The sequence below is a fragment of the Pseudomonas sp. CH235 genome (genome assembly GCF_004368175.1).
GTDB lineage: Bacteria > Pseudomonadota > Gammaproteobacteria > Pseudomonadales > Pseudomonadaceae > Aquipseudomonas > Aquipseudomonas paraglycinae.
On record NZ_RRZJ01000028.1, the window covers coordinates 1 to 55,945 of the forward strand.

Sequence of the window (55,945 nt, forward strand, 5' to 3'; positions counted from 1 at the left end):
CATCGCGATAGCTTTTACTTGCAAGACTTACTATTTGTTATCAAGAGACATGTGCAATTACTTTATTTAGTTTCAGATCAGAGTGCCCAAGTCGATTACCAAAATCTAAACGAACAACAGACGAAAATTAATGCAGGAGAATTGATGCATGCACCCAATCACTCATCATCATCAAAATCCTCATACTCAAGCTCTTCCTCACCCTCCAAAAGAGGAACCGTCGCATCATCCATCAACGACCCCGGGTCTTCATTCCCCGGGTCATTGATAAACGGCAATCCGCTCGGGCCTTTTTCTTCCTTGCCTTCGGTTTCGGGAGTCATGGCGCACCTCGTCAGTCGCATTCGTATACGACGTTCGAAAAGTATGGTCGCCATTCGTTCCAGCGCATGACGCGCAGGCACAAAAAACCCGGCATAAAGCCGGGTTTCCGTAGAACCGGTCACTCAACGATGACGGTTCTTGTATTTGTTCTTGTGCTTGTGACCACCGCCGGAGTGCGACTTGCCGCCATCGTCACCCAGGTTGTTGCCGACCGCGCCACCCGCTGCGCCGCCCAACCCTGCGCCGATAGTCGAACCGGTGGAGCCGCCGAGGCTGTTGCCGACGACGGACCCGCCTGCGGCGCCGAGGCCACCGCCAATGGCGGCTTCCGTGCGATTGCGTTTGTTCGCTCCGACGGCACTGCCGGCCGCGCCACCAACGCCAGCACCCACCGCAGCACCGGTGCTGCCGCCGAGTTGGCCGCCGACCACATTGCCCAACGCGCCACCCAATCCACCACCCACGGCGGCCGTGCCATCACCGGCGGCCATGGCGCCTTGGGCCACGAACAATCCCAAAACCAATGCGGATAATGTCAATCGCATACAGACCTCACAGGTCCCGAGTCGGGACGGTTCGCCCGCGGAGGGGGCTGCGTAGCATTGGAGGCGAATTCGGGAAAAACGTTCAGCAACGAAAAGGCCCGGCATAAAGCCGGGCCTTTTCAGTCACGCGTTGGCAATCAGTGACGCTTGTGACCCTTGGACAGATTGCTGCCCACTGCGCCACCGGCTGCGCCGCCCAGGCCAGCACCGATAGTCGCGCCGTTCTTGCCACCCAGGCTGTTACCGATAATCGAACCACCCGCCGCACCGACACCCCCGCCAATGGCCGCCTTTGTGCGGGCACCCTTCTTCGCTGCCAACGCACCGCCAGCTGCGCCGGCCAGGCCAGCGCCAATCGCCGCGCCGTTGCTGCCACCCATTTTTTGGCCAACCACGTTACCCAGCGCGCCGCCCAGGCCGCCACCCAGTGCGGCGGTACCGTCGCCAGCCATTGCACCTTGAGCAACCAGAAGCCCCAGAACCAGAGCAGGCAGAGTTAAACGCATGACGAAAAACCTCAACAGAAGGAATAAAAAAGGGCGCAGATTGAATGCTGTTGCCGCGGCAATGTCCAGCGTTGCAGCGCACTTGGCGCCGATTGGACAGCGAATACGGAAAAGGTTTTATGACGGGCAAAAAAAAGCCCGCTGGGGAGACGGGCTGGAGACTTGCTTTCTAACGGATGGCTTCACCCTACTCAGCCGGGTGTGAAAAGTTTGTGAAAGAAACCAAACGAATTTGCAATTTCTGTAAGGCATTTCTCAAATAAAAGAAACAAAAAACCCCGCTCAATGGCGGGGCCGTGTGGCATCCGGATTACTTCCTGGAACGTGCCGTCACCTTGGGCAGAAATTTTGCTTTAGGCCCCTTGGGTGCCGTGGACTTGATCTTGCCGGTCTGCACCGGATCCTCACCGAATCCGGCCTGATACTCCGTCTGGCCGCAGCGCACGCAATTGTTGAATGAAAACTCAGCCCCGTCGTCTTCGATGTACGGATCAGTCATCTCTTCACCCCTTTCCAAATGCGGGCCGACACCGGCAAACCCTTTTGCCTGAAAAAATATCGACCTCCAAGGCTTTTGAGACTAGCCGGTCATTCCTGGACTTGTGATTCAGATCACCCGAAGCCCGACGAATGGCCTAAGGAAATTAAACACATTGAGGAACCGTTGGTCCCACGCGGCTAAAGATTTGCGGCGACCGGCCGCTGCCCTTTTTCGTACGCAATGAATCTCAAGGAGAGAACATGGAAATCAAAGGATTCCCCACACTGCCCGTTGTAAAGCTCACGGATGAACAGATCGCCGCCGGCAAAGCCGGGGCGGAGAAACTCAAGGAAAAGATCGCTTCAGGTGAAATTGTCATCAAGCAGCCGACCGGACCGAGTCCGTTGCAGCCTGGCGTCATCTACCACCCGGACCCGGTTCAGCCAGTTCAACCAGGCGATACCCCGCCTCTCGTTGCGATCGATACACCGCTGACCTATGACTCGAAAGGCACTATCCTGCTCAAACCACGGGGCTGATTGTCAGCAAAGAGCCCATTCCGTTGAATGGGCTCACAAGCGGAAACCAATGCTCAGCGCAATTTGACCGCCGTACCGGTCGCAAACACCACTACCATGCCGCCCTTCCCTGCCGGCATGCTGATCTCGAAATCCACCCCGACCACCGCATCCGCCTGCAAGGCCCGCGCGCGCTCCCTGATCTCGTCAGTCGCCTGAACACGCGCCTCCTTCAACGCCCGCTCCAGCGTCTGCGAACGCCCGCCGAAAAAGTCCCGCATGCCCGCGAACATATCGCGAATCACATTCACGCCCTGCACCGACTCGGCACTGACGATGTCCAGATACGCCGTAATCTGCCGGCCTTCGATGGAGTGGGTGGTGGAAATGATCATGGAGGTCGTCCTTTTACTTGCCGGATAAAGCCGCGATTGTAATGCCCTGGCAAAGGGAAGCCGAACCGATCTCTGTGACCAAAAAAATCCGGACGCCAGAATGCACAAAACCCCTGGCTTCTTTCGAAACCAGGGATTTTGTTTACATCGAATTTGGCGGTGAAGGAGAGATTCGAACTCTCGATACAGTTTCCTGTATACACACTTTCCAGGCGTGCTCCTTAAGCCACTCGGACACTTCACCGTATCTCTTCAAACATGTTCTGTCTGTCGAGGCGCGCTAATGTAGTCGAAAGCTTTTCTGATGGCAAACTTTTTTTCAGAATTTTCATGCGGTTAAGAGAAAAAGTCGCTTCCACCTTCTAGGGGCCATGGCAATCCGGCCAATCTCGGGTGGGCGCAGCCCTTCTATATAGGTGCGCAGGCGTCAGGCGCGGGGCGTGTTGCAGCGCATCGGCCGGTAAACGGTGACTGGCGGGTCAGTCACAGTGCTTTACCTGACCGGCGACGGTGGGTAACGTCTGCCCATCTTTCTTATAAGGAATTGCGCCATGAGCGACCTGATTGCCTACCACCTCGAAGACGGTATCGCGACCCTGACCCTGAGCAACGGCAAGGTCAACGCCATTTCCCCGGACGTGATCGCGGCCTTCAACGCGGCGCTGGATCAGGCGGTGGCGGATCGTGCCATTGTGATCATCACCGGTCAGCCGGGCATTCTCTCTGGCGGCTACGACCTGAAAGTGATGACTGCCGGCCCTAAAGAAGCCGTGTCGCTGGTGACCGCCGGCTCGACCCTGGCCCGCCGCCTGTTGTCGCACCCGTTCCCGGTGATTGTTGCTTGCCCGGGGCATGCCGTAGCCAAAGGCGCATTCATTCTGTTGTCCGCCGATTACCGGATCGGTGTCGACGGCCCGTTCAGCATTGGTCTGAACGAAGTGCAGATCGGCATGACCATGCACCACGCCGGCATCGAGCTGGCCCGTGATCGCCTGCGTCGCTCGGCCTTCCACCGCTCGGTCATCAATGGCGAGATGTTCGATCCGCAAAGCGCAGTGGATGCCGGCTTCCTCGACAAAGTGGTCGCGGCCGAAGAACTGCAAGGCGCCGCCCTCGCCGCCGCGCGTCAGTTGAAAAAGATCAACATGACCGCACACAAGAACACCAAGTTGAAAGTGCGCAAGGCGCTGCTGGAAACCCTGGACAATGCGATCATCCAGGATCAGGAGCATCTGGGCTGACACCCGGCTCATACCGATTCAGAAAAGCCCGACCGTCGTGTCGGGCTTTTTCTTACGCGGCTTGTTGAAAACTCCGCGGCAGCTCTAGGACGCCTCTGACCAACAAGTCGGAAACATGCGCTTAAACATCGCCCATCTCCGGACTCTATAGCGGCAATTGCCGAAAACAGTGCACATCCGTACACTGCGCCACCTTTTGTCCCGATGGGCCTGAAAATGCTGTTTGTGTTTCGTATGTTATTGATGGGCCTGCACTTTATTCTGGCGGGGATACTCGGAGTGATCCTCGGGGTGTGCCGGCCATTCAATCCGGACAACAGTCGCCTGTGCGCCCGCCTCTATGCACTGCCGGCCATGTGCATTTTGCGTCTGCGAGTGAAGGCCGAAGTCGGCCCGTTGATGAACAAACCCGACAGCTGCGTGATCATCGCCAATCATCAGTCCAACTATGACCTGTTCGTGTTCGGCAACGTGGTGCCGCGTCGGACGGTGTGCATCGGCAAAAAGAGCCTGAAGTGGGTGCCGCTGTTCGGGCAGCTGTTCTGGCTGGCGGGCAATGTGTTGATCGATCGTGGGAACGCGCACAAGGCGCGCCAGTCGATGCTGACCACCACCGACACCTTGCAGCACAAAGACACCTCAATCTGGGTGTTCCCGGAAGGCACGCGCAACCTGGGTGAGGAACTGCTGCCATTCAAGAAAGGCGCGTTCCAGATGGCCATCGCCGCCGGGGTGCCGATCGTTCCGGTGTGTGTCAGCAGCTACATCAAGCACATGCGTCTGAACCGCTGGCACAGCGGGAAAGTTCTCATACGCTCGCTGCCGGCAATTCCTACCGTCGGCCTGACCATGGATGACATGCCCATGCTGATCAACCAGTGCCGCGAACAGATGCGCGAATGCATCGATGCGATGGACCGGCAGCTGCAAGCTGCGTGAAAAAGAAGCCCGCCCTGTGCGGGTTTTCTTTTGCCCGGTGAACTGTGCAGATTTCACTGACTCTCAAGCAGCGACACGGCTAAGCTGAAGCCATGTCTCCCCTGCCATCTGCCAAGAAGAAGTGAATCACCACCATGGGTCGAGTTGTTGCTGCTGCGGTTTACAGCGCTGGTAAGAAAGTCACCAATATTTCCCTCGACGAAGGCGCGGCCTGGGCCGCCAAGACCGGCCACTTCGTCTGGATCGGCCTCGAAGAGCCGAGCGCCCAGGAACTGTCCAACCTGCAACGTCAGTTCAACCTGCACGAACTGGCCATCGAAGACGCCCTGGAAAAGCACAGCCGGCCGAAGCTGGAAACCTTTGGCGACGCGCTGTTCATCGTCACCTACTCGCCGGTGCGCGAACACGGGATTCTGCAGTTCATCGAAACCCACATCTTCGCCGGCAAGGGCTACATCATCACTGCCCGCAATGGCCACTCGGCGTCCTACGCCCACGTCCGTCAACGCTGTGAGGCGCGGCCACTGTTGCTGGAGCACGGGGAAGATTTCGTACTGTATGCGCTGCTGGATTTCGTGATCGAAAACTATCAGCCGGTGGGCGAAGCGATCCACGCCGAGATCGATGAGCTGGAACGCAACGTGTTGTGCAGCGCATTGAATGAATACGACATCCAGAAACTGCACGGCCTGCGTCGCGACGTCCTGCGCCTGCGCCGTTACGCCGCGCCGATGGTGGAAATCGGCGAGGAGCTGCAGAAGCTGAGCTTTCCCTTCATCGACAAGAACATGCGCCCTTACTTTCGCGACGTGCAGATCCACGTGAATCGGCAGATGGAAGATCTGACCACCCTGGCCGATATCGCCAGCCAGACCATCGAAATCGGCGTGTTGCTAGAGGCGTCACGCCAGAGCGTGGTGCAACGCAAATTCGCGGCATGGGCGGCGATTCTGGCGTTCCCGACAGCGGTGGCGGGGATCTACGGGATGAACTTCCAGAACATGCCGGAGCTGAGCTGGCACTACGGCTATTTCGGCGTGCTGGGCTTTATCACGGTCGGCTGCGTGAGCCTGTGGGCGAGCTTCAAGAAATCCGGCTGGCTATAAGAAAAAACGCCCCCGTGTAAAACAAGGGGGCGTCTGGATTCAAGCAGCGGTCGGCTTGTGCGCCACGAAACGCATCATCCATTCCGCCACGGTGGTGCCGTGGTGCTGATGTTCCAGGCTGGCCACGCCCTTGCTGTACACCTGCTCGCCCAGCGCTTCCTGACGCAGATCCAGCAGCGCTCGCGAATAGTCGTGAATGAATTCCGGATGACCCTGGAAGCACAGCACCTGATCGTTGATGTGGTACGCGGCAAACGGGCAGAAATCGCTCGATGCAATCACCGTCGCGTTTTCCGGCAACGCCGTCACCTGATCCTGGTGGCTGATCAACAGCGTCAGCTCTTCACGCACCGGGCTCATCCACGGAGCCTTGGCCGCCAGTTTGTAGTTGTGGATGCCGACACCCCAGCCTTGCGTGGCGCGCTCGCTCTTGCCACCCAGCAGCAGCGCCAGCAGTTGATGGCCGAAGCACACGCCGAGCAGTTTGTCGCCGCGCTCATAGCGGGTCAGCAGGTATTGCTTGAGGGTCTGGATCCACGGATCGGTACCGAACGAGTCGGCCTTGCTGCCGGTAACCAGATACGCATCGAAGGTCAGGTCATCACTCGGATAATCGCCCTGCATCACGTTGTACACCGTAAACTCGGCGGCGATCGGCTGTTGCGAGAACAGGCGCTGGAACATCTGCCCGTAACCCTGATATTCATCGACCAGTTCCGGACGCAGGATGTCGGTTTCCAGAATGCAGATGCGTAGCGACATAAAAAATACCTGACACGTGATGGGAATAATGCACACCCCAGAGCCTGCCTTGAAACCACCCGGCAAGGCAAGCCCCGAAATGCGTCCCCACCCCGTTAGAACAACTCGCCCTTGGCAGCTTTTTCCAGCAGCAGCGCAGGCGGTGCGAAACGCTCACCGTACTGCTCCGCCAGATACTGCGCCCGGGCGACAAAGTCCTTCACGCCATATTGGTTGATGAACTGCAGCGCACCGCCCGTCCATGCCGCGAAACCGATGCCGAAGATCGAGCCGACGTTGGCGTCCGCCGTCGACGTCAGCACGCCCTCCTCCAAGCAACGCACGGTTTCGATGGCCTGCACGAACAGCAGTCGATCACGCACATCCTTCGGCGATATCTGCCCGTCGGCTTTCTCGAACCGGGTTTTCAGCTCGGGCCACAGATGTTTCTGCCCACCCGCCGGGTACTCATAAAAACCGCCTCCCGCTGCCTTGCCCGGCCGCTTGTATTCGTTGAGCAGCAAGTCAATCACGGCGAACGCCGGGTGCTCAATCAGCGGCTTCCCTTCTGCTTGAAGGTCTTTGGCCGTTTGCTGACGGATATGGCTCATCAGGCTGAGGGAAACTTCGTCAGAGATCGCCAACGGCCCGACAGGCATGCCGGCCTTGCGCGCTTCGGTCTCGATCATCGGCGCGCTGACGCCCTCACCCAGCATCGCAATGCCTTCATTGGTGAAGGTGCCGAATACTCGCGACGTGAAGAATCCGCGACTGTCGTTGACCACAATCGGGGTTTTCTTGATTTGCAGTACGAAATCGAACCCGCGTGCGAGGGTTTCGTCGCTGGTTTGCGCGCCCTTGATGATTTCCACCAGCGGCATCTTTTCCACCGGGCTGAAGAAGTGCAGGCCGATAAACTTGCTTTGATCCGGTACTGCGGTCGCCAAGCCAGTGATGGGCAAGGTCGATGTGTTGGAAGCAATCACAGCGTCGGCGCCAACCACCTGTTGCGCTGCTGCCGAGACCTTGGCCTTGAGTTGACGATCCTCGAACACCGCCTCGATGATCAGATCGCAACCCGCCAGATCGGCATCGCTTTCGGTCGGGTGAATAAGCGCCAGCACCGCTTCACGCTGCTGCGCAGTCATCTGCCCGCGAGCGACTTTCTTGTCCAGCAACGCCGCCGAATGCGCCTTGCCCTTTTCCGCAGCCGCGAGGTTAATGTCCTTGAGCACCACGTCGATCCCGGCCAATGCGCTGACATAGGCGATCCCGGCGCCCATCATGCCCGCTCCGAGCACGCCCACTCGCTTCGTCATATAAGGTGCAAAACCCTGCGGCCGTGAACCGCCGGCATTGATTTCATTGAGTTGGAACCAGAACGTGCCGATCAGGTTTTTCGAGATCTGGCCGGTGGTCAGTTCGGTGAAGTAGCGGGTTTCGATCAGGTGCGCCGTGTCGAAATCCACCTGCGCGCCTTCCACCGCCGCGCACAGAATCTTCTCCGGCGCCGGCAACGTGCCCTGGGTTTTGGTGCGCAGGATCGACGGCGCAATCGCCAGCATCTGAGCAACTTTCGGGTTCGACGGAGTGCCGCCGGGAATCTGATAACCCTTCACATCCCAACGCTGCACGGCCGCAGGATTGGCCAGAATCCAGGCCCGGGCCTTGGCCAGCAGCTCATCGCGATCCGCCGCCAGCTCATCGATCAATCCGGCCTGCAACGCCTGCTGCGGACGGACTTTCTTGCCTTCAAGCAAATACGGCAAAGCCTTTTCGATGCCCAGCATGCGCACCATCCGCACCACGCCACCGCCACCCGGCAACAGGCCGAGGGTCACTTCCGGCAAACCGAGTTGCACCGACGCATCGTCCAACGCAACGCGGTGGTGGCAGGCCAGGCAGATTTCCCAGCCGCCGCCGAGCGCCGCGCCGTTGATCGCCGCGACCACCGGTTTGCCGAGGGTTTCCAGGGTGCGCAACTGGCCCTTGAGGGTCAGCACCATGTCGTAGAAGGCCTTGGCTTCGGGCTTGCCGACCTTGATCAATTCATTCAGGTCACCACCGGCGAAGAAGGTTTTCTTGGCCGAGGTGATGATCACCCCGGCGATGTCATCTTTTTCCGCCTGCAATCGGGCGACGCTGTCGGCCATGGCCTCGCGGTATACCGCGTTCATGGTGTTGGCGCTCTGGCCCGGCATGTCGATGGTCAGGAGGACGATGCCGTCCTGGCCTTTTTCGTAACGAATGGCTTGGGTCATGACAGGATTCCTTGGGGTCAGAGGCGTTCGATGATGGTGGCGATGCCCATGCCGCCGCCGACGCACAGCGTCGCGAGGCCGTAGCGCAGGCGCCGGGCTTCCAGTTCATCGAGCAAGGTGCCGAGGATCGCGCAACCGGTGGCGCCCAGCGGATGGCCCATGGCGATCGAGCCGCCATTGACGTTGACCTTGTCCGGGTCGACAGCCATGTCCTTGATGAATTTGAGCACCACAGAGGCGAACGCCTCGTTGACTTCAAACAGGTCGATGTCCTCCACCCGCAGCCCGGCCTTGGCCAGCGCCTTGCGAGTGGCCGGCGCCGGGCCGGTGAGCATGATGGTCGGGTCGGTGCTGGTGACCGCCGTGGCGACAATCCGCGCCCGAGGTTGCAGACCCAACGCACGCCCCTTCGCTTCGGAGCCAATCAGCATCAGCGCCGCGCCGTCGACGATCCCCGAGCTGTTGCCCGGCGTGTGCACATGATTGATTCGCTCGACATGGCTGTAGACCCGCAATGCCGTGGCGTCGAAGCCCATCTGGCCGATCATTTCGAAACTCGGCTTGAGCTTGCCCAGGCCTTCAAGGGTCGACTCGGCGCGAATGAATTCATCGTGATCGAGCAGGATGATGCCGTTCTGGTCCTGCACCGGCACCAGCGACTTGCTGAACGAACCGTCGGCCCGGGCGCGGGCAGCTTTCTGCTGCGAGTGCAGCGCGTAGGCATCGACGTCCTGCCGGCTGAAGCCTTCAAGGGTGGCGATCAGGTCGGCGCCGACGCCTTGTGGTGTGAAGTGGCTGTGCAGGTTGGTTTGCGGGTCCAGCGCCCAGGCGCCACCGTCGCTGCCCATCGGCACTCGGGACATGGATTCGACGCCACCAACTACCACCAGGTCTTCGAACCCGGAGCGCACTTTCATCGCCCCCAGGTTCACCGCTTCCAGCCCCGAGGCGCAGAAGCGGTTGATCTGCACGCCCGCGACGCTGACGTCCCAATCAGCCACCTGCACGGCGGTCTTGGCGATGTCCGAGCCCTGATCGCCAATCGGCGTGACGCAACCGAGCACCACGTCATCGATCTGGCTGGTGTCCAGCGCCGTACGTGCCTGCAAAGCGGTCAGCAGCCCGGCCACCAGGTTCACCGGTTTGACGCTGTGCAGCGATCCGTCGGCCTTGCCCTTGCCACGGGGCGTGCGTAACGCGTCGAAAATCAAAGCTTGGGTCATGACGTCCTCGAACCTGTGCGGTGAGTGAAATTCGTACTGTCACTGTTGTCTTCGCAGGCCATCGATTCAATGACCACAGCGCTCAATGACGTTGACGCGCACGCTCAGACGGACGGTCATCCGTGGTTTGATTAACCGGTTCAGGTGCGCGAGCTGTCTAGCAAACGGGCGGCAAAGAAGCTGGCAATGGGCCTCATGCCTTTTTAATCGCGACAGGTAGCAAATACATACGAAATGGATCTAAGCGAAGCGTGACGCGGGCCCTAAGGTGAAGATGTACGTCGTTGTCGTCGGGTTTTGCCGAGACAGGCGTTCGCTACAGGAAGTGCAGCGCTTGCCGTCATGGATATGCAGGCAGGCATCAGGAAATAACAAAAAAGGCGGTCAAGCCATGTTCAAACAACCGAAAGTACGGCAAGCAGGGCTCATTCTTTTCGCCACGACGCTGTTGTTGATTCTGCCGAACCTGACCAAGGTCATCGGCTGATTCAAGCGGCAGGTATTGTTTATCGCCACTGAAAATGTGACTGGCCCGCTACCCGGGCCAGCGTGGCTGTGCCAACCTTTGCGCACTTCCACGACACGGACGGCGATCACTTGAAAACGCTCATTCTATTCGGGGCCATGCTGCTGAGCATGCCCCTGTCTGCCGCGCAGCTGAATCTGGAGCTGGGCGCGAACAGCCGCACCTGGCAGACCGAGGAGTTGCTCAAGCATCCTCAGGTACAAACCCTCACGGTCAAGAATGATGTGTCCTACAAGAAGGACATGACTTTTCGCGCCGTACCGATGGCCGCGCTGCTGACCGGCATCAAACCGGACGATCACCTGCAAGCCGTGGCACTGGACGGTTTTGCCGCAGAGCTGTCCGCCGCACCGCTACTGAACGACAAAGGCTCACGCGCCTGGCTCGCCATCGAAGATCCGGCGCAACCCTGGCCGCCGCTGTCGGAAGGCAAGCACAGCGCCGGGCCGTTCTATCTGGTGTGGACCGATCCGCAGGCCGGCAATATCAGCCCGGAACAATGGCCGTTCGAAGTGGCGAGCATCAAGCGCATGGCGCCGGTGGCCGAGCGCTTCCCTGCCCTGCTGCCGGATCCTGCGTTGAAGGCCGATGACCCGGTGAATCAGGGTTTTGCGCTGTTCCAGAAGAACTGCCTGGCCTGCCATCGCCTGAATGGCGCGGGCGATGCGCAGTTCGGGCCGGACCTGAATATTCCGTACAACCCGACCGAGTACTTCGGCGCGGACTTCCTCAAGCGCTACATTCGCGACCCACAGAGTCTGCGTCAGTGGCCGCAAGCGAAGATGCCAGGGTTTTCTGCCGAGGTGTTGCCGGATGCGGATCTGCAGAAGCTGATCGGGTATTTGCAGCACATGGCCGGGCGCAAGGTTGCGCCGGCCAAGTAATCCAATTACGCCGCTTACTGCTGCTGCACCGAGATGATTGGCGCTGGTGTCGGCGACACCAGCACTTTCGCGTGCATCTGCTCAGACCCGCCGCCCCGGCGCATGCCGCGCACCGGGCAGGCGTCGAGGTAATCCAGACCCACCGCCAGTTTCAGGTGCCGCTCCGGCCGCGCCAGCTCATTGGTCACATCAAAGCTGTACCAGGCGTCATCGATCCAGGCTTCGGCCCAGGCGTGACTGGCCAGATGCTCGCAATCCTCGCTGTACAGATAACCCGACACATACCGCGACGGCACACCGAGGCTGCGCGCGCAGGCGAGAAACGCGTGGGCGTGATCCTGGCAAACACCCGCCCGGCCGGCAAATGCCTCGGCGGCGCTGGTGTCGACTTCGGTGGCGCCCGGTTTGTAGGTCATGTGCTGGTTCAGCCCATGCATCAGGTCGATCAGTGCATTGCGGTCGCGTCGTTGCTTGCAGGACTTCTCGGCAAACGCCCGCAGCGCCTCGTCAGCCTCTGTCAGCCGGGTGAAACGCAGGAACGGCAGCGCCGACTGACTCTCGTGCTCCGCTTCGCGCAACTCGTCGATATCGACCTGCCCCCGGGCGCCGATGATGATCGCTTCGTGGGGCTCGTCCATGGTCAGCACGTGCAGGATGTTGCCGAACGGATCGAGCTGGGCACGCACCGGGCGCGGCAGGTCGAGCTGCCAGCTCAGCACGTGCTGACGCTCGCTGTCATGGGGCGTCAGGCGCAGGTACTGGATGCTCGCGCGCACCTGATCTTCGTAGTGATAGGTGGTCTCGTGGCTGATGGAAAGTCTCATGCGGCCTCCAGGTAGGAACTGTGAATGGCGTTGCCCAGCTGGCGCACCAGCGGGATAAATTCGGTGAGCCAGGCGTGCAGCCCTTCCTCGAGAATTTCCTGAATGCCGGTGTAACGCAGACGCGCGTCCATTTCCGCCGCCAGTCGTTGTGCAGGGCGACCGTTGGCCCCCGGCAGTTGCGCGAGAATCTGGTCGATCTCTTCGGTACAGGCACGCAGCGAACGCGGCACGTCGGCGCGCAACAACAGCAGCTCGGCCACATGCCGGGCGCCCGGCGCATCGCGATAAATCTCGGTGTATGCCTCGAACGATGACAAGGCTCGCAACAAGGCGCTCCACTGGTAATAGGCATGGGCAGTGCCGTCGCTGACAGCTTCCGCCTGATCGCCAGCCATTTCGTAACGGGCGTCCAGCAGGCGCAAGGTGTTGTCCGCCCGCTCAATGAATGTACCCAGGCGAATGAAACGAAACGCGTCGTTGCGCATGATGGTGCCGTAGGACGCGCCCCGAAACAGGTGCGAACGTTCCTTGATCCACTCGCAGAAACGGCTCATGCCATAACGGCTGAGGCCCTGATTGGCGATGCCGCGGATCTCCAGCCAGGTGGCGTTGATGTTCTCCCACATGTCGGCGGTGATTCGTCCGCGCACCGCATGGGCGCTGGCCCGCGCCGCGCCGAGGCAACTGTAGATGCTCGCCGGGTTGGCCGCATCGAGGGCGAAGAAATGCAGCAAGCGCTCGGCATGCAGCTCGCCGTGACGTTCCAGGTAATCGTCCAGCGTGCCGGTGATCAGCAACGGCATCGCCAGTTCGTGCAGACCGTCGCCACGGCCGTCCTGCGGCATCAGCGACAGCGAATAGCTGACATCGAGCATCCGTGCGAGGTTTTCCGCCCGCTCCAGGTAACGCGACATCCAGTACAGATCCGAGGCAGTTCTACTTAACATGGCAGGCTTCCTTCAATCCTCGACCACCCAGGTGTCCTTGGTTCCGCCGCCCTGGGATGAGTTCACCACCAGAGAGCCTTCACGCAGGGCGACACGGGTCAAACCGCCGGGCACGACCCGGGTTTCGCGGCCGGACAATACGAACGGACGCAGGTCGATATGGCGCGGCGCAATGCCGTTTTCGACAAAGGTCGGACAGGTCGACAGCGACAGCGTCGGTTGCGCGATGTACGCGTGGGGCTTGGCCTTGATCCGCTCACGGAACGCATCGATTTCCGCGGTCGTCGCCGCCGGCCCCACAAGCATTCCGTAACCGCCGGAGCCCTGGGTTTCCTTGACCACCAGCTCCGGAAGATTGGCCAGTACATGGGAAAGTTCAGACGGATTGCGGCATTGCCAGGTCGGCACATTCTTCAGGATCGGTTCTTCGTCGAGGTAGAAACGGATCATCTCGGTGACAAACGGGTACACCGATTTGTCGTCCGCCACGCCGGTGCCGATGGCATTTGCCAGCACCACGTTGCCCGAGCGATAGGACGACAGCAGCCCCGGCACGCCGAGCATCGAATCCGGGCGGAACGCCAGCGGATCGAGGAATGCGTCGTCGAGCCGGCGGTAGATCACGTCCACGGCTTTCGGGCCGTCGGTGGTGCGCATGAAGACCTTGTCGTCGCGCACGAACAGGTCCGCGCCCTCCACCAGCTCCACGCCCATTTCCCGGGCCAGGAACGCATGCTCGAAAAACGCGCTGTTGAACCGACCCGGCGTCAGCACCACGACACTCGGGTCGTCGATCGGGCTTGAGCTTTTCAGGGTGTCGAGCAGCAGGTTCGGGTAATGGTCGATGGGAGCGATGCGCTGGGCCGCGAACAGTTCGGGGAACAGGCGCATCATCATCTTGCGGTCTTCGAGCATGTAGCTCACGCCGCTTGGCGTGCGCAGGTTGTCCTCGAGCACGTAATACGTGCCGTCGCCGTCGCGCACCAGATCGACGCCGGAGATGTGCGAATAGATATCGCGGTGCAGGTCCAGCCCCTGCATCGCCAACTGATATTGCTCGTTGGCCAGCACCTGTTCGGCGGGAATGATCCCGGCCTTGATGATGCGCTGCTCGTGGTAAAGGTCGGCGAGGAACATGTTCAACGCCTTGACCCGCTGAATGCAGCCGCGCTCGACGATCCGCCACTCGCTGGCGGGAATGCTGCGCGGAATGGTGTCGAAGGGAATCAGGCGTTCTGTCCCTTGCTCGTCCCCGTAGAGCGTGAAAGTGATCCCGGCACGATGGAACAGCAGATCGGCCTCGCGCCGCCGCTGGGCCAGCAGTTCGTCAGGCGTTTCGGCCAGCCAGCGGGCAAACTCCCGGTAATGCGGGCGGATCTGGCCGCCGGCATCGTACATTTCATCAAAATAGGTGCGGATCATGCCGTACTCCTTGTCACCCCGGACATACAGGCCTTCGCAAGGCCCGTGCCATCGGCATAAACGCTTTGATTTCAATCGGTTGGATATTCACGTCACATGCACCGCACCATTCCTGTGCGGCAAATGCTCCAACCTGATCGCCCCCGCTTCATTGCGACGCAGTCCCGTCGCCTATCACCAGCATAGTCAGAGTTGATTTCACTGCTCGGTGCCGGCTGCGGATAATCCGCGCATCCGCTGCAAAAACGTCGCTGACGAAGTACGCAGCCCCACTGATCCGGCTTGCCTCGGCAGCCATCCCGGCCGTAACCCTGAGCGGTTTCCTCTCCTTGCGGTCTTCCCTTTCAGCCACCTTTTCAGGTGGCTTTTTTTTGCGCCGGTTTCTTGTTTCAGGGTTTTGCCATGGGGTGTTCAGGGGGGCAGAAACGACAACGGCCGACCCGAAGGTCAGCCGTAGCTCGACGTGTTGCGAGAGTGATCAGTTCAAACGGTGCCGGTTGCGGATCTCCTGTTTCACGCCCCAGCCTTCGATGATGCCGCCCAAGGGCTCGACCACCGCCGAAAAGCCCTGCTCGAAATCGCCAATGTCGTCGTAGGTTGCGTACATCACCTTGCTCAATTCCAGAGACCAGGCGCCGTCGTCGCGCGCACTGACCTGGGCATTGATGGATTCACCGCGAAATTTGCCTGCCGCCCTGCGCGCCCGCTCCTCGTCCGGGAAAATGGCGTAGAACTCGATGGGATGGAATCGGGAAAAATCGAAACCGCCTTCTTTCATGCGGCGCAGCACACTGCTGCTGATGTCTTCTTGATAGGCTGTGCTCATGAATCGTCCCCCTCGCATAGATGGATAGACTTTCCGTATTCCCTGCACTGGCCCAACGGGCCCGGGTGCTTACGGCAACCGCGTTGCCGGCGGGAAACAAGCATGTAGCTGACAAGACCAGACCTTAGCGATCCGTTCGCTGATCTCGCTTGCAGAGTAGCCCCAAGATAGAGCCGCTGCCAAGGCCTGGTACATGAAGAAAATGAAGATTCAGATTGGGGTGATGCTGCGGATTTCGATGCTGTTCTGGGTTTTCAGGCTTTTCACGCCGGCATCGGCGGTGCGCCCTTCCAGATCGTTCAGGTCAAGCTCGGCGGCGACCGGCAACAACCGTTCCTTGATGAGGCGGGCTGCCCGTTCATGGCTGGGGCATTCCTCGCACTCGAAGACTTCGTCGATCGTTTCACCATGATCGTCCACGAAAGTGACTTTCCACTTTGACATCGGAGCCTCCTCGATCAAACCCGCAAATGGGCTTACACCTATCTCGACTTTTGTCAGGATTGATCGTTCAAAAGGTTTACACCGATGCAACATGAAAAAAGCCGAGGCCGGCGTGTTTTCGCACACCGGCCTCGGCTTTTTCTGACCCGCGAACGATCAGTCGTTGCTTGGCTTGTTCACTGCCTGCAGCACGTATTGCGGCAAGGCGAAGGCGCCGATGTGGATTTCCGGGTTGTAGTAGCGGGTGACGATGCCGCTGCCGATGAAACGCTGTTGCAGCACTTCGCGGCTCAGCTTGCGGTACGCAGGGTTGGTCGAACCCCAGGCGAAGGTCATCGAACCGCCGATATAGGTCGGCACGGCCGCCTGATAGAAGTGCCAGTCCGGGAACAGGCTGCGCAGGCGGCCGGCGGTGGTTTTCACTTCTTCGATCTGCATGAACGGCGTGCCGTTCTGGGTCACGAGGATGCCGCCCTCGTTCAGGCAGCGGTGGCAGGCCTGGTAGAAGTTTTCCGAGAACAGCACTTCGCCCGGGCCGATCGGGTCGGTGGAGTCGGAAATGATCACGTCGAACTTTTCGGTGGTGGTCGCGACGAAACGCATGCCGTCGTCGATTACCAGGTTCAGGCGTGGATCGTCGTAGGCGCCCTTGGAGTGGTTCGGCAGGAATTCCTTGCACATGTCGACCACGGTGCCGTCGATCTCGACCATGGTGATGTGCTCGACGCTGGCGTGTTTGGTCACTTCGCGCAGCATGCCGCCGTCGCCGCCGCCGATGATCAGCACGCGCTTGGCGGTGCCGTGGGCGAGGATCGGCACGTGGGTGAGCATTTCGTGGTAGATGAATTCATCGGCTTCGGTGGTTTGGATCACGCCGTCCAGCGCCATCACCCGGCCCATGCGCGGGTTCTGGAAAATCACCAGGTGCTGGTGTTCGGTGCGCACTTCGTGCAGCAGTTTTTCCATGCGAAAACGCTGGCCGTAGCCTTCGTAGAGGGTTTCCAGGTATTCGCTGGTCTTGGTGACGGTCATGGTGAAGTGCTCCGATGAATGCGCGGGCGCCAATCGTCAGGTTCGATTGCCCGGGAAAGGCGCGCATTCTACGTTGCCGAAGATGACAGGTCGAACCTCAGTTCATCGGTCCGACCCAATCACGGTGCGAACGGTCAGATCCGCACATTGCCCCGCGGCCCGGCAATCGCCCAGATGATCAGGCCCAGCACCGGCAGGAGGATGATCAACAGCACCCAGAGGATCTTCATCCCGGTCTCGGCGCCGCTTTTCAGCACATTGATGATCGCCCAGATGTCGAGCGCAAGAATGATCAGGCCGACCAGGCCATTGAACGTGGAACCCATGGTGTCGCTCCAGAATAGTGGCATGCACTTTTAGGATAGACGGTCGCGCTCAGGGTTCCCTTTTATTGCGTTCAGACGTGAACGGCGACCTTCAAGGCTTCCAGCGACGGCGCGGCGGCAATGCCGACTTCGGCGCACAGTTCCAGCACGCGCGGCACGTCGTTGCCGTAGACCAGCACCACTTGCAGCTCGTCGTCGAGCAGCTGGCTGAAGTTCATCAGCGTGTAACCACCGTTTTCCTTGTTCAGGCTGCTCATCTGCACCTGGATGCGGTTGAGCGCGGTCAGCGCCTCGGTCTTGGCCAGTTGCTTGGGCTTGAGGTTGAACTCGACACCCGGGCCGAACGAGGCAACGATCTGCGCGAACAGGTCGGCGTAGGTGTCGGCCTGGAACAGCACGGTCTCCGGCAGGCTGCCGACCACGACCCACTCGCCCAGCGGAATCGGGAAAGTGTCGTCGTAGTTGATGTCCGGGTTGGCGGTCAGAAATGCGTCGGCATCGGCGTAGGCCTGTGCCGCTTCGTCAGCGACTTTCTGAATCTCGTCGTCGCCCATGCAGCCGGAGCTGATTTTGCTGATGAGTTCGGCGAGTGCGGCTTTCATGGGAGCGGATCCTGTGGCGAAGGGAATTTTGAGGGCGCGAAGGATAGCGCATTCTCGCCTTCGCCACAGAGCGGGTTCCGGCCAGCGGCGTTAGCCCAGCAGTTTTTCCAGCTGCGCAGTGGTGTCCACGGCGCCCATGGTGCGGGCCGCGTCCAGCGCGGTGATGCCGTTGGCATCCTTGGCTTTCGGGTCGGCGCCCTGGTCGATCAGGAAGTCGACGATTTCAACGCGGTTGAACATCGCCGCCATCATCAACGCCGTGCGGCCGTCGAAGGAGGCGCCTTCGATCTGCGCCCCACCGGCGACCAATGCCTTGACCACGGCCAGGTCACCCTTGAACGCGGCGCCGGCAATCGGGCTCTGGCCGTTGCCGTTGCGTTGTTCCGGATCGGCCTTGTGCTTGAGCAGCACTTGTACCGCGTCCACGTGACCGTAATAACTGGCGAGCATCAGCAGGGTGTCGCCCTTGCTGTTGGTCAGGTTCACCGGCAGACCGGCAGTGATCAGGCGATCGAGCATCACCGCATCGCCCTCGCGCGCCTTGTTGAATACCTGCTCGGTGAATTCGGCAGCTTCTTCGGGGGTCATCTGGCGGCTTTGGTCGGACATGGGGCAACTCCACTTTCGGTCAATCGGAAAGCCGATAGTTTCCCGAGCGCAGCGATAGCTGTCATCCCCTTTTTTCCAAGACTGCCGATAGCCAATATCAATAGCGGTACTTGCCTGCCCGGATGTCGGCAAGAGTTTCATCCGTGACCTGCACGTAGGTTTCGGTCCCCGGCAGCCAGGCATAAATCGGGTCATCCCCCGTCAGGCCGGGGTCGAAGCCTTCGTTTTTCAGGCGGGTCTTCTGATATTTGAAAGTGCCGGTGGTTTCCATTTTCACCTTGACCCGCAAGAACAGCGGCACCGCATAGGCCGGCATGCGTTGGCGGGCGAAAGCCAGCAGCTCGGCGAAATCCAGGGTCGCCAGAGACTCGGCCGGGGTGATCGCCGCCATCCCGGCGCGGCCATTGGTGTTGGGGATTTCCACGCCATAGGCCACCGCTTCGGAAATATGCGGATGCTGGAGCAGCAGGTTTTCGACCTCGGTGGTCGAGACGTTCTCGCCCTTCCAGCGATAGGTGTCGCCGAGACGGTCGACAAACTGTGCATGGCCGAAACCGATGTTGCGCAACAGATCGCCGGTGTTGAAGAAGCGGTCGCCCTTGGTGAACACGTCCTGTAGCACGACTTTCGCGGTTTTTTGTGGGTCGGTGTAGCCGTCCAGCGGCGCCTTGTCGTCGATCCGCGCCAGCAGCAGGCCTCGCTCACCCCGACCGACCTTGCGCATGAATCCGTCATCGCCGCGAATCGGCTCGCCGCTGTCCTGGTCGTAGGCGACCAGTTCCCAGGCCATCAGCGAGAAACCGATGGTGTTGTCGAAATTGAGGATGTTGGTGAAGCCGATATTGCCGTCGCTGGCGGCGTAAAGCTCACAGATGTGATCCACGCCGAAGCGGGTCTTGAACTCGGCCCACGCACCGGGCCGCAGGCCGTTGCCGATCATCTTGCGCACGTCGTGACGGCTGTCGTCGGCGCTGAGCGGCTGATCCACCAGATACCGGCACAACTCGCCGACGTAACCGATGGTGGTTGCGCGATAGCGACGCACATCGCTCCAGAACTGCCGGGCGCTGAACTTGCGGCGAATCGCGAAACCCGACGCGCCATTGACCGCCGAACCCCAGCACACGCAAAGCCCGGTGGCGTGGTACAGCGGCAAGGTGCAATAGACGATGTCGTCCGGGCGCATGTCGAGGGCGATCATGCCGAAGCTCGCCGAACTGCGCATCCAGCGGCCGTGCTTGAACACCCCGGCCTTGGGCAAACCGGTGGTGCCGGAGGTGTAGATGTAGAAGCACGGGTCGTCGAAGAAAATCTGCCGGCTGCTGGCCGGGTTGTCGCCCGAGGCGTCGGCACTGGCGCTGATCAGGTTGATGTAGCCCTCGGGCGCGATGCCCGGATGGCTGAAGGTATCCTGATCGGCGACGAACCAGGCGCGCGCTGCCGGGATCGCTACTTGCTCGCGTACCGCCGCAAATGCCGGCAGCAACTCTTCACCGACAACAATCGCCGCCGGGGTCACCAGATTGATGCTGTGGATCAGCGTATCGCGGGTCTGCGAGGTATTGAGCAGCGCGCTGACGGCGCCGACTTTGGCCAGCGCCAGAATCGTCACCAGCAGTTCCGGACGGTTCTCGATGAACACCGCCACCACATCGCCCTTGCCGATGCCCTGCCCGATCAGATAATGGGCGATGCGGTTGGCCCACTGGTTGACCTGTGAATAACTCAGCACCACCTCGCCCGACAGCAGCGCGGGGCCCTCGGGATTGCGCAGCGTCGCTTGCTCGAATGTCCAGCCCAGGCCACAGGTTTGGGTCGGATCCGTGACGTTGGCCACCTTCATGCCTTTCACCACCCGTGGAATGGCTTTGGCAATCATCGGCAGTTTGCGGAGCATCATGCCCCAGGTAATCGTGTCGCTCGGCGCTTGGTGCATGGCAGCTCCCGTTCGACCTTGACGTGCAGGCCGGATTTTTATTGTCGGGCAATCGGGTGAGACAACCGGCGCTTCTCGAGCGAGGGTCGAGGCCGAAAATACGTCAGGGCTTCGCGGGCTGTACACGCGGTTTTTGCAATGTTTTGTATCCGCCCCGGCACTACTAAACGCCGCATGATTACAGCCAAGGGTATTGGTTCAATCGAATCGACAATGATCCCGCAAAATGCAGGATGCACGATGGCCATTCATGCAGATTGCACGACAGCCAAAACCAGTAGATTTTATAAATTACTGATTTATAAGGATTTTTAAAAACTCAAATACTGGCACAATCGCTGCAACTCCCTATACATGCTTGCCATTCAAGTGCATACGGAGCTGAAAGACATGAACCTGATCCAAGAAAAATTTACCTCCCTGTTTTCCAACTTCGCCGTCACCACCCAGCCCCGTCCCGATGGCGGGATCCTGCTGACGCTGAAGAGTGCCGACGGCAAAGTGTTCAAACGTGCGCTCACGTATCAGCAACTGCATACCGGTGATCAACTGTCGTGGGCAATCAGCGCGATCCGTCGTGATCTGGCGGAACAGGCCAGCGAGCTGCCGCAGATCGGCATGCTGCAAAGCCAGCAGCGTTTTGCCCTGCCGACCTATCACTCGATGTAATTCGAACACCGTATAAACAGACAGGCCGTGGAGCTTTCGCTTCACGGCCTGTTTTTTTTGCGCGTCGATTGGGTGAACTCAGAACGCTTCCGGCTCAATCCCGGTGAAGCTGTCGACGGTCACATGCCCTGCCAACTCCCCGCCTTCACGGGCCAGGCCGCAGGTTTGCAGGCCAGCAGCCTGGGCGGCATCGAGTTCTTGCACGATGTCGGACAGGAACAGAATCTCCTCTGGTTCGACCCCGATGGCCTGCTGGATGTTGCTGTACGACTGCGCCTCGCGCTTGGGGCCCGACGTGGTGTCGAAGTAGCCGCTGAACAGCGGCGTCAGATCCCCTGCTTCCGAGCAGCCGAAAATCAGCTTCTGCGCCTGGATCGAACCGGACGAATAAACAAACAGTTGATAACCGGCCTGATGCCAGCGCTGGAGCGCTTCAACGGCGTCCGGGTAAACATGGCCTTTCAACTGCCCGGCCTGATAACCCTGCTCCCAGACCATGCCCTGCAACGCTTTGAGCGGCGTGGCTTTGCGGTCTTCGGCGATCCAGGCCAGCAGAATGTCCACGACTCGCTCGACATCAGCCTGCGGTTCGTTGCTGTCGCGGCGCACGGCGTCCAGTTGCTCGGCAACGTCGGCACGCTGGGCGTTCTGGCGAACGAAGTCTGGCAGGTGCTTCGCCGCATACGGGAACAGCACGTCGAACACAAAACTCACTGCGCTGGTGGTGCCTTCGATGTCGGTGAGAATGACCTTGATCGACATCGGCTCAGTCCTCCAGACGCGGGAAGCGGCCGGCGATGTCTTCGCCGGTGAAGTTGGCGACCCAGCCTTCAGGGTTGTTGAACAGGCGGATCGCCACGAAATGCGGGTTCTCGCCCATGTCGAACCAGTGCTTGGTGCCGGCCGGCACCGAAATCAGGTCGTTCTTCTCGCACAGTACGGCGTAGACGTAATCGTCGATGTGCAAGGTAAACAGGCCACGACCGGCGACGAAGAAACGCACTTCGTCTTCACCATGGCGATGTTCTTCGAGGAACTTGGCGCGCAATTCGGCTTTTTGCGGGTGATCGCTGTTGAGGCTGATCACATCGACCGTGATGTAACCGCGCTCGGTCATCAGTTTATCGATCTGTTCTTTATAGGCACCGATCACTTCTTCCTGGCTGGCGCCGGGCTGGATCTTCGCGGCGGCTTGCCAACGGTCGAAGCGCACGCCCTGCTCGGCCAGGGTCGAAGCGATGTCTTCGAAATGGGTCAGCACCTTGTTCGGAATCTCGGGGCTGGAAACGTGATAGACGGACAGGCTGCTCATGGGGCATTCCTCGGTATCGGCCTTGCCGTCCGGTTCTTCGAGACCGGTCGGGCACTGCATTCATCAGGCAAAGGGGCTGGTTCTGGTGAAGTCAGCCTTGGCGGTTCATGACGCTGCGGGTCTTCAACTCGCATTCAAACAGGAATTCAAAGGCCTCGATCTGACGCAACGCGTCGCTCATCTGCGCGCCCCAGGTGTAGAGGCCGTGGCCGCGAATCAGATAACCGACGCAATCGGGATGGGCGTCGAGCCAAGGCTGCACCTTGGCGGCGAGGCGCGCAATGTCCTGATCGTTGTCGAAGATCGGCACGCGCACCCGGGATTCGTGGGTCGAGATGCCGCTGAAAGCTTTTTGCAGTTCGTAGTCTTCGAACTCGATGAAGTCTTGCGGCGTCAGTCGCGACAGCACCGTGGCGTTCACCGAGTGAGTGTGCAACACCGCGCCGATCTCCGGGCGCCAGCTGTAGAGCTGGGTATGCAACAAGGTTTCGGCGGACGGCTTTTTGCCGGGCTCAAGACTGTTGCCGGACAGGTCGGTGGCGAGCACGTCGTCCAGGCCCAACTGGCCCTTGTGCTTGCCGGACACGGTCAGCAGCGCTTCGCTCGGCGACAGGCGCGTCGAGTAATTGCTGCTGGTGGCCGGCGACCAGCCGCGACCATAAAGAAAACGCCCGGCGTCGACAATTTGCTGGGCAAGCTGTTCACGGGTAAGGCTCATGGCCTGTCCTCTTGCATTCGAATGGCAATGATAACGGCAGCGGCGAGCGCTGCGAGACTGGCAATACTAAAGGTCAATGTCGCGCCGAGGGCATTCCAGCTGTAGCCGGAATACAACGCGCCGAGCGCGCCACCGGTGCCGGCCAGCGCTGCATACAGCGCCTGGCCCTGTCCTTGCTGGCGCGCGCCGAAGCTACGTTGCACGAACGCGATGGCAGCCGCATGAAAGCTGCCGAAGGTCGCCGCGTGCAGCACCTGGGCAAACAGCAAGACCCAGAGGAACTCGGCGAACGAACCTAGCAGCAACCAGCGCAACGCCGCCAGCAGAAAACTCGCCATTAGCACCCGCCGCAGGGAAAAACGCGCGAGGATCCGGCTCATGGCCATGAACATCAGCACTTCCGCCACCACGCCGACCGCCCAGAGCATGCCGATCACGCCACGGCTGTAACCCAGTCGCTCAAGGTGCAGAGTCAAAAACGTGTAATACGGCCCGTGGCTCATCTGCATCAGCGCCACGCAACCGTAGAATGCCAGCACCCCGGGATTGCGCAATTGCTTGAGAAAGCCCTCGCCTGTCGGCCGGTTGCCCTGAGGCGGCTGAGCGTTCGGCACCCACAGACTGCTGAGCACGATGCCAGCCATGATCAGCACCAGCGCCGCCGGGTAGATGTCGAGGCTGAGCCATTCGAACAGGCGACCGAGGGCGACCACGGTGATGATGAAACCGATCGAGCCCCAGAGGCGGATCTGGCTGTAGCGAGACGTCTGGCCCTGCAAATGCGCGAGGGTGATGACTTCGAACTGCGGCAGCACCGCGTGCCAGAAGAAGGCGTGCAAGGCCATGACCATCGCCAGCCAGGCGTAGGTCTTGCTGACGAAAATCAGCGAGAAAGTCAGCAGCGTACACACCGCGCCAAAGCGCACGATGGCCAGGCGCCTGCCGGTGTAATCGCCGAGCCAGCCCCAGATGTTCGGCGCCACGCAGCGCATCAGCATCGGGATCGCCACCAGCTCGCCGATGCGCGCGGCGCTGAATCCGAGGTGATCGAAGTACAGCGCCAGAAACGGCGCCGTCGAACCGAGCAAGGCGAAATAGAACAGATAGAAACTGGACAGCCGCCAGTACGGGAGCGCCGCCACGGTCAGACCGCGGCGGCTTTGAGATCACCCATCAAAGCTGACCCAGCACCGGGGTGCTCACGCGCACATCGGCGTTCTGGCCACGGTGACGCAGCAGGTGATCCATCAGCACGATGGCCATCATCGCCTCGGCAATCGGCGTAGCGCGGATACCGACACATGGGTCGTGACGGCCCTTGGTAATGACATCGACAGGGTTGCCGTCAATGTCGATCGAACGGCCCGGGGTGGTGATGCTCGAGGTCGGCTTCAACGCCAGGTGCGCGACGATCGGCTGACCCGAAGAGATCCCGCCGAGAATGCCGCCGGCGTTGTTGCTGAGGAAACCTTCCGGAGTCAGCTCATCACGGTGTTCGGTGCCGCGCTGGGCAACGCAGGCGAAACCGGCGCCGATTTCCACGCCTTTGACCGCGTTGATGCTCATCAGTGCGTGGGCCAGTTCGGCGTCGAGACGGTCGAAGATCGGCTCGCCCAGGCCCGGCATCACACCTTCGGCAACCACGGTGATCTTCGCCCCGACGGAATCCTGATCGCGACGCAGCTGGTCCATGTAGGCTTCCAGCTCCGGCACCTTGTCCGGGTCCGGGCTGAAGAAGGCGTTCTGCTCGACCGATTCCCAGGTCTTGAACGGGATCTCGATCGGGCCGAGCTGGCTCATGTAGCCGCGAATGACAATGCCCTGGCTGGCCAGGTATTTCTTGGCGATGGCGCCGGCCGCGACGCGCATGGCGGTTTCCCGCGCCGAGCTGCGACCGCCGCCGCGATAATCGCGCTCGCCGTATTTGTGGTGGTAGGTGTAGTCGGCGTGGGCCGGGCGGAACAGGTCCTTGATCGCCGAGTAGTCCTTGGACTTCTGGTCGGTGTTGCGGATCAGCAGGCCGATGGAGCAGCCGGTGGTGCGGCCCTCGAACACGCCGGAAAGGATTTCGACTTCGTCGGCTTCCTGGCGCTGGGTGGTGTGGCGGCTGGTGCCCGGCTTGCGGCGATCGAGGTCGCGTTGCAGGTCCTCAAGGGAAATCTCCAGGCCCGGCGGGCAGCCGTCGACAATGGCGACCAACGCCGGACCATGGCTTTCGCCCGCGGTGGTGACAGTGAACAGCTTGCCGTAGGTATTGCCGGACATGCAGGACGCTCCGTGAAATCGAACCCAAATTCGTGATGCGCGCCAGTATACGCAGGCTAACCGAGTAGTTCATCCTCGAACCTTAGCGGTGTGGGTGAGTCCAACCGGCACCTTGGCAAATGATGGCGTGATGATGCTGCGAGTTTTGATCTTGAGCCTTTCCCTGTTTACCGGCTTCGTCCAGGCAACTGTCCTGCAACGACCGGTCACGTTGACTACCGACAATGGCGAACTTTTCGGCTCGCTGTTGCTGCCAAAATCCGACAGCCCCGTGCCGGTTGTCCTGATCCTTTCCGGCTCGGGTCCTACCGATCGTGACGGAAACAACCCCGATGGCGGGCGCAATGACAGCCTCAAGCGACTGGCCTGGGTGCTGGCCAAACACAATGTCGCCAGCGTGCGTTTCGACAAGCGCGGGGTGGCGGCCAGCCTTGCGGCTACCCCGGACGAGCGAAACCTGTCGGTGGAAGCCTATGTGGCGGACGCCGTGGCCTGGGGTCAGAAGCTTAAAGCCGATCCGCGCTTCGGCCCGTTGATCCTGCTCGGCCACAGCGAAGGCGCGCTGATTGCCAGCCTGGCGGCGCCAAAGGTCGACGCGGCGGCGGTCATCTCGCTCTCCGGCACGGCCCGACCGATCGATCAGGTGCTGCGTCGGCAACTGGCCCGCAGCCTCCCTCCCCCGCTGATGCTGCGCAGCAACGAACTGCTCGACAGCCTCAAGGCCGGGCGCACCGACGACAATGTGCCGGCGCCGTTGCAGGTGATCTTCCGTCCGAGTGTACAGCCGTACCTGATTTCGCTGTTCCGTCAGGATCCGGCGGCGGCCTTCGCCCAGCTGAAAATGCCGGCGCTGATCGTGCAAGGCAGCAACGACATTCAGGTTCAGGTCGATGATGCGAAATTGCTCAAGGCCGCCAAACCGGACGCGCAACTGGCGCTGATCGAAGGCATGAACCACGTGTTGCGCATCGTGCCCAACGACGTGAAGCGGCAACTGGCCTCCTACAAGGACCCGAATTTGCCGCTGGCGGCGGAACTGGGGACACGCGTCCTTGAATTTATTGACGGACTTCGCACCCGTTAAGCTCTTTTACCCTCTAGGACTTTGAAAAACGGCCGATAAGCCTTTGTCGCCAGCGTACTGGCTGGCGGCAAGCAGCTTGGACAGGATCTCGCCGTTATGACTGATACCCAGACTTCACCCGACACCACCGCTGAAAAAGACGCACCGCCAGCGGTCGAGCTGCCATGGGCGGATGTCCACGTCGAGCACCACAAGATGCTCCGCCTGGCGCCGTTGCAGACCGACCGCAACACCGGCGGGCGGCCGCTGCGCTTCGTTGAATTCGGTTACGCCGAGCGCAACGGCAAAGAACACAGTCTGATGCGCATGGCGATCAAGTTGCCCGCTCAGCGCGTGCGCAAAGAGCAGAATCACCTGGACGTGTGGGTCGACCATACGACCAAACGCGTGCATTTCGGCCCGGACAGCGGTTTGCAGATCGAACCGATGAACCGTGGCATCGGCCGTTTCATGGCTGCCCAGGGCATCAACTGGGCAAAAAAACGCTGGCCCACCTACACCGTCGACGGCATGGACTTGAACAACAAGGACGCGCTGAACGAGGACACTCGCCTGCGCCGCGATCACTTTTTGCGGGTGCACGGCTTTGATGTGGTTTACGCCGACGCCCAGCATTTGAAGGGTAGCGTCAAAGAAGTGAAGGTCGGCGACCTGCTGGGTGACTGGAACAGCGAAAAGCTGCAGATCGTCGAAATTCTTGAAGCTGCGCAGATGTTGCAGCAGGCCGAGCAGAATCTGGCCGAACAGGAAGTGAAGCTGAAGAAGCAGGAAGACAAGGTCAGCAAGTTCAAGCGTGAAGACGCCGGTTTGCGTTTCACCATTACTTGCCTGGTGGCGTTTGCGGTGTTTCAGGCCGGGTTGCTGATCTGGATTGCAACGCACCGCTGACTGATCTTTCCTACACTCCGCGTTTGACTCGGATGGGACGCGGAGCGTCCCGGGCTGCATTCCCACGCAGACGGTTCGACGCCTCGACGTGGGAACGATCGACGTCAGTCAGACGCGGGAAGCGAACAGTGCCTGATGGGCGCGGCACTGTTCGGCGGTCAGCATGAACACGCCATGCCCGCCGCGCTCGAACTCCAGCCAGGCGAAATCGACTTCCGGGTACAGCGCCTCGACGTGGACCTGGCTGTTGCCCACCTCGACAATCAGCAAACCCTTCTCGGTCAGATGATCCGCCGCTTCGGCGAGCATCCGGCGCACCAGGTTCAAACCGTCATCGCCGCAGGCCAGGCCCAGTTCCGGCTCGTGCTGGTATTCGTCCGGCATGTCGGCGAAATCTTCCGCATCGACGTAGGGCGGGTTCGACACGATCAGGTCGAAACGTTGACCCGGCAGGCCGTCGAAACCATCGCCCTGCACGGTGAACACACGCTCATCGACGCCATGACGCTCGATGTTCTGGTTCGCCACTTCCAGCGCTTCGAACGACAGATCCGCCAGCACCACTTCGGCGTTCTGGAACTCGTAGGCGCAGGCGATGCCGATGCAGCCGGAGCCGGTGCACAGATCGAGAATGCGCGCGGGTTCGTCGCCGATCCATGGGGCAAAACGGTTTTCGATCAGCTCGCCAATCGGCGAACGCGGGATCAGCACGCGCTCATCGACGATGAACGACATGCCGCAGAACCATGCCTCGCCCAGCAGGTAAGCGGTCGGAATGCGCTCTTCGATGCGGCGTTTGAGCAGGCGCTGAAGATTGACCAGCTCATCGTCCTCCAGCGCGCAATCCAGATAGCTGTCGGCGATTTCCCATGGCAGGTGCAAGGCACCGAGCACTAGCTGCCGGGCTTCGTCCCAGGCATTGTCGGTGCCATGGCCGAAAAACAGATCCTCCCCATGGAAGCGGCTGACGGCCCAACGGATGTGGTCGCGCAGGGTACGAAGTCGGGAAGTGATCACGGGGCAGAACTCCAGAAAAAACGACTGGCGATTCTAGCAGCCAAAACGCGCCGCGACGACGCAGGAAAGATTCCGGGGCGACGGTAGGACGCTTCCGATTTTCCCCTCGACTATTGAACAGATCGTGTAACTTGACAAGGCTGCAGGCCAGCAACGACGGTGTCTACGATGGTAGCGATTCACAGAACCGCTCAGCCAGAGGACAATGTCGCAAAAGCCCCACCCGAAGGAGCCCCAGAATGTCCGTTCCAAAAACGATGTTTCAACTCAGCGGTCGCGGTTACGCAGCGGCCACGTTGAGCCATGCCACCGTGGTCATCATCGATGCCCAGAAAGAGTACCTCAGCGGCCCGCTGGCCCTGAGCGGCATGGACGCGGCTGTCGCGAACATCAAACAACTGGTTGCCGCCGCCCGCGCAGCCGGCCGACCGATCGTGCATGTGCGCCACCTCGGCACCGTCGGCGGTCTGTTCGACCCGCAGGGCGAACGCGGCGAGTTCATCCCCGGCCTGGAACCCCAGGGCGATGAAACCATCATCGGCAAACTGCTGCCGAGCGCCTTCCACGGCACCGAACTCTACGATCGTCTGCAAACCATCGGCTCGCTGGACCTGATCGTCTGCGGTTTCATGAGCCACTCCAGCGTCAGTACCACCGTGCGCGCGGCGAAGAACCTGGGTTTCCGCTGCACCCTGGTCGAAGACGCCTGCGCCACCCGCGATCTGCCGTTCAAGGGCCGCGTACTCAGCGCCGAACAGGTACAGGAAGCGGAAATGGCGATCATGGCCGACAACTTCGCCACCCTCGCGCTGACTCAGGACCTGATCTGATCGACCGTAAATGAGCGGCTCAGCCCGCCGCTCATCTGCAAAAATCTCGCATTTGCTTCAATTACCCTAGCCTCAGGAACAACCCGGTCAACTCCCGGTCGAAGGGCCGATACCCATTGAGGAAGGTCGGAATGAAGTTATCCGATGGATTTGACGCACGCCGCTTGCGGCCCAAAGGCCAAAGCAACTGGCGATTTCGATTCGGCGCGGCGATCGCGGCCATTCTGGCCACGTTCGGCGTGCTGCTGGCGATGGCCGGGGCCGCCAGCCTGCTGGGGCGCCCGCCGGCGCTCGGCGATCTGAATGCAACACCGCTCGGCTCGGCGATCATTCTCGCGGTCGGCCTGCTGTTCCTGTATTTCGGTGTGGCCCTGTGGCGTCGTTGCCGGCGTCGCGCACGGCAATCGCGGGAATTGAACATGTCCCCGCACCTGATGAAAAAACACGATTGATCGACGGCCTGGCTTTTTGCCGGGCCGTTTTGTGTCTGTTTGGGTAAACTGGCCGCCCTTCGCGGAGGCTGACATGCAAGACGACGATTTTTCCCTGTTCAAAAGTGCGATCCAAGGCGTCAAGCCGATCAAGCACGACCGCGCCGACACCGGCAAACCCAAGGCAGACCGTGACCGGATCGCCAAGCTGCGCCAGTCCGCCACCGTGCGCACCGACACCCCTACCGTTGACGGACTGTCCGATCAGTTCGTGATCGACGTCGGTCCCGAAGACGAGCTGATGTGGGCCCGCGACGGGGTGCAGGAAAGCCAGATGCGCAAGCTCAAGATCGGGCAGATCCCGTTTGAAGGCAGCCTCGACCTGCACGGCATGAGCGTCGAAAAGGCCCGCGAAACCCTTTGGGCCTTTCTCGCCGAAGCGACCAGATTCGAAATCCGCTGCGTGCGCGTCACCCACGGCAAGGCCGTGCGTCTGGACGGCAAGCGGCCGATGATCAAAAGCCACGTCAACACCTGGCTGCGCCAGCATGCGCAAGTACTCGGTTTCTGCTCGTGCCAGGCGAAACATGGCGGTGCCGGCGCCGTGTATGTGATGCTCAAACGCACCATGATGGAAGGCCGCGACGAATAATCCCGTCACACCGAACTTGCAGGGTCGTGTCCGCCACCGTACCCTTGCCCTTTGCGAAAATCCCCACAGGTAGTTTCATGTCCCTGGAACAGAATTACACCGCGATTCTCGGCCAATTGGGCGAGGACGTCTCCCGCGAGGGCCTGCTCGACACGCCAAAGCGTGCCGCCAAAGCCATGCAGTACCTCTGCCGCGGTTATGAACAGACGCTCGAAGAGGTCACCAACGGTGCCCTGTTCAGCTCCGACAACAGCGAAATGGTGCTGGTCAAGGACATCGAGCTCTACTCGTTGTGCGAACACCACCTGCTGCCGTTCATCGGCAAGGCCCACGTCGCGTACATCCCGAGCGGCAAAGTGCTGGGCCTGTCGAAGGTCGCGCGGATCGTCGACATGTACGCCCGCCGCCTGCAGATCCAGGAAAACCTCAGCCGCCAGATCGCCGATGCGGTCCAGCAGGTCACCGGCGCGCTGGGCGTGGCCGTGGTGATCGAGGCCAAGCACATGTGCATGATGATGCGCGGTGTCGAGAAACAGAATTCGTCGATGATCACCTCGGTGATGCTCGGTGAGTTCCGTGAAAACGCGGCGACCCGCAGCGAGTTTCTCAGCCTGATCAAGTAATGCGTGACACAAAAAAACCGGCGTTGATCGCCGGTTTTTTTTCGTCCGTGAAAAATCGGGTAAGCTGCGCGCCTTCTTCAATGTCCCTGTGAGGCTTGTAACGTGTTCGTCAAAGCGCTTCGTGTCGGCCTCGGCCAACTGATCATCTTCGTTGATTTCCTCACCCGCCCGGGCAAGAAGCAGCGCCCCGCCGCTGCCCAGGCTCAGGTTGATGCCGCCGCCAGAGACCTGACCCTGTATCAGTTCCACGCCTGCCCGTTCTGCGTGAAGACCCGCCGCAGCCTGCGTCGCCTGAACGTTCCGGTGGCCCTGAAGGATGCGAAAAACAACGAGCAGGATCGCCAGACCCTGCTGGAACAGGGCGGCAAGATCAAGGTGCCGTGCCTGCGCATCGAAGAGAACGGCCAGACCACCTGGATGTATGAGTCCAACACGATCATCGAATATCTGAACAAGCGGTTCGCCGCAGTCTGATCCAAAAAAACCGGCCTGATGGCCGGTTTTTTCATGCCGCCTGCGCGGCCTGTGCCTGGCGCACCACCGCCGCCAGACGCTTGAGCCCTTCATCGAGTCGTGCCGGATCGATGTGGCTGAAGTTCAGGCGAAGATGGCCGGGGTTGCGATCCGGCTCGGGGAAGAACGGTTCGCCCGGCATGAACGCCACATCATTGGCCAGCGCGGTGTTCAGCAAGGTGCGGGTGTCCAGCGGTTGCTTCAGGGTCAGCCAGAAAAACAGCCCGCCCTGGGGTGTGTTCCAGTCCGCCAGATCGCCGAAGTGAGTTTCCAGCGCTGATTGAAATGCATCGCGACGCTGACGGTAGAAGCCACGCAATTCACTCAAGTGCTGCTGATATTTCTCACTGCCGATCCACTGCAACGCCTGCCACTGACCAATGCGGTTGGTGTGCAGATCCGCCGATTGTTTGAGCTTGAGCAGATGCGGAAACAGATCCGGGCTGGCGATCAGATAGCCGACGCGCAGACCTGGCAGCAGGGTTTTCGACACGGTGCCGGTGTAGATCCAGCTGGATTTTTTCAGGCGTCCGGCAATCGGCTGGGCACTGCCGCCGTCGAAGGTCAGCTCGCGATAAGGCTCATCTTCGATCAGGGTCACGCCGAATTCGTCGAGCAATGCCGCAACGGCTTCGCGCTTGGCTTCGCTGTAGCGCACGGCGGACGGGTTCTGGAAGGTCGGAATCAAATAGATGAACGCCGGGCGATGCTGTTCCAGGCGTTGACGCAACTGCGCAAGATTCGGCCCGTCAGCCTCCAGCGGCACGGTCAGGCAATCGGCGCCGAACAGTTGGAAAATCTGCAAGGCCGCCAGATAGGTCGGCGCTTCGAGCAGGATTTCGGTGCCCTTGTCGATGTACAGCTTGGCCGCCAGATCGAGGGTTTGCTGGGAGCCACTGACCACCAGCACCTGACTCGCCTCACACGGCAAACCCAGCGCCCTCGCCTCTGCCGCCAGCGCTTCGCGCAGTGCTGGCTCGCCTTCACTCATGCCGTACTGGCCGAGAGACAGCGGCATCTCAGCCCATTCAACTTTCGGCAGCATCGCTTCGGCCGGTAAACCACCGGCGAATGACATGACCTCCGGGCGCTGAGCCGCGGCAAGGATTTCACGGATCAGAGAACTTTTGAGGCGCGAGACACGTTCGGAAAAAGCCATGGAAGTCACCGCTAGCGAGGCATGGGAAAAATGAGTCAAACTTGTTGACTGAAATTACGACACCCTCTCTGGAAACGTCAATATGCTTGACCTTAAAAATTGCGCCAGCCAGCAACAAGCCATGGAAGCGTTTTTCTTCGGTTACCAGGCGTTCACTGCCAAGGCCGACGAAATGCTCGAGCGTCGTGGCCTATCCCGAGTGCATCAACGCATCGTGTTTTTCATCGCCCGCTACCCGAACCTGAGCGTCAAGGAATTGCTCGCGTTGCTCGGTGTCAGCAAGCAGGCGCTGAACATGCCGCTGCGGCAATTGCAGGAAATGCACTTGGTGGACAGCGTGGCGTCCGAGACTGACAAGCGCAAACGCCTGCTGGAGCTGACCGTTGAAGGTGCGAAATTTGAACAGGCATTGCGCCGCGAGCAGGTGAAATTGCTCGAGCGCGTCTTTGCCGAAGCCGGCGAGACGGCGGTCAACGGCTGGCTGGCGGTGAATCTGGCGCTGGGAACCAACCGCCCAACCGAGTGATATAGCTCGATCACCAGTCTTTTCGTCTACAAAACCAAAAACAATATTTGCTTTATTTGTACACAAAAGCATAATCCACAGCGTGCGAGTTCCTGACCGCATGGTCAACAAATTCGCGTATGCCTCAAAGGGCCGCTGCCACCCCTCATGGGTCCGGTCCTGGAAATAACAATAAAACTCTTGAGGAGTACTCGCTGTGGAAAGCCGCAAATCCGAAGCATCGACGCTGGAACTCTCGCCGCCGTTACGCAATGGCCTGCTGGAGCGCATCTTTAAACTCAGCTTGCATGGCACCACGGTGAAGACCGAGCTGATTGCCGGTCTGACAACCTTCATCACCATGGCTTACATCATTTTCGTCAACCCGAACATCATGGCCGATGCCGGGATCGATCACGGTGCAGCCTTCGTCGCTACCTGTATCGCCGCCGCGCTGGGCTGCCTGCTGATGGGCCTTTACGCCAACTGGCCGGTAGGCCTGGCGCCGGGCATGGGCCTCAACGCGTTTTTCACCTACACCGTGGTCGGCACCATGGGCTACAACTGGGAAACGGCCCTCGGTGCGGTGTTCGTCTCGGGCGTGCTATTCATGATCCTGACCTTTTCGCGGATTCGCGAATGGCTGCTCAACAGCATTCCGGTGAGCCTGCGCTATGCGATGGGCGCCGGTGTGGGTCTGTTCCTCGGGCTGATCGGCCTCAAAACCGCCGGCATCGTCGTCGATAGTCCGGCCACCCTGATCAAGCTCGGCTCGCTGCGTGAACCCGGTCCGCTGCTTGCCGCCATCTGCTTCCTGATGATCGCGATCCTCAGCTATCACAAAGTGTTCGGCGCGATCCTCATCAGCATCATCACCGTGACCCTGGCCGGCTGGGGGATTGGTCTGGTGCACTACGAGGGCATCATGTCCGCCCCGCCAAGCCTGGCGCCGACCTTCATGGCCATGAACGTCGCCGGCGTGTTCAACGTCAGCATGATCAGCGTGGTGCTGGCCTTCCTCTTCGTGCACATGTTCGACACCGCCGGCACCCTGATGGGCGTCGCCCAACGCGCCAACCTGGTGAACGCTGACGGCCGCATCGAAAACCTGTCCCGCGCCATGAAAGCCGACTCCGCCTCCAGCGTTTTCGGCGCAGTGGTCGGCGTTCCGCCGGTCACCAGTTACGTGGAAAGTGCCGCCGGTGTAGCGGCTGGTGGTCGGACTGGTCTTACCGCAGTCACCGTGGGTGTGCTATTTATAGCCGCGATGTTCTTTGCACCGCTGGCCGGCATGATTCCCGCCTATGCCACCGCCGGCGCGCTGATTTACGTAGCGATGCTGATGATGGGCGGCATGGCGCACATCGAATGGGACGAAGCGACCGACAGCATTCCGGCGATCGTCACCGCGATCATGATGCCGCTGACCTTCTCGGTCGCCGACGGTATCGCGCTGGGCTTCATTACCTATGTCGCGCTGAAGGCCGGCACCGGTAAATACAAAGAGATTTCCGTCAGCCTGTGGGTGCTCTGCGCGATCTTCATCGCCAAGTTCATCTTCCTGTAAGCGCTACGCGGTTCACGCTTCAAAACAGCCTCACCCCACCGGGTGGGGCTTTTGCACATTCTTGATAACGATAAAAAGGAGCAAGTGATGAGTCTGGAAACCTGGCTGCTGTTCAGCGGCGCTGCGCTGGTGGTGATCCTGATTCCGGGGCCACTGTCGTTGCTGATGATCAGCAACAGTCTGAATTACGGTCTGCGCCGTTCGTACCCGGCGTTTCTCGGTGGCGTGTTCGCCTCGATCTGCCTGCTCAGTGCCTCGGCGCTGGGGCTGGGCGCCCTGCTGCTGGCGTCCGAAAAACTGTTCAGCGCCCTGAAGATCGTCGGCGCGATTTACCTGTTCTACCTCGCCTGGCAGAGCTGGCAGCAATCGCGCCAGCCGTCGGTGGGGGCCGAAGTGCCTCAGGCCGCACCGGTTCCTAAGTTCCGCGCATTGTTCAGCCGGGCCTTCGTGCTTGGCGCCAGCAATCCTAAAGACATTTTGTTTTTCGCCGCGTTTCTGCCGCAATTCCTCAGCGCCGAGCAACCGTTCCTGCCGCAACTGCTGGTGATGATCGCCACCTGGACGCTGCTCGATCTGCTGTGCAAATTGACCTACGGCCTCGGTGCCCATGGTGCAGCGCGTTACCTGCGCAGTGGCAAGGGCCAGAGCTGGTTCAACCGCATCAGCGCCGGATTGTTCGGCGGTGCCGGTGCCGCATCGCTGCTCAGCGGGCACTGATACTTGCAGACAATGTTCTGAGTCTCAGATGATTTGAATCTGACTGCCAGTTTCGACACTCACGTCCTGCATCGAAACTGGCAGCAACTTCCGCTTCCAAAACGCAACACACCGCAACACCCCGCCGATGTACTTCGTTTGAACCCTTTTCCTAAGATGACGGCGCAGCACAACCTCATCTCAGAACAAGGATGTTCAAATGGCCACGCTTATTCACCCGTCCTCGATCGAATATAACGACGCAGACATTGCCGACATGCAACTTGTCGCCAATGAACGGCAACTTTCAACGATCGACTATGACGACGACAATTCCCGCCCGCCCTCTCCTGCGCTCAAAAACAAAAGAGCGCAGCTTAAAACCGTGGACCAAGTCTTCGGCCCGCTGCAGATAGGCGAATACTCCATTAGCCGCAGAGCGCTGGACACATTGGGCGCAACGGTCGACGGGCAACCCCTGGATGGCAAGAACACGTTTTTCCGTACCCCAGGAAAGCGCTTTATCAACGCCCTGCAATTTGACCCGGTCGCCATTGAAGCGCGGATGAAAACAACGACCGGCGCAGACGACTATTTACTGCCGGCCCTGCTCTTCGAAATGGCCAGCCGACGCCCTCTCACGGCACCTCCCTTGTTGATTGATCCACTCGATACTCAAACCGATCCAGGTGCTTATCAGGCCAAGCTGAAACAACTTCTGAACTCGGCGCAGAGACTCAATATCCGCCATGCCCATATCGAGGAGCCACTTCCCAACTGGGTCAAACGCTCAAGCAGCCGAACCATGGCCAGCACCGGTATCGGACTTCAGGCGTTCGGTATCTACAGTGGTCTTCGCGGTCTGCAGGATGCGATCAGAGACAAGGATTCGTATGGCATTGTGTTCAACAGCTCGGCGTTCACCGCCGATGTCGCTTCGATAGCGATCGATCTGGCCGTCGCCCGCAAAGCCACACAAATGCTCAAAGCCAGCGAGAGTGCCTACAAGGGATTTGCCAAAACCAGTTTCGCCCTCAAGTTGGGTCGCGGCGGTGGCTTGATCGGAGGTGCCCTGACGCTGCCGTTCGATGTCATTTCTGCAGTGGATGGTTTCAAAGCGGCAGCCAGGACAACCGGGAAAGAGTCGATCAATAATTATGTGAATGCCGGGCTGAGCGTCACCAGCGCGACCATTACCGTGCTGCTCGGCGCCGCGGCCCTGGCCGGATTTTCCTCGGCCGGCCCGATCGGGCTGATCGCGGGTTTGCTGCTGGTCGCGGGATCGCGAGTCTGGGCGGCAATCAATGTAGTCGATGACATTGACGATTACATCACGCTGACCACCGAAGAGCGTCTGCGTACCGGCTGGTTCGCTTTCTGGGGCATCAGCCCGGATGAAAGCATTGAAGATCGTCACCTCATTGCCAGATCGGCTGCCCGACATTCACAACAACTTCAAACCACCGCCCGCAAGTTGCTGGACGAAACACTCAAGGATCAGACCGAAGCCATCATCAATGGCAGTTTCCGGGTGGAAGTCGAATCACTCCAGGTCGCGACTTATGAGTGGACCCCGGAAAACCCGAAGTACAAAACCATCAAGCGTCCACGAATCAGCGATAACAACGACAACATCGACGCACATGCAGGCGTCACCCAAGACACACCCGGGGCAGTGTTTGGAACTTCTGCCTACGACAAAGACATCCTATGGTTTATCGGTGGCGGTAACGACACGATTCTGGGGGTAAAGAAAAAACCGAACAGGCTCTATTACGGTGCCGGCCATAAATCCCTGAACGGTGGCGAGAAAGCCGACGAGTTCATCTTCGAGGGCGCTGCCGACCTGCTGAAAACCGGCACGCAAGAAACACTGATCTCCGAACTGCAAGGTGATGCAGGTAACGACACGCTGAAACTGGCGGGGCACTTTCCGCAAACCAACGACGATCGTTACGGATTCCGAGTTGATTTGCATAAGGGCGAGATGTCGCTGCTGGTCAAGCCGCTCACTCCAAAAGAGCAGGCCTACAGGCTGCACAGTCATCTGCGAAGTATCGAAAACGTCGAGACGCTGGCCGGTGCAACCAATGAAGTCATCGGTAGTGACGGTCCGAACATCATCAAGTCCCGTGGTCGCGACGAGATTGATGCAGGCCCCGGCGAGGACCAGATTTATTTACTCGGCAGTTACGTATCGGCCAATGGCGGCAAAGGCAAGGATGCCTACGCAATCGCTCACGTCCCCGGCATGGTATCGATTATTGAAGACGGCGCAGATGAAAGCATCATTGCGCTGGACTGGCCCTGCGAGCTGATCGAAAGCTGGAAGATTGAAAAACGGGAACTGGTCATCACGTCAGGATTCGAATTCGACGATACCAGCAAGAAAATTGTCCGGATCAAGAATGTCTACCAGCAAACCGGGGACAAACGATTGCTACAGAATGGAAAACTGACCTTCATCAGCAAAGATGGATTTCATCTCGTGCCGGAACTTCCAGCCAGCATAGAAACGCCGCTAGCGGTCGATGTGGAAGTGGTGATCCTGCGACAGGGAACACGCCAGCTTCCGGTCATTGTGTTTGATAAGCAGCTCACCGTCCCCAACGACAGAAGTTCGAGCTACTGGCTGTCACGCAACAATATCCAGACGGTTTTCCAGGTAACAACGCCCGGTAATACAGGGGTCACTACGCTGCACATCGATTGTGCCAGCACAGAACTGACTCACGTCGAGGCTTATTACAACGCCGACCTCATGCGCGGAACTCATTTCAACTACATCATGTACAAGGAATGCGGGCTGACCCTGCATTTCGGCAGCAAACAGCTATCGATCAAAAATCTTGCCTCTTCGACCGTGTCCGGCATGCGCGATCTCAAGCCCCGGTTGAAGGCCCCCGAGCTGGCAACCAACCACTCGTTCATTCTGATCATGAACGACGGCGCGTCTTATCGACTTATCCAACCCCCTGTCACCGAAAGTCATTTTTTGAACGACACGTTTGAAATAAGCGGCCCGATGCATTGGACCAGCAACGTGCCTCTGCCACTTTCCCCCAGAGCGGGAACGCATCAATACCTGCAACCGCTCGACAACCAGACACATGCGCTAGGTAGCGGGGAGAAGTGCGTCATGCTCAAACCGGCTGCGCAACAGACTGCCGTGGAAAGCCTCACCGGTGAAGGTTCGAAGTACCTCGTCCACCTCAACCCCGGCATGTCGTTGCGCATTTCCACGCCAGGCGCATTGGCGACCGCGAGCCAGCAACTGGCCTTTTCCTCGACCTGGGAATTCGACGCCTCCAGCCTGGGCGAGGTGGAGATCAGGCTCATCGACAACCAGTTGCAGATCGGCCAGACGATCATCTATCTGCCGCAATACCAGAACACGGGCGACCTGATCGACCAGGTTCGCGTGATAACCGCGCAGGGCATTGTCTGGGCGGTCGATCTGATTTTCGAGGCGGTCTATATCGAAGCGATAGACGCACGGTTCCTGGTACCGGCAACCGACGTTTCGACTCCCTTGCCTGCCGGGCTGAAGCAACATCCGGAAGACCACATACTTGTACGCAACATGGTCATGAAAGATGGCAGCCTCGGTGCACTGCGGTATCACCTGACACAGCGCAAATGGATGCTCGACACAGACAAGTCCCGCACCATTGACCGCCAGGATCTGCAGACAACCAACCACTGCACCCACCAACTGAAACTGTTCGAAGAAGTGGCACAGATCGGTCTCGCTTACTCTCCTCCACTTGGCGAGCAAGCTTTGAGAGCCTTGCGCGATCAATGCGTCAGGCTGATGGGCGATCTCTCGCTGGATTACCCGGCAAAACTGGAACAGGCGAAACACCTCGCCTGGCTTTTATCCGGACAATCGCACTACAACTGACGCCCTCGGGAGTCACGGACTCCGCTGGAAACGCTTTGCATCAGTCGCTTGCGCCAATTGATATATGTACCACACGCCAGAAGCCTGCTTTGACGATCATTCAGCCCCCTTTAGCCAGCACCACTCCATGGCTTTACACCGCTGAATCAGTCGTACATCGGAGCACTTCAAATGGCCAAGCCACCCAAGCAGATTCCTCCCGCGAGTTCGTCGCCTCCCAGGTCCTTGACAGACACGCCTCTTGTCAATGTCGATCACGTTTCGAACATTCGCCCCGGCACGCATTTGCCAACCGTCGAGCTGACGTTCGCCGGACATTCATCGCAACACACGGCAGACCATGGCGGGGGCAAACAGCCCTCGGTCGAGGTCAGCGAGATGCTGACCCGCCAGCATCCACACGGGTCAGTCATTGCACCTGACGCCTCGGCGAGGCCGACATCACCCGTGTTCATTCCCGTTCATCTGGCCCTCAGGCTGACCCCGGCAGCAGACTCACCGCAAGGCATTCGCCGTGACGGTCGTGAACGAACCTATGTCGACATGCGCGAAGGCACTGCCATGGTTCATCAACACCCTGACGGCCGCTATCAACTGACCTCGGCCAGCGAGTTGACGCCATCCGGTTTTCAAGTCGAGCGGATCCATGGCACGAATCTGTGGCAAAAACGCCAAGCCATCGCGGCACGTCGCCCGCATGTCGACGAGCCGGACGAGCAAGCCGGTCCGAGCAAACGCCCGCGACTGAATGAGGATGACGCGTCGACCGATCCGGACCCGTTCGCCGACAAGGCTTCGACAACCATCCAGCAACCACTGGACCTGTCCAGCAAGCCATGGCGAAGCTGGGGTCAACCGTCAAAACCCACCAGCGGTCAATCGGTTGAAGTAGATGGGCTGCACTACCCGATCGTGTCGCAGATCGTTCGCTCCAATACTCCCATCGTCTGCATCAAGCACCCGCGCTTCAACCCGGAACGCTTCGAAGCTTTCGAACAGATGCTCGTAGACAATCGCACGCTGCAACCGCGCTGGGCAGCCCGTGCCCCGGACAACCGGTGGGTCGTTGCAGACGATCACCTGCCATTCGAAAAACCGCTGACGCAATACGTCGCCGATACCTTCGAGTACTTGTCCGGGCAATCCGCCAGGGCCGTGGCCAAGGCCATGTTCAGCGCGTCACGTGGCGCCGAAGTGATCAATGGTGAGGGATTGCAGGCACTGAGCCAGACGTTCCGTTACTGGGAAAACAGGACCATCCCTGCCCACCGACAGCTCGCAGATCCGCTGATGTTGCTGCCGATCCAGCCCATCATCGATGACGGCACTTTCGGGAGAGGGATCGTACTGCCCCCGACAAGCGGGCCGAGCCTGCAGCGAGTCGATATTGATCCGCAGAAATTTTCGCAGCAATGGAATGAATATACGGCTGAACCGGGGGCTGCGAGCTTGCAAAAGCTCTTCTACAAAATTCTGGTCAAGAGCGGCTACACGGTCAGTCCGCCAGATCCCCTGCTGCTGGAAAACTCGCTGGTTTTCCGTCGGGAAGGACTGGACTCGCTTTTCGTACTGAAGCTCCCGCTCGTTTCCTCCGACTTCATCCCCCGATACACCCGACCGGGTTCCGAACTGACCAGCTCGGCAGCGCTGATGACACTCGACGAAACCGGACGGCAACGGCTGAACACCCTGCTGGCACAAGACAAAATCAACTATCTGGTGGGCGGCATTCAACGACCGAGTCCGGACCAACCCACCCTCTTCATTCTTCGCGAAGGCTGATCATCAATGAGCCCCAAACGCCCCACCCGACCGAAAACGGATACACCGGACTCCACGCCTGTCGTGCGAGACACCACGCCGGACATTCCAGTCCCCCCACGCCTGACGCCCGACACCTTGATCGACCCAACCCTCACGCATCCGGCCTGGCAATTGCCTGCGCCGCCCGTGACTCGCCGTCAGATGATCGAAATCTACGATCTTCCTGCCGAGACACAGGTCAGGGCCAGCACCGCGCAAAGGCCGATCGGCAGTTATTTTCTTGCACCCGGGCTGGTCAACAGGTTGCCGCCTCCCGACTTGCCGAGCGGCATTCGTTCCGCCGGACGCTATGCCTATGTCGATCTTGTCGAGGGTGGCACCGTGCTGATCGACCCCGATGCACAGGATGGAGTAAGAGCTCGTTTATCGAACGAATTCTTCGCGTCCGGTCCGTTGCTGGAGCGGGTTGAAGGGACGCTGATGTGGCGCCCGGTTCCCGTGGAAACCGCGCCAGATACTTCCAGGCTGACCATCACACGCCACCGATTGCCGGATGATGAACCGTCAGCCGTACCGTCAAAACGCTCTCGCCTGGAAGAGACGCCGTGGAGCGATTGGGGCATCGACCCGCAACATGCCACCCCGGGTGACATTCGCGTCGACGGTATCCAGTACAAAGTCATTCCGCCAGGCGATGCGAGAGATCCGATCGTCTATATCAAGAACCCGAGTCACCTGATCTACGACTTCGACCTGCTGGAGCGCACACTCCGACTGGACCCGCAGCAACAGCCGCGAGGCGCCATTCAGGTTCCGCCTGCCCATCATTGGCAAATCGATCCGACGTTGCCATTCGATCGTCCATTGACGAATTACGTCGCTCGATACTTTCCCGAGTTGTCCGCGAGCTCGCAGGAGAATGTCGCGTTTCACCAGTTTGTGCTGGCAAACGGAACCAATACCGCCACCGGTTCGGGACTGACCTTGCTGCGACAAACCTTCAACGACTGGGAAACCGGAAACGACACTCCACGCCCGCAATTGGCGGATCCGTTGCTGATGTTGCCGATCCTGCCAACGTCGGGCGCTGGAACGATCCGTGTGATCGAACTACCGACGCCGGAATCGGGTGGTCCGCTGCATCGACTGGATTTCGATCCGGCGCTGTTTCGCCAGGAATGGCTGTATTCGACCAATACCCAATCGGCGGTGGATCTCAAACGCTTCATGGCGACGCTGCTGACCCGTAACGGTTACGCCGTGTTCGATCCTAGCCCTTCCAACTCGTATCCGGCATTGGTGTTCAAGCGCACCGGGCATGACTATGTATTCTTCATCAGCCTGCATCGCATCCGGGGCCGCAAGATCAACCAGACTCTGAATGTCGATCAGAACAGCGCCAGCTTGCGCCTGCATATTCAGGTGGGCGCACCGGCGGCGGCAGCGGTGATCGCAGCAAATGCCAGAAACAAAGTCGTCTGGCTCAGGGGCGGCCCGCAGACGCTTGCAAACGCTGACGACACAGTGTTTATCGTGCGCGACGGGCACCCACGGCTGTGATCGCAGATTGCTGAATGACAGACGAAAAAAAGCCCGCAGTGTGAGCGGGCGAAAGACCAAAGAAGCTATATGCGCAGTCGCTTCCCGGTAGGGGCAGCTGCTTGGGGGTCAGCTGCCCCGATAGGTGGAATAGCTGTAAGGCGAGATCAGCAACGGTACGTGGTAGTGATCCTGTTCGGCAGAGATGCCGAACCGCAGCACGACCACGTCCAGGAATGCCGGCTCCGGCAACTGGACGCCACGGGCTCGGTAGTAATCGCCGGCGTGGAACTGAACCTGATAGACACCGGTACGATAGTCATCGCCTTGCAGCAGCGGCGCATCGACCCGGCCATCGCTGTTGGTAAGCGCACTGGCGACCAATTCCAGGTGCGAACCTTCAACGCGGTACAACTCGACCTTGATCGAGCTGCCCGGGCAACCGTGTGCAGCGTCCAAAACGTGTGTTGTCAAACGTCCCATTGATTCTGCGCGCCTGCCTGCGTGGAGCAGTCAGACCTCGCGCCTCCCGAAGTCAGTTGAAAAGGAGACCGCACCGTTTCGGAGCACGAAAAGCTGCGGCGAGCGATTGATTAAGACACTTTTCAAAAAAATTGTACACAATAAAAACGACATTTTTGCTGCTACCCCCGCCATCCTTCGATTTCCCGGTGATTTGCCCCATAACCTCGCATTCATTGAACCCCCAATCCATTAGCTGACTGGTCAGGCAGGTTTCTTGCAGGTTCACGCCATTAACAGCAAAAGATGACAGCCGGTGAAAAATGCGAAAATTCAGGCTTACAAATTGAGAATAAAGTTGTATACAATCAGCCCATCGCTGTGACGCCAGCCTGCCATTCAAACTTCAGGGCGCCACACAATCTGTCAACGAATAAGAAGGAAGACTGCAGTGAGCGCTGACTACCCACGCGACCTGATCGGTTACGGCAGTAACCCTCCTCACCCACACTGGCCGGGCAATGCCCGGATCGCCCTGTCGTTCGTACTCAATTACGAAGAAGGCGGCGAGCGCAACATTCTGCATGGCGACAAAGAATCCGAAGCCTTCCTGTCCGAGATGGTTGCTGCTCAGCCTCTGCAAGGCGCGCGCAACATGAGCATGGAATCGCTTTACGAGTATGGCAGCCGTGCCGGCGTCTGGCGGATCCTGAAACTGTTCAAGGAATTCGACATTCCGCTGACCATCTTCGCCGTGGCCATGGCCGCCCAGCGTCACCCGGACGTGATCCGCGCGATGGTCGAGGCCGGTCACGAGATCTGCAGCCACGGCTACCGCTGGATCGACTACCAGTACATGGACGAAGCGCAGGAACGCGAGCACATGCTCGAAGCGATCCGCATCCTCACCGAACTCACCGGCGAGCGCCCACTGGGCTGGTACACCGGTCGCACTGGCCCGAACACCCGTCGCCTGGTGATGGAAGAAGGCGGTTTCCTCTACGACTGCGACACCTATGACGACGACCTGCCCTACTGGGAACCGAACAACCCGACCGGCAAGCCGCACCTGGTGATCCCGTACACCCTGGACACCAACGACATGCGTTTCACCCAGGTCCAGGGTTTCAACAAGGGCGACGATTTCTTCGAATACCTCAAAGATGCGTTCGACGTGCTTTATGCCGAAGGCGCCGAAGCACCGAAGATGCTGTCGATCGGTCTGCACTGCCGTCTGGTGGGCCGTCCGGCGCGTCTGGCTTCGCTCAAGCGCTTTATCGAATACGCTAAAAGTCATGAACAGGTGTGGTTCAGCCGCCGCGTCGACATCGCGCGTCACTGGCACGAAACCCACCCGTACCAAGGGGCTGCCAAATGAGCACCTTTCAAACCCTGAAACCATCGACCCTGAGCCGCGACGCCTTCGTCAAAGCCTTCGCCGACATCTACGAACATTCGCCATGGGTGGCCGAGAAGGCCTTCGACCTGGGCCAGGACGCATCGATCGACCAGATCGAAACCCTGCACCAGCGCATGAGCGACATCCTGTTGAGCGCCGATCACGCCAGTCAGCTGGCACTGATCAACGCTCACCCGGACCTGGCCGGCAAAGCTGCCGTCCAGGGCGAGTTGACCGAAGCCAGCACCAATGAACAGGCTGGCGCCGGTATTCACCAATGCACGGCCGAAGAGTTCCAGCGCTTCACCGAGCTGAACGACGCCTACAAAGCCAAGTTCAAGTTTCCCTTCATCATGGCGGTAAAAGGCAGCAACCGGCATCAGATCCTCGCGGCGTTCGAAACGCGCATTCACAACCCGGTCGACACCGAGTTCAAATGTGCGCTGGCGGAGATCAACAAGATCGCCCTGTTCCGATTACTGACTCTCTAGCGAGCCTGGCCCGAGAAGCCTCTAGAACGCTTGTGTTTCCCAGGGCCCTGCAAGCATCCCAAGCCACTTATTTAAAGGCAGACAAGAAGAATGAAAGCTTACGCCGTACCTTTCGAGAAGTTCGTCAACCTGGCCGATGCCCGTCTGGGCACCAAAATCATCTCGGTCACCGATGACTGGTTCGCAGACGCCAATCGTCTGTTTCAGCCGACCCCGGCCGTGTGGAAGGAGGGCGTGTTCGATGACAACGGCAAGTGGATGGACGGCTGGGAATCGCGCCGCAAGCGCTTCGAAGGCTACGACAGCGCGGTGATCCGCCTGGGCGTACCGGGTTCGATCAAAGGCGTGGACATCGACACTTCATTCTTCACCGGCAACTTCCCGCCATCGGCCTCGCTGGAAGCCTGCTTCCTGGCGTCGGGCGAGCCGGACGAAAACACCCAGTGGACTGAAGTGCTGTCGGCCGTCGAGCTGCAGGGCAACAGCCACCACTACCACGAAATCAGCAACGACAAGGCGTTCAGCCACCTGCGCTTCAACATCTACCCGGATGGCGGCGTGGCCCGTCTGCGCGTGTACGGCATTCCGTTCCGCGACTGGTCGGCGGTTGGCGACAACGAGCAAGTGGACCTGGCAGCAGCCCTCAACGGTGGCCGCGCCCTCGCCTGCTCCGACGAACACTTCGGCCGCATGAGCAACATTCTCAACCCGGGCCGTGGCATCAACATGGGCGACGGCTGGGAAACCGCACGTCGTCGCACCCCGGGCAATGACTGGGTGATCGTCGCGCTGGGCCACCCGGGCGAGATCGAAAAAATCATCGTCGACACCCTGCACTTCAAGGGCAACTACCCGGACACCTGCTCGATCCAGGGCGCGTTCGTCAAGGGCGGCACCGACAGCCAGATCGAAACCCAGTCGCTGTTCTGGCGCGAACTGCTGCCAAGCCAGAAGCTGGAAATGCACGCCGAACACACCTTCGTCGAGCAGATCAAGGCGCTGGGCCCGATCACTCACATCCGTCTGAACGTGTTCCCGGACGGTGGTGTGAGCCGCCTGCGCGTTTTGGGCAAGGTCGCGAAGTAACACCCGATCGTTCCCACGTCGAGGCGTCGAACCGTCTGCGTGGGAATGCATACCGTGACGCTCCGCGTCACAGTGGACGCGGAGCGTCCATGGCAGCGTTCCCACGCAGAGCGTGGGAACGATCAATTTTCAAGAGATTAAGAAGAACAGCATGCGCACACTGACGATTGAACCGCTGACCAAAGAAGCCTTCGCCCCTTTCGGTGACGTGATCGAAACCGACGGCAGCGATCACTTCATGATCAACAACGGTTCGACCATGCGCTTCCACAAACTGGCGACGGTCGAAACCGCGACGCCTGAGGACAACGCGATCATCAGCATCTTCCGCGCCGACGCGCAGGACATGCCGCTGACCGTCAGCATGCTGGAACGCCATCCGCTGGGCAGCCAGGCTTTCATTCCGCTGCTCGGCAACCCCTTTCTGATCGTGGTCGCGCCACTTGGCGATGAACCTGTATCAGGCTTGGTCCGCGCCTTCGTCACCAACGGCAGGCAGGGCATCAATTACCATCGCGGCGTCTGGCACCACCCGGTGCTGACGATCGAAAAGCGGGATGACTTCCTGGTGGTTGATCGCAGTGGCACAGGCAATAACTGCGATGAGCATTTTTTCAAAGAGGATGAGCGTTTGATCCTCGCCCCCCACCAATAAGAGAAGGTCCGATCACTCGACAACAAGAGTGACGGGCGAGAGGTAAAGACTGTGGAAGCACATCTGTTGGAATGGCTGAACCTGAGCGTGCGCTGGGTTCACATGATCACTGGCGTGGCCTGGATCGGCGCGTCGTTCTACTTCGTCTGGCTGGAGAACAACCTCAACCGCGTCAACCCGAAAACCGGTCTTGCCGGTGATCTGTGGGCGATCCACGGCGGCGGCATCTATCACCTGGAAAAATACAAACTGGCCCCTCCGTCGATGCCGGAGAACCTGCACTGGTTCAAATGGGAAGCCTATTTCACCTGGATGTCGGGGATCGCGCTGCTGTGCGTGGTGTTCTACTCCAACCCCGTGCTTTACCTCGTGGCACCCGGCAGCGGCCTGACCGGCCCTGAAGGCGTGGCCATCGGCATCGGTTCGCTGATCGCCGGCTGGTTCATCTACGACTTCCTCTGCGATTCGCCTCTGGGCAAAAAACCTGCCCTGCTCGGCTTCATCCTGTTCGTGCTGATCATCGGCGCGGCGTTTGGCTTCAGCAAGGTGTTCAGCGGTCGTGGTGCGTACCTGCACGTCGGCGCGATCATCGGCACCATCATGGTCGGCAACGTGTTCCGCATCATCATGCCGGCCCAGCGCGCACTGGTCGCCGCGATCGCCGAGAACCGCACGCCGGATCCGGCCCTGCCGGCCAAAGGCCTGCTGCGTTCGCGTCACAACAACTACTTCACCCTGCCAGTGCTGTTCATCATGATCAGCAACCACTTCCCGAGCACTTACGGCAGCCAGTACAACTGGCTGATCCTGGCCGGGATCGCAGTGTTGGCGGTGTTGGTGCGTCACTACTTCAACACCCGTCACGACAGCCACAAGTTTGCCTGGACCCTGCCTGTGGCAGCGGTGGGCATGATCAGTCTGGCGTACGTCACCGGCCCTGCGCCGATGTCGACCGCTCCAGACGTGGCCAAGGCGCCTGCGAAAATCGAGTACCAGCCACTGCCGGAAACGGCGCTGGGTGGTGGCGCGAAACCGGCTGAAGCTGCACAACCGGCCGCCCCTGCTGCACCGGCCGCCGCTCCGGCTCAGGCGTCCAACGCCGGTCCTGCGTTCGACAAGGTGCACAACGTGATCCAGGAACGCTGCGCGGTCTGTCACTCGGCCAAACCGACCAGCCCGCTGTTCAGCGCTGCACCGGCCGGCGTGATGTTCGACACCCCCGAGCAGATCCGCCAGAACGCGGCACGGATCCAGGCGCAAGCCATCACCACGCAGATCATGCCACTGGGCAACATCACACAGATGACCCAGCAGGAACGTGACCTGATCGGTGCATGGATCGCCCAGGGAGCCCAGACCAACTAAGCAGTAAAAGCATCGCTGGCAAGCCAGCTCCCACAGGGTTTTGCACTGCCTGTGTGGGAGCTGGCTTGCCAGCGATTAGCCGCAACGCGGCTTACCTGATGCAAAGAAACAGCTGTGAGCAACCCGGCAGCTGTTAATCACAAGAATAAAAAAGATCCGAGGTGTTGCATGTCCGAGCTGTCCAAAGCGCGCATCCCCGACGCACCCGCCATTCAGCGTTTGCCCCTTTTGCAACTGATCCTGGTCGGTTTGCAACATGTACTGCTGATGTACGGCGGCGCCATCGCGGTACCGCTGATCATTGGACAGGCCGCTGGCCTGAGTCGTGAAGAAATCGCCTTCCTGATCGACGCCGACCTGCTGGTCGCTGGCATCGCCACCATCGTGCAATCTCTGGGCATCGGCCCGATGGGCATTCGCATGCCGGTAATGATGGGCGCCAGTTTCGCCGCCGTCGGCAGCATGGTCGCCATGGCCGGCATGCCCGGCATCGGTCTGCAGGGAATCTTCGGCGCCACCATCGCCGCCGGGTTCTTCGGCATGATCATCGCGCCGTTCATGTCCAAGGTCGTACGCTTCTTCCCGCCTCTGGTGACCGGCACGGTCATCACCTCGATCGGTTTGTCGCTGTTCCCCGTGGCCGTGAACTGGGCCGGCGGCGGCGCTGGCGCTGCTCAATTCGGTTCACCGATTTACCTGGCCATCGCCGCACTGGTGCTGGCCACCATTCTGTTGATCCACCGCTTCATGCGCGGTTTCTGGGTCAACATTTCCGTGCTGATCGGCATGTGCCTGGGCTACGTGCTCTGCGGCGCCATCGGCATGGTCGACCTGAGCGGCATGGCCAACGCGCCGTGGGTTCAGTTCGTCACCCCGCTGCATTTCGGCATGCCGAAGTTCGAACTGGCACCGATCCTGTCGATGTGCCTGGTGGTGGTGATCATCTTCGTCGAGTCCACCGGGATGTTCCTCGCGCTGGGCAAGATCACCGGCCAGGAAGTCTGCCCGCGCATGCTGCGTCGCGGCCTGCTGTGTGATGCCGGCGCGTCGTTCTTCGCCGGCTTCTTCAACACCTTCACCCACTCCTCCTTCGCGCAGAACATCGGCCTGGTGCAGATGACCGGCGTGCGCTGCCGCTCGGTGACCATCGTTGCCGGCGGCTTGCTGATCGTCCTGAGCCTGCTGCCGAAAGCGGCATTCCTGGTGGCGTCGATTCCACCGGCGGTGCTGGGTGGCGCGGCGATTGCGATGTTCGGCATGGTGGCAGCGACCGGCATCAAGATCCTGCAGGAAGCCGACATCGGCGACCGCCGCAATCAATTGCTGGTAGCCGTGAGCATCGGCATGGGCCTGATCCCGGTGGTGCGCCCGGAGTTCTTCGCCCACCTGCCGTTGTGGATGAGCCCGATCACCCACAGCGGGATCGCCATGGCCACCCTCAGCGCGCTGACGCTGAACCTGTTGTTCAACATCCTCGGCGGCGCCGAACGCGCCGCGATCAACGACTGCCACGCACACCCGCACTGATCCGAAGAGTAAAAAAGGGGGCTCGCCCAAGCCTGCCCCCTCGCGACAGCTTTGCCTCAAACAATAAAAACAAGAGGGAGCAACAGATGATCCGGACTCAAACCAACGTGTTGTTGAGCGGCGGCCTGCTGGCCGCATCGCAAGCCATGGCCGGCGATTTATTGCTGTGGCAGACCAACAGCCTGAGCTACCTGTACGGCAAGAACTTCGCGATCAACCCGTCGATCCAGCAGACGGTGACGTTCGAGCACGCCGACAAGTGGAAGTACGGCGACAACTTCCTGTTCGTCGACAAGATCTTCTACAACGGCCAGGAAGACCGCAACAAAGGCCCCCACGCGTTCTACGGCGAATTCAGCCCGCGCCTGTCGTTCGGCAAGATCTTCGACAGGAAGCTGGAGTTCGACCCGATCAAGGACGTGCTGCTGGCCATGACCTACGAGTACGGCGAAGGCGACAGCGAGGCCTATCTGATCGGCCCCGGCTTCGACCTCAAGGTGCCGGGCTTCAACTATTTCACCCTGAACTTCTATCGCCGCCAGACCGAAGGCCCGCGCCCCGGCGACGGCGTCTGGCAGATCACGCCCGGCTGGTCCTACAGCATTCCCGTGGGCAATTCCGACCTGCTGATCGACGGCTATCTGGACTGGGTGGTCGACAACGACCAGAACTCCCGTGGCACCTATCACGCCAACCTGCACATCAACCCGCAGATCAAATACGACCTGGGCAAAGCCCTCGGCTGGGGTGAAAAGCAGGTGTACGTCGGCACCGAATACAGCTACTGGAAAAACAAATACGGGGTCGAAAGCACCCACAGTTTCGACACCAACCAGAACACCGCCAGCCTGCTGGTGAAGGTGCACTTCTAAGATGACCCGCAACCGTGCCCCCTACCTGTCGTCGGTGCTCTGTTGCGGGGCACTTGAGGCCTGGCCGTTGAGTCAGTATTCTCCGCGGCCTCCTGAATTCGGTCTAAAAAAAAGCCCGAATTTAATTCCTGACCGAAAAGCCAACTTATCCCGGCCGCGGTCAGTACCGAGGCATCCCGAAAACACGCTCAATCGACTGTTTTTCAGCAGCCGACGGGCGTTTTTTTGCTTTTCGAAAAGCCTTGGCTCAGCTCTTGCTAACAGCATGAAAGCTGACCGGATGGATGACTTTTGCAGCAACGAAAAAAGGCGCCACACCAGAGCGCCGACTCAAAAAAATAAACGTGGAACACCTACTTTGGGAGCAACCGAATGAAACGTATGTGCACCAGCCTGATGCTTGCGGGATCGCTGCTGGCAGGGGGTCAGGCCATGGCAGACGGCCTGCTGCAATGGCAGAACAACAGCCTGACCTACCTCTACGGCAAAGACTTCAAGGTCAACCCGGCCATCCAGCAGACCGTGACCTTCGAGCACGCCGATGCGTGGAAGTACGGGGACAACTTCTTCTTCCTCGACAAGATCTTCTACAACGGTGACAAGGACTTCAACAACGGTCCGAACACCTACTACGGCGAGTTCCAGCCACGCATCTCGCTGGGCAAGGTGCTCGACCAGAAGATCGAGTTCGGTCCGATCAAGGATGTCCTGCTGGCGATGACCTACGAGTTCGGCGAGGGTGACACCGAGTCCTACCTGATCGGCCCGGGCTTCGACCTGGCCATTCCGGGCTTCGACTACTTCCAGCTGAACTTCTACCAGCGTCACACCGAAGGCTCGCGTGCGGGTGACAACGTCTGGCAGATCACACCAGTGTGGTCCTACACCATTCCGGTGGGCGACTCGAACATCCTGATCGACGGCTACATGGACTGGGTGGTCGACAACGACGTCAACAACAAAGGCGAATACCACGCCAACCTGCACTTCAACCCTCAGGTCAAATACGACCTGGGCAAGGCGCTGAATTTCGGCGAGAAGCAGTTGTACGTCGGTGTTGAATACGACTACTGGAAAGACAAGTACGGTATCGACGACACCAAGGCCTTCACCACCAATCAGAACGTGACCAGCTTCCTGGTGAAGTTCCACTTCTGATAGTGCGGCGTCTTCACGGACGCCATCGCGAGCAGGCTCGCTCCCACATTGGTTTTGTGCACGACACAAATCCCGGTGGGAGCCAGCCTGCTGGCGATTGCCGCACCACTAATCTCAAGCCGGAACCAGCGCCTCGCCAATCCCGAGAAACCGGCACAGCTCATCACGTTTGGCCAAGGCATCACGCCGCCCGAGGTCGATCAATTCGCTGCAATACCCCGCCTCGAACAGCAAGTAACTCAACACCCCTGCCCCGCTCGTCTTGGTCGCTCCCGGCCCACGCAGAAACAGCCGCAACGCCGCCGGCAGTTCCTGGCGATGCCGCGCCGCGATTTCATCGATCGGCTGACTCGGCGAGATCACCAGCACATCCACCGGTGCCACCCCCAGCGCGCGGGTCGGCGTGCCTTCAGGCATCAGATGACTGAACTGGTTAAGACGCTGAAGCAGCTCGATGTCGCTTTCCAGGCTATCAATGAACGTACTGTTGAGCATGTGCCCGCCGATCTGCGCCAGCGTCGGCTGCTGCCCGGTGTAAGTGCGTTCCAGCGGTTGCGCCGGATCGAAACCACGCGGGTTGCCGCTGACACCCACAACCAGCACCCGGCTCGCGCCCAGGTGCAGTGCCGGGCTGATCGGTGCCGACTGCCGCACCGCGCCATCGCCGAAATATTCATCGCCGATCTTCACCGGCGCGAACAACAGCGGGATCGCCGAACTGGCCAGCAAGTGCTCCACCGCCAACTGCGTCGGTACACCGATGCGCCGATGACGCAGCCAGGAATCGATGGTGCCGCCGCCCTGATAGAAAGTCACGGCTTGCCCCGACTCGTAACCAAACGCCGTCACTGCCACCGCATGCAACTGCTTGCGCGCGATGGACTCGGCGATGCCGGGCAGGTGCAGTTTTTCGTTGAGAAGATGACGCAGCGGTGAACTGTTGAGCAGCGCCACCGGCATTTGCCGGCCCATGCCCAACAGGCTGTGGCTGACGAAACGGCTGGCCTGGCGGATCACCCCCGGCCAGTCGCTGCGCAACACGCGATGGCTGCGAAAGCCTTGCCAGAACAGCGTCAGGCGTTCGATGGCGGCGCGAAAATCCGTGGCACCGCTGGCCAGGCTGACCGCGTTGATCGCCCCGGCCGACGTGCCGACAATCACCGGAAACGGATTGTCCGCCCCCAACGGCAGCAATTCGGCAATCGCCGCCAGAACCCCCACCTGATACGCCGCCCGAGCCCCGCCGCCGGAAAGAATCAAACCTGTGACCGGTTCAGCTGGGCTCATCGCAACGCTCCGTGGTGCTTATGGGGATGGGTCAATCAACCGCGTTTGGCGTACAGCTTCGGCTCACCCGGTGGCCGGCTCTTGAAGCGCCGGTGTGCCCACAGGTATTGCTCGGGGCACTCACGCAACACGCCTTCGACCCACTGATTGATGCGGATGCAATCTTCCTCTTCGGTCTCGCCCGGGAAACCTTCCAGCGGCGGATGAATCACCAGACGATAACCGCTGCCGTCGGCCAGACGCTCTTGGGTGAACGGCACCACCAGTGCCTTGCCCAGACGGGCGAACTTGCTGGTGGCGGTGACCGTCGCGGCCTGAATCCCGAACAGCGGCACGAAGATGCTTTGCTTGGCGCCGTAGTCCTGATCCGGTGCGTACCAGATCGCCCGGCCCGCGCGCAGCAGCTTGAGCATGCCGCGCACGTCGTCACGTTCCACCGCCAGCGAATCGAGGTTGTGCCGCTCGCGGCCCTGACGCTGGACGAAGTCGAACAACGGGTTCTTGTGTTCGCGGTACATGCCGTCGATGGTGTGTTGCTGGCCGAGCAGCGCTGCGCCGATTTCCAGGGTGGTGAAATGCACCGCCATCAGAATCACGCCCTTGCCTTCGCGCTGGGCCTTTTGCAGGTGCTCCAGGCCTTCGACGTGGGCCAGCTTCGCCAGGCGCTGACGCGACCACCACCAGCTCATCGCCATTTCAAAGAAGGCGATGCCGGTGGACGCGAAGTTTTCCTTGAGCAGACGCTTGCGTTCGGCGGCGGACTTTTCCGGGAAACACAGTTCCAGATTGCGCTTGGCGATACGCCGCCGGTCGCCGGCGAAGCGATACATCAGGGCACCAAGAAAACGACCGATGGCCAGCAAGGCTGGATACGGCAGCTGCACGATCAGCCACAACAGCCCGAGGCCGCACCAGAGCGGCCAGAAGCGTGGGGCAAGAAATGCTTTTCGAAAACGCGGGCGATCCATTAAAGCTTCCGTAAATACAGTGGCCGCGCATTCTACATCGTTCGACCCGGCTTGCGGCCTGCGGGCGTTCTCGTTATAAGTCTCGGCACTTTTAGTGACAAGCCGTTGTATGCCGACATGAGCCAAACCGAACCGCTAGACCAAGATCCCGTGTTCCAGCTGAAGGGCAGCATGCTCGCCATTACGGTGCTGGAGCTGTCCCGCAATAACCTGGACAGCCTCGATCGGCAACTGGCCGCCAAAGTCGCCCAGGCACCGAATTTCTTCAGCAACGCGCCGCTGGTTCTGGCGCTGGACAAACTGCCGCCAAGCGAAGGCGCCGTCGACCTGCCGGGCCTGATGCGCGTGTGCCGCCAGCACGGCCTGCGCACCCTGGCGATCCGCGCCAGCCGCATCGAAGACATCGCCGCCGCCATCGCCATCGACATCCCGGTGCTGCCGCCGTCCGGCGCCCGCGAACGACCGCTGGAAAGCGCCGAACCCGTCGCACCGAAGAAGCCGGAAAAACCACCGGAGCCAGCCGTCAAACCGACCCGCGTCATCACCACGCCAGTACGTGGTGGCCAACAGATATATGCACAAGGTGGCGATCTGGTCGTGGTTTCCTCGGTCAGCCCGGGGGCGGAACTTCTCGCCGATGGCAACATCCATGTATACGGCCCGATGCGCGGTCGTGCGCTGGCCGGGGTCAAGGGCGACACCAAGGCGCGGATCTTCTGTCAGCAATTGAGCGCTGAACTGATCTCCATCGCAGGCCATTACAAGGTTTCCGAGGACCTGCGTCGCGATCCGATGTGGGGCTCGGGCGTACAGGTCAGCCTGTCGGGCGACGTGTTGAACATCATTCGGCTTTAACGGATACTGCCGCATTTTCCAAGCATCTCTAAAACGTAGCGAAAACGGCTCAAACGAAGTAGGAAAAAGGCCAAAAGCCGAATTCCAGCCAAGGCTGTCCGACTGCAGTAGTTTTCTAGAGATGTTTTTCAGGGGCTGAACAGTCCTTCTTCCTTAGGGGTGAAACACCTTGGCCAAGATTCTCGTGGTTACATCCGGCAAGGGTGGTGTGGGTAAGACCACCACCAGCGCCGCTATCGGTACCGGCCTCGCTCTGCGCGGCCACAAAACAGTGATCGTCGACTTCGACGTGGGCTTGCGTAACCTTGACCTGATCATGGGCTGCGAGCGCCGCGTGGTGTATGACTTCGTCAACGTCGTGAACGGCGAAGCCAACCTGCAACAGGCCCTGATCAAAGACAAGCGCCTGGAAAACCTCTATGTGCTGGCCGCCAGCCAGACCCGCGACAAAGACGCACTGACCGTCGAAGGCGTGGAAAAAGTCCTGATGGAGCTCAAGGAACAATTCGAGTTCGTGGTCTGCGACTCCCCTGCCGGCATCGAGAAAGGCGCCCACCTGGCCATGTACTTCGCTGACGAAGCGATCGTCGTGACCAACCCGGAAGTGTCATCGGTACGTGACTCGGACCGCATGCTCGGCCTGCTGGCCAGCAAGTCCCGTCGCGCCGAACGTGGCGAAGAGCCGATCCAAGAACACCTGCTGATCACCCGCTACCACCCGGAGCGCGTCGAAAAAGGCGAAATGCTCGGCGTCGAAGACGTCAAGGAAATCCTCGCCGTACGCCTGTTGGGCGTCATCCCGGAATCCCAGGCCGTACTCAAGGCCTCCAACCAGGGCGTACCTGTGATCCTCGATGATCAGAGCGACGCCGGCCAGGCCTACAGCGATACCGTTGATCGCCTGCTGGGCAAGGAAAAAGAACACCGGTTCCTGAATGTCGAGAAGAAGGGATTCTTCGAGCGTCTGTTTGGAGGTAGGTAATGAACCTTTTTGACTTCTTTCGTGCCAACAAAAAGCCAAGTACC

The 55,945-nt window shown here is 59.9% G+C and carries 58 protein-coding genes and 1 tRNA gene (1 of these 59 cut by a window edge); 30 read left to right on the plus strand and 29 right to left on the minus strand.

What is annotated here, in order from left to right; all coding sequences use genetic code 11:
* Positions 1-158 precede the first annotated feature (158 nt).
* From EIY71_RS28610 to EIY71_RS22855, 4 genes are all read right to left on the minus strand, one after another.
* Positions 159-323: a hypothetical protein gene (locus EIY71_RS28610; protein ID WP_007952178.1), complete on the minus strand. Its 165-nt coding sequence runs from the start codon at positions 321-323 to the stop codon at positions 159-161.
* A 123-nt stretch (positions 324-446) separates the two neighbouring features.
* The gene (locus tag EIY71_RS22845; protein ID WP_134023238.1) at positions 447-869 is read right to left on the minus strand and encodes a glycine zipper domain-containing protein; all 423 of its coding nucleotides are present in this window, start codon (positions 867-869) and stop codon (positions 447-449) included.
* 137 nt (positions 870-1,006) lie between these two features.
* Positions 1,007-1,375 carry a hypothetical protein gene (locus EIY71_RS22850; protein WP_011333227.1) on the minus strand — a complete coding sequence of 123 codons (369 nt, stop codon included), beginning with the start codon at positions 1,373-1,375 and terminating at the stop codon, positions 1,007-1,009.
* A 310-nt stretch (positions 1,376-1,685) separates the two neighbouring features.
* Positions 1,686-1,874, minus strand: coding sequence for a hypothetical protein (locus tag EIY71_RS22855; protein ID WP_085748513.1), 189 nt, complete (start codon positions 1,872-1,874; stop codon positions 1,686-1,688).
* Positions 1,875-2,116: 242 nt separating this feature from the next.
* Between EIY71_RS22855 and EIY71_RS22860 the strand changes: the two genes are divergently transcribed.
* A complete protein-coding gene (locus EIY71_RS22860) occupies positions 2,117-2,395 on the plus strand; it encodes a hypothetical protein (RefSeq protein WP_134023240.1) in 279 nt (92 codons plus the stop codon).
* 53 nt (positions 2,396-2,448) lie between these two features.
* On the opposite strand, the gene EIY71_RS22865 is transcribed toward EIY71_RS22860, so the two are convergent.
* The gene (locus tag EIY71_RS22865) at positions 2,449-2,769 is read right to left on the minus strand and encodes a YbjQ family protein (RefSeq protein ID WP_085748512.1); all 321 of its coding nucleotides are present in this window, start codon (positions 2,767-2,769) and stop codon (positions 2,449-2,451) included.
* Between the two features lie 154 nt (positions 2,770-2,923).
* A tRNA-Ser gene (locus EIY71_RS22870) sits at positions 2,924-3,013 on the minus strand.
* A gap of 307 nt (positions 3,014-3,320) precedes the next feature.
* Between EIY71_RS22870 and EIY71_RS22875 the strand changes: the two genes are divergently transcribed.
* The 3 genes from EIY71_RS22875 (at position 3,321) to EIY71_RS22885 (ending at position 6,055) form a co-directional block, all read left to right on the plus strand.
* Positions 3,321-4,010, plus strand: coding sequence for a crotonase/enoyl-CoA hydratase family protein (locus EIY71_RS22875; protein WP_011333225.1), 690 nt, complete (start codon positions 3,321-3,323; stop codon positions 4,008-4,010).
* Positions 4,011-4,226: 216 nt separating this feature from the next.
* Positions 4,227-4,949, plus strand: a complete 723-nt coding sequence (locus tag EIY71_RS22880) for a 1-acylglycerol-3-phosphate O-acyltransferase (RefSeq protein ID WP_134023242.1) — start codon at positions 4,227-4,229, stop codon at positions 4,947-4,949.
* Positions 4,950-5,083: 134 nt separating this feature from the next.
* Positions 5,084-6,055, plus strand: coding sequence for a magnesium and cobalt transport protein CorA (locus tag EIY71_RS22885; RefSeq protein ID WP_085748511.1), 972 nt, complete (start codon positions 5,084-5,086; stop codon positions 6,053-6,055).
* Positions 6,056-6,094: 39 nt separating this feature from the next.
* Here EIY71_RS22885 and EIY71_RS22890 read toward each other — a convergent pair whose 3' ends face one another.
* The 3 genes from EIY71_RS22890 to EIY71_RS22900 all read right to left on the minus strand — a co-directional run bounded on the left by EIY71_RS22890 (position 6,095) and on the right by EIY71_RS22900 (position 10,280).
* Positions 6,095-6,817 carry an amidotransferase gene (locus tag EIY71_RS22890; RefSeq protein WP_007959955.1) on the minus strand — a complete coding sequence of 241 codons (723 nt, stop codon included), beginning with the start codon at positions 6,815-6,817 and terminating at the stop codon, positions 6,095-6,097.
* Between the two features lie 95 nt (positions 6,818-6,912).
* Complete coding sequence (locus EIY71_RS22895; RefSeq protein ID WP_134023244.1) at positions 6,913-9,057, minus strand: 3-hydroxyacyl-CoA dehydrogenase NAD-binding domain-containing protein; 2,145 nt, start codon at positions 9,055-9,057, stop codon at positions 6,913-6,915.
* 17 nt (positions 9,058-9,074) lie between these two features.
* Entirely contained in the window at positions 9,075-10,280 is a 1,206-nt protein-coding gene (locus EIY71_RS22900) for an acetyl-CoA C-acetyltransferase (protein ID WP_085748509.1), read from the minus strand.
* Between the two features lie 624 nt (positions 10,281-10,904).
* Between EIY71_RS22900 and EIY71_RS22905 the strand changes: the two genes are divergently transcribed.
* Positions 10,905-11,690 carry a cytochrome c gene (locus EIY71_RS22905; RefSeq protein ID WP_085748508.1) on the plus strand — a complete coding sequence of 262 codons (786 nt, stop codon included), beginning with the start codon at positions 10,905-10,907 and terminating at the stop codon, positions 11,688-11,690.
* A 14-nt stretch (positions 11,691-11,704) separates the two neighbouring features.
* Here EIY71_RS22905 and EIY71_RS22910 read toward each other — a convergent pair whose 3' ends face one another.
* The 10 genes from EIY71_RS22910 to EIY71_RS22955 form a co-directional block, all read right to left on the minus strand.
* Positions 11,705-12,514 carry a transglutaminase family protein gene (locus EIY71_RS22910; RefSeq protein ID WP_007959971.1) on the minus strand — a complete coding sequence of 270 codons (810 nt, stop codon included), beginning with the start codon at positions 12,512-12,514 and terminating at the stop codon, positions 11,705-11,707.
* The gene (locus EIY71_RS22915) at positions 12,511-13,461 is read right to left on the minus strand and encodes an alpha-E domain-containing protein (protein ID WP_007959974.1); all 951 of its coding nucleotides are present in this window, start codon (positions 13,459-13,461) and stop codon (positions 12,511-12,513) included. The genes EIY71_RS22910 and EIY71_RS22915 overlap by 4 nt, the downstream gene beginning before the upstream one ends.
* A 12-nt stretch (positions 13,462-13,473) precedes the next feature.
* The gene (locus tag EIY71_RS22920; RefSeq protein WP_085748507.1) at positions 13,474-14,883 is read right to left on the minus strand and encodes a circularly permuted type 2 ATP-grasp protein; all 1,410 of its coding nucleotides are present in this window, start codon (positions 14,881-14,883) and stop codon (positions 13,474-13,476) included.
* Between the two features lie 478 nt (positions 14,884-15,361).
* Positions 15,362-15,709, minus strand: a complete 348-nt coding sequence (locus EIY71_RS22925) for a ribonuclease E inhibitor RraB (RefSeq protein WP_007959978.1) — start codon at positions 15,707-15,709, stop codon at positions 15,362-15,364.
* 210 nt (positions 15,710-15,919) lie between these two features.
* Positions 15,920-16,153 (minus strand): hypothetical protein, encoded by a 234-nt coding sequence (locus tag EIY71_RS22930; protein WP_007959980.1) that lies wholly within the window; start codon positions 16,151-16,153, stop codon positions 15,920-15,922.
* A gap of 156 nt (positions 16,154-16,309) precedes the next feature.
* Positions 16,310-17,185: a polyamine aminopropyltransferase gene (gene speE / locus EIY71_RS22935; RefSeq protein ID WP_007959983.1), complete on the minus strand. Its 876-nt coding sequence runs from the start codon at positions 17,183-17,185 to the stop codon at positions 16,310-16,312.
* 134 nt (positions 17,186-17,319) lie between these two features.
* Positions 17,320-17,511, minus strand: coding sequence for a PLDc N-terminal domain-containing protein (locus EIY71_RS22940; protein WP_007959984.1), 192 nt, complete (start codon positions 17,509-17,511; stop codon positions 17,320-17,322).
* A 71-nt stretch (positions 17,512-17,582) separates the two neighbouring features.
* Entirely contained in the window at positions 17,583-18,113 is a 531-nt protein-coding gene (locus tag EIY71_RS22945; RefSeq protein ID WP_129973348.1) for a hypothetical protein, read from the minus strand.
* Positions 18,114-18,203: 90 nt separating this feature from the next.
* The gene (locus EIY71_RS22950; protein ID WP_085608799.1) at positions 18,204-18,722 is read right to left on the minus strand and encodes an ankyrin repeat domain-containing protein; all 519 of its coding nucleotides are present in this window, start codon (positions 18,720-18,722) and stop codon (positions 18,204-18,206) included.
* Positions 18,723-18,819: 97 nt separating this feature from the next.
* Positions 18,820-20,658 (minus strand): long-chain-acyl-CoA synthetase, encoded by a 1,839-nt coding sequence (locus EIY71_RS22955; RefSeq protein WP_129973347.1) that lies wholly within the window; start codon positions 20,656-20,658, stop codon positions 18,820-18,822.
* Positions 20,659-21,048: 390 nt separating this feature from the next.
* Between EIY71_RS22955 and EIY71_RS22960 the strand changes: the two genes are divergently transcribed.
* Positions 21,049-21,327, plus strand: coding sequence for a DUF3509 domain-containing protein (locus EIY71_RS22960; RefSeq protein WP_039769924.1), 279 nt, complete (start codon positions 21,049-21,051; stop codon positions 21,325-21,327).
* A gap of 78 nt (positions 21,328-21,405) precedes the next feature.
* On the opposite strand, the gene mtnC is transcribed toward EIY71_RS22960, so the two are convergent.
* The 5 genes from mtnC to aroC all read right to left on the minus strand — a co-directional run bounded on the left by mtnC (position 21,406) and on the right by aroC (position 25,622).
* On the minus strand, positions 21,406-22,089 hold the full coding sequence (mtnC, locus tag EIY71_RS22965; RefSeq protein ID WP_129973346.1) for an acireductone synthase: 684 nt from the start codon (positions 22,087-22,089) through the stop codon (positions 21,406-21,408).
* Positions 22,090-22,093: 4 nt separating this feature from the next.
* A complete protein-coding gene (locus EIY71_RS22970; RefSeq protein WP_039770173.1) occupies positions 22,094-22,639 on the minus strand; it encodes an acireductone dioxygenase in 546 nt (181 codons plus the stop codon).
* Between the two features lie 91 nt (positions 22,640-22,730).
* Entirely contained in the window at positions 22,731-23,357 is a 627-nt protein-coding gene (locus tag EIY71_RS22975; protein ID WP_007959997.1) for a methylthioribulose 1-phosphate dehydratase, read from the minus strand.
* Positions 23,354-24,499 carry an MFS transporter gene (locus tag EIY71_RS22980; protein ID WP_011333208.1) on the minus strand — a complete coding sequence of 382 codons (1,146 nt, stop codon included), beginning with the start codon at positions 24,497-24,499 and terminating at the stop codon, positions 23,354-23,356. Before EIY71_RS22980 ends, EIY71_RS22975 begins: the two co-directional genes overlap by 4 nt.
* Before the next feature lie 31 nt (positions 24,500-24,530).
* Entirely contained in the window at positions 24,531-25,622 is a 1,092-nt protein-coding gene (gene aroC, locus EIY71_RS22985) for a chorismate synthase (RefSeq protein WP_011333207.1), read from the minus strand.
* A gap of 130 nt (positions 25,623-25,752) precedes the next feature.
* On the opposite strand from aroC, the gene EIY71_RS22990 reads away from it, so the two are divergent.
* Both EIY71_RS22990 and EIY71_RS22995 read left to right on the plus strand, forming a co-directional pair.
* On the plus strand, positions 25,753-26,706 hold the full coding sequence (locus EIY71_RS22990) for an alpha/beta hydrolase (protein WP_102688278.1): 954 nt from the start codon (positions 25,753-25,755) through the stop codon (positions 26,704-26,706).
* A gap of 96 nt (positions 26,707-26,802) precedes the next feature.
* Positions 26,803-27,594, plus strand: coding sequence for a hypothetical protein (locus EIY71_RS22995; protein ID WP_085649374.1), 792 nt, complete (start codon positions 26,803-26,805; stop codon positions 27,592-27,594).
* Between the two features lie 108 nt (positions 27,595-27,702).
* On the opposite strand, the gene prmB is transcribed toward EIY71_RS22995, so the two are convergent.
* The gene (gene prmB, locus EIY71_RS23000; RefSeq protein WP_007960007.1) at positions 27,703-28,611 is read right to left on the minus strand and encodes a 50S ribosomal protein L3 N(5)-glutamine methyltransferase; all 909 of its coding nucleotides are present in this window, start codon (positions 28,609-28,611) and stop codon (positions 27,703-27,705) included.
* A 239-nt stretch (positions 28,612-28,850) separates the two neighbouring features.
* On the opposite strand from prmB, the gene EIY71_RS23005 reads away from it, so the two are divergent.
* The 5 genes from EIY71_RS23005 to EIY71_RS23025 all read left to right on the plus strand — a co-directional run bounded on the left by EIY71_RS23005 (position 28,851) and on the right by EIY71_RS23025 (position 31,621).
* The gene (locus EIY71_RS23005; RefSeq protein ID WP_011333204.1) at positions 28,851-29,441 is read left to right on the plus strand and encodes a cysteine hydrolase family protein; all 591 of its coding nucleotides are present in this window, start codon (positions 28,851-28,853) and stop codon (positions 29,439-29,441) included.
* Positions 29,442-29,572: 131 nt separating this feature from the next.
* On the plus strand, positions 29,573-29,893 hold the full coding sequence (locus EIY71_RS23010; RefSeq protein WP_007960009.1) for a hypothetical protein: 321 nt from the start codon (positions 29,573-29,575) through the stop codon (positions 29,891-29,893).
* Positions 29,894-29,966: 73 nt separating this feature from the next.
* Positions 29,967-30,524 carry a Smr/MutS family protein gene (locus EIY71_RS23015; protein ID WP_129973345.1) on the plus strand — a complete coding sequence of 186 codons (558 nt, stop codon included), beginning with the start codon at positions 29,967-29,969 and terminating at the stop codon, positions 30,522-30,524.
* Between the two features lie 77 nt (positions 30,525-30,601).
* On the plus strand, positions 30,602-31,147 hold the full coding sequence (gene folE / locus EIY71_RS23020; protein WP_003204506.1) for a GTP cyclohydrolase I FolE: 546 nt from the start codon (positions 30,602-30,604) through the stop codon (positions 31,145-31,147).
* Between the two features lie 102 nt (positions 31,148-31,249).
* Positions 31,250-31,621, plus strand: a complete 372-nt coding sequence (locus tag EIY71_RS23025) for a glutathione S-transferase N-terminal domain-containing protein (protein ID WP_134023246.1) — start codon at positions 31,250-31,252, stop codon at positions 31,619-31,621.
* Positions 31,622-31,652: 31 nt separating this feature from the next.
* Here the strand turns inward: EIY71_RS23025 and EIY71_RS23030 are convergent, their stop codons facing one another.
* Entirely contained in the window at positions 31,653-32,819 is a 1,167-nt protein-coding gene (locus EIY71_RS23030; RefSeq protein WP_085748498.1) for a PLP-dependent aminotransferase family protein, read from the minus strand.
* Between the two features lie 82 nt (positions 32,820-32,901).
* On the opposite strand from EIY71_RS23030, the gene EIY71_RS23035 reads away from it, so the two are divergent.
* The 6 genes from EIY71_RS23035 to EIY71_RS23060 all read left to right on the plus strand — a co-directional run bounded on the left by EIY71_RS23035 (position 32,902) and on the right by EIY71_RS23060 (position 42,815).
* Positions 32,902-33,345 carry a MarR family winged helix-turn-helix transcriptional regulator gene (locus EIY71_RS23035; RefSeq protein WP_134023248.1) on the plus strand — a complete coding sequence of 148 codons (444 nt, stop codon included), beginning with the start codon at positions 32,902-32,904 and terminating at the stop codon, positions 33,343-33,345.
* A gap of 196 nt (positions 33,346-33,541) precedes the next feature.
* Positions 33,542-34,891 (plus strand): NCS2 family permease, encoded by a 1,350-nt coding sequence (locus tag EIY71_RS23040; RefSeq protein WP_007960018.1) that lies wholly within the window; start codon positions 33,542-33,544, stop codon positions 34,889-34,891.
* Positions 34,892-34,978: 87 nt separating this feature from the next.
* On the plus strand, positions 34,979-35,608 hold the full coding sequence (locus EIY71_RS23045; protein ID WP_007960020.1) for a LysE family translocator: 630 nt from the start codon (positions 34,979-34,981) through the stop codon (positions 35,606-35,608).
* Between the two features lie 199 nt (positions 35,609-35,807).
* Entirely contained in the window at positions 35,808-39,491 is a 3,684-nt protein-coding gene (locus EIY71_RS23050; protein ID WP_134023250.1) for a calcium-binding protein, read from the plus strand.
* A gap of 171 nt (positions 39,492-39,662) precedes the next feature.
* Positions 39,663-41,273 (plus strand): hypothetical protein, encoded by a 1,611-nt coding sequence (locus EIY71_RS23055; RefSeq protein WP_134023252.1) that lies wholly within the window; start codon positions 39,663-39,665, stop codon positions 41,271-41,273.
* A gap of 6 nt (positions 41,274-41,279) precedes the next feature.
* On the plus strand, positions 41,280-42,815 hold the full coding sequence (locus tag EIY71_RS23060; RefSeq protein ID WP_134023254.1) for a hypothetical protein: 1,536 nt from the start codon (positions 41,280-41,282) through the stop codon (positions 42,813-42,815).
* 108 nt (positions 42,816-42,923) lie between these two features.
* Here EIY71_RS23060 and uraH read toward each other — a convergent pair whose 3' ends face one another.
* Positions 42,924-43,277 carry a hydroxyisourate hydrolase gene (uraH, locus tag EIY71_RS23065; RefSeq protein ID WP_011333195.1) on the minus strand — a complete coding sequence of 118 codons (354 nt, stop codon included), beginning with the start codon at positions 43,275-43,277 and terminating at the stop codon, positions 42,924-42,926.
* A 430-nt stretch (positions 43,278-43,707) separates the two neighbouring features.
* On the opposite strand from uraH, the gene puuE reads away from it, so the two are divergent.
* From puuE to EIY71_RS23105, 8 genes are all read left to right on the plus strand, one after another.
* On the plus strand, positions 43,708-44,634 hold the full coding sequence (gene puuE / locus EIY71_RS23070; RefSeq protein ID WP_007960032.1) for an allantoinase PuuE: 927 nt from the start codon (positions 43,708-43,710) through the stop codon (positions 44,632-44,634).
* Complete coding sequence (uraD, locus tag EIY71_RS23075; RefSeq protein ID WP_007960034.1) at positions 44,631-45,146, plus strand: 2-oxo-4-hydroxy-4-carboxy-5-ureidoimidazoline decarboxylase; 516 nt, start codon at positions 44,631-44,633, stop codon at positions 45,144-45,146. Before puuE ends, uraD begins: the two co-directional genes overlap by 4 nt.
* A gap of 90 nt (positions 45,147-45,236) precedes the next feature.
* Positions 45,237-46,232, plus strand: coding sequence for an allantoicase (gene alc, locus EIY71_RS23080; RefSeq protein WP_007960036.1), 996 nt, complete (start codon positions 45,237-45,239; stop codon positions 46,230-46,232).
* Positions 46,233-46,383: 151 nt separating this feature from the next.
* On the plus strand, positions 46,384-46,887 hold the full coding sequence (locus EIY71_RS23085; RefSeq protein WP_007960046.1) for an ureidoglycolate lyase: 504 nt from the start codon (positions 46,384-46,386) through the stop codon (positions 46,885-46,887).
* 51 nt (positions 46,888-46,938) lie between these two features.
* On the plus strand, positions 46,939-48,252 hold the full coding sequence (locus tag EIY71_RS23090) for a urate hydroxylase PuuD (RefSeq protein ID WP_085748492.1): 1,314 nt from the start codon (positions 46,939-46,941) through the stop codon (positions 48,250-48,252).
* 168 nt (positions 48,253-48,420) lie between these two features.
* On the plus strand, positions 48,421-49,779 hold the full coding sequence (locus EIY71_RS23095) for a nucleobase:cation symporter-2 family protein (RefSeq protein ID WP_134023256.1): 1,359 nt from the start codon (positions 48,421-48,423) through the stop codon (positions 49,777-49,779).
* 86 nt (positions 49,780-49,865) lie between these two features.
* On the plus strand, positions 49,866-50,651 hold the full coding sequence (locus EIY71_RS23100) for an outer membrane protein OmpK (protein WP_134023258.1): 786 nt from the start codon (positions 49,866-49,868) through the stop codon (positions 50,649-50,651).
* Positions 50,652-51,023: 372 nt separating this feature from the next.
* Positions 51,024-51,809: an outer membrane protein OmpK gene (locus tag EIY71_RS23105; RefSeq protein WP_085748491.1), complete on the plus strand. Its 786-nt coding sequence runs from the start codon at positions 51,024-51,026 to the stop codon at positions 51,807-51,809.
* 114 nt (positions 51,810-51,923) lie between these two features.
* Here EIY71_RS23105 and EIY71_RS23110 read toward each other — a convergent pair whose 3' ends face one another.
* Together EIY71_RS23110 and EIY71_RS23115 are read right to left on the minus strand one after the other, a co-directional pair.
* On the minus strand, positions 51,924-53,096 hold the full coding sequence (locus EIY71_RS23110; protein WP_134023260.1) for a patatin-like phospholipase family protein: 1,173 nt from the start codon (positions 53,094-53,096) through the stop codon (positions 51,924-51,926).
* Positions 53,097-53,131: 35 nt separating this feature from the next.
* Positions 53,132-54,064: a lipid A biosynthesis lauroyl acyltransferase gene (locus EIY71_RS23115; protein WP_007960061.1), complete on the minus strand. Its 933-nt coding sequence runs from the start codon at positions 54,062-54,064 to the stop codon at positions 53,132-53,134.
* Between the two features lie 117 nt (positions 54,065-54,181).
* Between EIY71_RS23115 and minC the strand changes: the two genes are divergently transcribed.
* The 3 genes from minC to minE all read left to right on the plus strand — a co-directional run.
* Complete coding sequence (gene minC / locus EIY71_RS23120) at positions 54,182-54,919, plus strand: septum site-determining protein MinC (protein ID WP_102688301.1); 738 nt, start codon at positions 54,182-54,184, stop codon at positions 54,917-54,919.
* A gap of 169 nt (positions 54,920-55,088) precedes the next feature.
* Complete coding sequence (gene minD / locus EIY71_RS23125; RefSeq protein ID WP_007960065.1) at positions 55,089-55,901, plus strand: septum site-determining protein MinD; 813 nt, start codon at positions 55,089-55,091, stop codon at positions 55,899-55,901.
* Positions 55,901-55,945, plus strand: partial view of a cell division topological specificity factor MinE gene (minE, locus tag EIY71_RS23130; protein ID WP_007960071.1) — the 5' end (the start) only. It continues 210 nt past the right edge of the window; only the first 45 of its 255 coding nucleotides appear in the window; the start codon lies at positions 55,901-55,903; its stop codon lies beyond the right edge, outside the window. Before minD ends, minE begins: the two co-directional genes overlap by 1 nt.

Excerpts from the sequence above, each read along its gene's own strand:
- EIY71_RS23045 (WP_007960020.1), top strand. The coding sequence starts at position 34,979 with ATGAGTCTGGAAACCTGGCTGCTGTTCAGCGGCGCTGCGCTGGTGGTG.
- EIY71_RS22875 (WP_011333225.1), top strand. The coding sequence starts at position 3,321 with ATGAGCGACCTGATTGCCTACCACCTCGAAGACGGTATCGCGACCCTG.
- EIY71_RS28610 (WP_007952178.1), bottom strand. The coding sequence starts at position 323 with ATGACTCCCGAAACCGAAGGCAAGGAAGAAAAAGGCCCGAGCGGATTG.
- EIY71_RS22990 (WP_102688278.1), top strand. The coding sequence starts at position 25,753 with ATGATGCTGCGAGTTTTGATCTTGAGCCTTTCCCTGTTTACCGGCTTC.
- EIY71_RS23015 (WP_129973345.1), top strand. The coding sequence starts at position 29,967 with ATGCAAGACGACGATTTTTCCCTGTTCAAAAGTGCGATCCAAGGCGTC.
- EIY71_RS22920 (WP_085748507.1), bottom strand. The coding sequence starts at position 14,883 with ATGATCCGCACCTATTTTGATGAAATGTACGATGCCGGCGGCCAGATC.
- EIY71_RS22855 (WP_085748513.1), bottom strand. The coding sequence starts at position 1,874 with ATGACTGATCCGTACATCGAAGACGACGGGGCTGAGTTTTCATTCAAC.
- EIY71_RS22865 (WP_085748512.1), bottom strand. The coding sequence starts at position 2,769 with ATGATCATTTCCACCACCCACTCCATCGAAGGCCGGCAGATTACGGCG.
- EIY71_RS22895 (WP_134023244.1), bottom strand. The coding sequence starts at position 9,057 with ATGACCCAAGCCATTCGTTACGAAAAAGGCCAGGACGGCATCGTCCTC.
- EIY71_RS22930 (WP_007959980.1), bottom strand. The coding sequence starts at position 16,153 with ATGTCAAAGTGGAAAGTCACTTTCGTGGACGATCATGGTGAAACGATC.
- EIY71_RS22900 (WP_085748509.1), bottom strand. The coding sequence starts at position 10,280 with ATGACCCAAGCTTTGATTTTCGACGCGTTACGCACGCCCCGTGGCAAG.
- EIY71_RS22970 (WP_039770173.1), bottom strand. The coding sequence starts at position 22,639 with ATGAGCAGCCTGTCCGTCTATCACGTTTCCAGCCCCGAGATTCCGAAC.
- EIY71_RS22945 (WP_129973348.1), bottom strand. The coding sequence starts at position 18,113 with ATGAAAGCCGCACTCGCCGAACTCATCAGCAAAATCAGCTCCGGCTGC.
- EIY71_RS22905 (WP_085748508.1), top strand. The coding sequence starts at position 10,905 with ATGCTGCTGAGCATGCCCCTGTCTGCCGCGCAGCTGAATCTGGAGCTG.
- EIY71_RS23100 (WP_134023258.1), top strand. The coding sequence starts at position 49,866 with ATGATCCGGACTCAAACCAACGTGTTGTTGAGCGGCGGCCTGCTGGCC.
- speE (WP_007959983.1), bottom strand. The coding sequence starts at position 17,185 with ATGACCGTCACCAAGACCAGCGAATACCTGGAAACCCTCTACGAAGGC.
- aroC (WP_011333207.1), bottom strand. The coding sequence starts at position 25,622 with ATGTCCGGCAATACCTACGGCAAGCTGTTCACTGTCACCACCGCGGGC.
- EIY71_RS23115 (WP_007960061.1), bottom strand. The coding sequence starts at position 54,064 with ATGGATCGCCCGCGTTTTCGAAAAGCATTTCTTGCCCCACGCTTCTGG.
- alc (WP_007960036.1), top strand. The coding sequence starts at position 45,237 with ATGAAAGCTTACGCCGTACCTTTCGAGAAGTTCGTCAACCTGGCCGAT.
- folE (WP_003204506.1), top strand. The coding sequence starts at position 30,602 with ATGTCCCTGGAACAGAATTACACCGCGATTCTCGGCCAATTGGGCGAG.
- EIY71_RS22850 (WP_011333227.1), bottom strand. The coding sequence starts at position 1,375 with ATGCGTTTAACTCTGCCTGCTCTGGTTCTGGGGCTTCTGGTTGCTCAA.
- EIY71_RS23010 (WP_007960009.1), top strand. The coding sequence starts at position 29,573 with ATGAAGTTATCCGATGGATTTGACGCACGCCGCTTGCGGCCCAAAGGC.
- EIY71_RS22975 (WP_007959997.1), bottom strand. The coding sequence starts at position 23,357 with ATGAGCCTTACCCGTGAACAGCTTGCCCAGCAAATTGTCGACGCCGGG.
- EIY71_RS22880 (WP_134023242.1), top strand. The coding sequence starts at position 4,227 with ATGCTGTTTGTGTTTCGTATGTTATTGATGGGCCTGCACTTTATTCTG.
- EIY71_RS23035 (WP_134023248.1), top strand. The coding sequence starts at position 32,902 with ATGCTTGACCTTAAAAATTGCGCCAGCCAGCAACAAGCCATGGAAGCG.
- EIY71_RS23095 (WP_134023256.1), top strand. The coding sequence starts at position 48,421 with ATGTCCGAGCTGTCCAAAGCGCGCATCCCCGACGCACCCGCCATTCAG.
- uraD (WP_007960034.1), top strand. The coding sequence starts at position 44,631 with ATGAGCACCTTTCAAACCCTGAAACCATCGACCCTGAGCCGCGACGCC.
- EIY71_RS23105 (WP_085748491.1), top strand. The coding sequence starts at position 51,024 with ATGAAACGTATGTGCACCAGCCTGATGCTTGCGGGATCGCTGCTGGCA.
- EIY71_RS23110 (WP_134023260.1), bottom strand. The coding sequence starts at position 53,096 with ATGAGCCCAGCTGAACCGGTCACAGGTTTGATTCTTTCCGGCGGCGGG.
- minC (WP_102688301.1), top strand. The coding sequence starts at position 54,182 with ATGAGCCAAACCGAACCGCTAGACCAAGATCCCGTGTTCCAGCTGAAG.
- EIY71_RS23050 (WP_134023250.1), top strand. The coding sequence starts at position 35,808 with ATGGCCACGCTTATTCACCCGTCCTCGATCGAATATAACGACGCAGAC.
- mtnC (WP_129973346.1), bottom strand. The coding sequence starts at position 22,089 with ATGTCGATCAAGGTCATTCTCACCGACATCGAAGGCACCACCAGCGCA.
- EIY71_RS22960 (WP_039769924.1), top strand. The coding sequence starts at position 21,049 with ATGAACCTGATCCAAGAAAAATTTACCTCCCTGTTTTCCAACTTCGCC.
- EIY71_RS22940 (WP_007959984.1), bottom strand. The coding sequence starts at position 17,511 with ATGGGTTCCACGTTCAATGGCCTGGTCGGCCTGATCATTCTTGCGCTC.
- EIY71_RS22955 (WP_129973347.1), bottom strand. The coding sequence starts at position 20,658 with ATGCACCAAGCGCCGAGCGACACGATTACCTGGGGCATGATGCTCCGC.
- EIY71_RS22995 (WP_085649374.1), top strand. The coding sequence starts at position 26,803 with ATGACTGATACCCAGACTTCACCCGACACCACCGCTGAAAAAGACGCA.
- EIY71_RS23060 (WP_134023254.1), top strand. The coding sequence starts at position 41,280 with ATGAGCCCCAAACGCCCCACCCGACCGAAAACGGATACACCGGACTCC.
- EIY71_RS22885 (WP_085748511.1), top strand. The coding sequence starts at position 5,084 with ATGGGTCGAGTTGTTGCTGCTGCGGTTTACAGCGCTGGTAAGAAAGTC.
- EIY71_RS22860 (WP_134023240.1), top strand. The coding sequence starts at position 2,117 with ATGGAAATCAAAGGATTCCCCACACTGCCCGTTGTAAAGCTCACGGAT.
- EIY71_RS22950 (WP_085608799.1), bottom strand. The coding sequence starts at position 18,722 with ATGTCCGACCAAAGCCGCCAGATGACCCCCGAAGAAGCTGCCGAATTC.
- EIY71_RS23005 (WP_011333204.1), top strand. The coding sequence starts at position 28,851 with ATGTCCGTTCCAAAAACGATGTTTCAACTCAGCGGTCGCGGTTACGCA.
- EIY71_RS23055 (WP_134023252.1), top strand. The coding sequence starts at position 39,663 with ATGGCCAAGCCACCCAAGCAGATTCCTCCCGCGAGTTCGTCGCCTCCC.
- EIY71_RS23085 (WP_007960046.1), top strand. The coding sequence starts at position 46,384 with ATGCGCACACTGACGATTGAACCGCTGACCAAAGAAGCCTTCGCCCCT.
- EIY71_RS23030 (WP_085748498.1), bottom strand. The coding sequence starts at position 32,819 with ATGGCTTTTTCCGAACGTGTCTCGCGCCTCAAAAGTTCTCTGATCCGT.
- uraH (WP_011333195.1), bottom strand. The coding sequence starts at position 43,277 with ATGGGACGTTTGACAACACACGTTTTGGACGCTGCACACGGTTGCCCG.
- EIY71_RS22925 (WP_007959978.1), bottom strand. The coding sequence starts at position 15,709 with ATGAGCACAGCCTATCAAGAAGACATCAGCAGCAGTGTGCTGCGCCGC.
- EIY71_RS22845 (WP_134023238.1), bottom strand. The coding sequence starts at position 869 with ATGCGATTGACATTATCCGCATTGGTTTTGGGATTGTTCGTGGCCCAA.
- EIY71_RS22915 (WP_007959974.1), bottom strand. The coding sequence starts at position 13,461 with ATGTTAAGTAGAACTGCCTCGGATCTGTACTGGATGTCGCGTTACCTG.
- EIY71_RS22890 (WP_007959955.1), bottom strand. The coding sequence starts at position 6,817 with ATGTCGCTACGCATCTGCATTCTGGAAACCGACATCCTGCGTCCGGAA.
- EIY71_RS22910 (WP_007959971.1), bottom strand. The coding sequence starts at position 12,514 with ATGAGACTTTCCATCAGCCACGAGACCACCTATCACTACGAAGATCAG.